This is a genomic window from Lysinibacillus mangiferihumi, from assembly GCF_003049665.1.
GTDB classification, from domain to species: Bacteria; Bacillota; Bacilli; order Bacillales_A; family Planococcaceae; genus Lysinibacillus; species Lysinibacillus mangiferihumi.
Window position 1 is genome coordinate 1 of the sequence record NZ_PYWM01000004.1, and the last position, 57,671, is coordinate 57,671.

General features: G+C 36.3%; 56 protein-coding genes, 1 pseudogene and 1 other annotated feature (1 of these 58 running past the window's edge). Of the genes and pseudogenes, 14 read left to right on the forward strand and 43 right to left on the reverse strand.

What is annotated here, in order from left to right:
* Nucleotides 1-563: 563 nt before the first annotated feature.
* A complete protein-coding gene (locus C9J37_RS05220) occupies nt 564-1,043 on the reverse strand; it encodes an antitoxin YezG family protein (RefSeq protein WP_107894718.1) in 480 nt (159 codons plus the stop codon).
* 163 nt (nt 1,044-1,206) lie between these two features.
* Here C9J37_RS05220 and C9J37_RS05225 point away from each other — a divergent pair.
* Nucleotides 1,207-1,813 (forward strand): annotated as a pseudogene (locus C9J37_RS05225) (IS3 family transposase); the annotation flags it as partial.
* Nucleotides 1,814-2,316: 503 nt separating this feature from the next.
* Here C9J37_RS05225 and C9J37_RS05235 read toward each other — a convergent pair.
* The 6 genes from C9J37_RS05235 to C9J37_RS05270 form a co-directional block, all read right to left on the reverse strand.
* Nucleotides 2,317-2,790, reverse strand: a complete 474-nt coding sequence (locus C9J37_RS05235) for a hypothetical protein (RefSeq protein ID WP_107894547.1) — start codon at nt 2,788-2,790, stop codon at nt 2,317-2,319.
* Nucleotides 2,791-3,144 (reverse strand): CdiA C-terminal domain-containing protein, encoded by a 354-nt coding sequence (locus C9J37_RS05240; protein WP_235617032.1) that lies wholly within the window; start codon nt 3,142-3,144, stop codon nt 2,791-2,793.
* A 487-nt stretch (nt 3,145-3,631) separates the two neighbouring features.
* Complete coding sequence (locus C9J37_RS05245; protein ID WP_107894548.1) at nt 3,632-4,102, reverse strand: S-ribosylhomocysteine lyase; 471 nt, start codon at nt 4,100-4,102, stop codon at nt 3,632-3,634.
* A gap of 582 nt (nt 4,103-4,684) precedes the next feature.
* Entirely contained in the window at nt 4,685-6,139 is a 1,455-nt protein-coding gene (locus tag C9J37_RS05255) for a carbon starvation CstA family protein (protein ID WP_107894550.1), read from the reverse strand.
* A gap of 466 nt (nt 6,140-6,605) precedes the next feature.
* Nucleotides 6,606-7,268, reverse strand: coding sequence for a hypothetical protein (locus tag C9J37_RS05265; RefSeq protein ID WP_153063482.1), 663 nt, complete (start codon nt 7,266-7,268; stop codon nt 6,606-6,608).
* Between the two features lie 255 nt (nt 7,269-7,523).
* The gene (locus C9J37_RS05270) at nt 7,524-7,982 is read right to left on the reverse strand and encodes a cytosine permease (protein ID WP_107894552.1); all 459 of its coding nucleotides are present in this window, start codon (nt 7,980-7,982) and stop codon (nt 7,524-7,526) included.
* A gap of 11 nt (nt 7,983-7,993) precedes the next feature.
* On the opposite strand from C9J37_RS05270, the gene C9J37_RS05275 reads away from it, so the two are divergent.
* Nucleotides 7,994-8,395 carry a CobW C-terminal domain-containing protein gene (locus C9J37_RS05275; RefSeq protein ID WP_167397260.1) on the forward strand — a complete coding sequence of 134 codons (402 nt, stop codon included), beginning with the start codon at nt 7,994-7,996 and terminating at the stop codon, nt 8,393-8,395.
* Nucleotides 8,396-8,542: 147 nt separating this feature from the next.
* Here the strand turns inward: C9J37_RS05275 and C9J37_RS05280 are convergent, their stop codons facing one another.
* Together C9J37_RS05280 and sirA are read right to left on the reverse strand one after the other, a co-directional pair.
* Nucleotides 8,543-8,761: a YneF family protein gene (locus tag C9J37_RS05280; RefSeq protein ID WP_024361518.1), complete on the reverse strand. Its 219-nt coding sequence runs from the start codon at nt 8,759-8,761 to the stop codon at nt 8,543-8,545.
* A gap of 100 nt (nt 8,762-8,861) precedes the next feature.
* Nucleotides 8,862-9,287 carry a sporulation inhibitor of replication protein SirA gene (gene sirA / locus C9J37_RS05285; RefSeq protein WP_107894554.1) on the reverse strand — a complete coding sequence of 142 codons (426 nt, stop codon included), beginning with the start codon at nt 9,285-9,287 and terminating at the stop codon, nt 8,862-8,864.
* Between the two features lie 230 nt (nt 9,288-9,517).
* Between sirA and C9J37_RS05290 the strand changes: the two genes are divergently transcribed.
* The 5 genes from C9J37_RS05290 (at nt 9,518) to C9J37_RS05310 (ending at nt 12,938) form a co-directional block, all read left to right on the forward strand.
* Nucleotides 9,518-9,871: a lmo0954 family membrane protein gene (locus C9J37_RS05290; protein WP_069510948.1), complete on the forward strand. Its 354-nt coding sequence runs from the start codon at nt 9,518-9,520 to the stop codon at nt 9,869-9,871.
* Nucleotides 9,872-9,887: 16 nt separating this feature from the next.
* Nucleotides 9,888-10,526 carry a PspA/IM30 family protein gene (locus C9J37_RS05295; protein ID WP_107894555.1) on the forward strand — a complete coding sequence of 213 codons (639 nt, stop codon included), beginning with the start codon at nt 9,888-9,890 and terminating at the stop codon, nt 10,524-10,526.
* 81 nt (nt 10,527-10,607) lie between these two features.
* Nucleotides 10,608-11,297, forward strand: coding sequence for a cell wall-active antibiotics response protein LiaF (gene liaF, locus C9J37_RS05300; protein WP_235617034.1), 690 nt, complete (start codon nt 10,608-10,610; stop codon nt 11,295-11,297).
* Complete coding sequence (locus C9J37_RS05305; RefSeq protein ID WP_107894557.1) at nt 11,294-12,331, forward strand: sensor histidine kinase; 1,038 nt, start codon at nt 11,294-11,296, stop codon at nt 12,329-12,331. Before liaF ends, C9J37_RS05305 begins: the two co-directional genes overlap by 4 nt.
* Entirely contained in the window at nt 12,306-12,938 is a 633-nt protein-coding gene (locus C9J37_RS05310) for a response regulator transcription factor (RefSeq protein WP_107894558.1), read from the forward strand. The genes C9J37_RS05305 and C9J37_RS05310 overlap by 26 nt, the downstream gene beginning before the upstream one ends.
* 185 nt (nt 12,939-13,123) lie before the next feature.
* Here the strand turns inward: C9J37_RS05310 and C9J37_RS05315 are convergent, their stop codons facing one another.
* The 3 genes from C9J37_RS05315 to C9J37_RS05330 form a co-directional block, all read right to left on the reverse strand.
* On the reverse strand, nt 13,124-13,630 hold the full coding sequence (locus C9J37_RS05315; protein ID WP_107894559.1) for a hypothetical protein: 507 nt from the start codon (nt 13,628-13,630) through the stop codon (nt 13,124-13,126).
* A gap of 570 nt (nt 13,631-14,200) precedes the next feature.
* Nucleotides 14,201-16,195: a transketolase gene (gene tkt / locus C9J37_RS05325; RefSeq protein ID WP_107894561.1), complete on the reverse strand. Its 1,995-nt coding sequence runs from the start codon at nt 16,193-16,195 to the stop codon at nt 14,201-14,203.
* 297 nt (nt 16,196-16,492) lie between these two features.
* Entirely contained in the window at nt 16,493-16,726 is a 234-nt protein-coding gene (locus tag C9J37_RS05330; protein ID WP_024361527.1) for a DUF896 domain-containing protein, read from the reverse strand.
* Nucleotides 16,727-16,899: 173 nt separating this feature from the next.
* Here C9J37_RS05330 and C9J37_RS05335 point away from each other — a divergent pair, with 173 nt between their 5' ends.
* Entirely contained in the window at nt 16,900-17,412 is a 513-nt protein-coding gene (locus C9J37_RS05335) for a GNAT family N-acetyltransferase (protein ID WP_107894562.1), read from the forward strand.
* Between the two features lie 58 nt (nt 17,413-17,470).
* Here the strand turns inward: C9J37_RS05335 and C9J37_RS05340 are convergent, their stop codons facing one another.
* Entirely contained in the window at nt 17,471-18,136 is a 666-nt protein-coding gene (locus C9J37_RS05340) for a YneB family resolvase-like protein (RefSeq protein ID WP_107894563.1), read from the reverse strand.
* Nucleotides 18,133-18,447, reverse strand: a complete 315-nt coding sequence (yneA, locus tag C9J37_RS05345; RefSeq protein WP_024361530.1) for a cell division suppressor protein YneA — start codon at nt 18,445-18,447, stop codon at nt 18,133-18,135. The genes C9J37_RS05340 and yneA overlap by 4 nt, the downstream gene beginning before the upstream one ends.
* 166 nt (nt 18,448-18,613) lie before the next feature.
* On the opposite strand from yneA, the gene lexA reads away from it, so the two are divergent.
* A complete protein-coding gene (gene lexA, locus C9J37_RS05350) occupies nt 18,614-19,231 on the forward strand; it encodes a transcriptional repressor LexA (RefSeq protein ID WP_024361531.1) in 618 nt (205 codons plus the stop codon).
* Nucleotides 19,232-19,371: 140 nt separating this feature from the next.
* Here the strand turns inward: lexA and C9J37_RS05355 are convergent, their stop codons facing one another.
* The 13 genes from C9J37_RS05355 to proS all read right to left on the reverse strand — a co-directional run bounded on the left by C9J37_RS05355 (nt 19,372) and on the right by proS (nt 36,188).
* Nucleotides 19,372-19,827, reverse strand: coding sequence for a GNAT family N-acetyltransferase (locus tag C9J37_RS05355; RefSeq protein WP_107894564.1), 456 nt, complete (start codon nt 19,825-19,827; stop codon nt 19,372-19,374).
* Between the two features lie 245 nt (nt 19,828-20,072).
* Nucleotides 20,073-20,795, reverse strand: coding sequence for a gamma-glutamyl-gamma-aminobutyrate hydrolase family protein (locus C9J37_RS05360; protein ID WP_107894565.1), 723 nt, complete (start codon nt 20,793-20,795; stop codon nt 20,073-20,075).
* A gap of 12 nt (nt 20,796-20,807) precedes the next feature.
* A complete protein-coding gene (locus C9J37_RS05365; protein ID WP_107894566.1) occupies nt 20,808-21,560 on the reverse strand; it encodes a prepilin peptidase in 753 nt (250 codons plus the stop codon).
* 289 nt (nt 21,561-21,849) lie between these two features.
* Nucleotides 21,850-23,940, reverse strand: coding sequence for a DUF2339 domain-containing protein (locus tag C9J37_RS05370; RefSeq protein ID WP_107894567.1), 2,091 nt, complete (start codon nt 23,938-23,940; stop codon nt 21,850-21,852).
* Between the two features lie 93 nt (nt 23,941-24,033).
* The gene (locus C9J37_RS05375) at nt 24,034-24,285 is read right to left on the reverse strand and encodes a phage holin (RefSeq protein WP_024361536.1); all 252 of its coding nucleotides are present in this window, start codon (nt 24,283-24,285) and stop codon (nt 24,034-24,036) included.
* Between the two features lie 439 nt (nt 24,286-24,724).
* A complete protein-coding gene (locus C9J37_RS05380; protein WP_107894568.1) occupies nt 24,725-25,405 on the reverse strand; it encodes a 4'-phosphopantetheinyl transferase family protein in 681 nt (226 codons plus the stop codon).
* A gap of 88 nt (nt 25,406-25,493) precedes the next feature.
* Complete coding sequence (locus C9J37_RS05385) at nt 25,494-26,297, reverse strand: ABC transporter ATP-binding protein (protein WP_107894569.1); 804 nt, start codon at nt 26,295-26,297, stop codon at nt 25,494-25,496.
* Nucleotides 26,298-26,330: 33 nt separating this feature from the next.
* A complete protein-coding gene (locus C9J37_RS05390; RefSeq protein ID WP_107894570.1) occupies nt 26,331-28,685 on the reverse strand; it encodes an ABC transporter permease in 2,355 nt (784 codons plus the stop codon).
* 55 nt (nt 28,686-28,740) lie between these two features.
* On the reverse strand, nt 28,741-30,063 hold the full coding sequence (locus C9J37_RS05395; protein ID WP_107894571.1) for an MFS transporter: 1,323 nt from the start codon (nt 30,061-30,063) through the stop codon (nt 28,741-28,743).
* A 467-nt stretch (nt 30,064-30,530) separates the two neighbouring features.
* Entirely contained in the window at nt 30,531-31,160 is a 630-nt protein-coding gene (locus C9J37_RS05400) for a response regulator (protein WP_137067728.1), read from the reverse strand.
* Entirely contained in the window at nt 31,147-33,387 is a 2,241-nt protein-coding gene (locus tag C9J37_RS05405; RefSeq protein ID WP_167397261.1) for a sensor histidine kinase, read from the reverse strand. Before C9J37_RS05405 ends, C9J37_RS05400 begins: the two co-directional genes overlap by 14 nt.
* A 4-nt stretch (nt 33,388-33,391) precedes the next feature.
* The gene (locus C9J37_RS05410) at nt 33,392-33,568 is read right to left on the reverse strand and encodes a competence pheromone ComX (protein ID WP_107894574.1); all 177 of its coding nucleotides are present in this window, start codon (nt 33,566-33,568) and stop codon (nt 33,392-33,394) included.
* Between the two features lie 1,183 nt (nt 33,569-34,751).
* Nucleotides 34,752-36,188, reverse strand: a complete 1,437-nt coding sequence (proS, locus tag C9J37_RS05415; protein ID WP_107894575.1) for a proline--tRNA ligase — start codon at nt 36,186-36,188, stop codon at nt 34,752-34,754.
* 203 nt (nt 36,189-36,391) lie between these two features.
* Nucleotides 36,392-36,607 (reverse strand) — a binding site (T-box leader).
* Nucleotides 36,608-36,758: 151 nt separating this feature from the next.
* Here proS and C9J37_RS05420 point away from each other — a divergent pair.
* On the forward strand, nt 36,759-37,115 hold the full coding sequence (locus tag C9J37_RS05420; protein ID WP_107894719.1) for a YbgA family protein: 357 nt from the start codon (nt 36,759-36,761) through the stop codon (nt 37,113-37,115).
* A 74-nt stretch (nt 37,116-37,189) separates the two neighbouring features.
* Nucleotides 37,190-37,537: a BRCT domain-containing protein gene (locus C9J37_RS05425; protein ID WP_107894576.1), complete on the forward strand. Its 348-nt coding sequence runs from the start codon at nt 37,190-37,192 to the stop codon at nt 37,535-37,537.
* A gap of 139 nt (nt 37,538-37,676) precedes the next feature.
* Here the strand turns inward: C9J37_RS05425 and C9J37_RS05430 are convergent, their stop codons facing one another.
* Both C9J37_RS05430 and C9J37_RS05435 read right to left on the reverse strand, forming a co-directional pair.
* On the reverse strand, nt 37,677-38,285 hold the full coding sequence (locus C9J37_RS05430; RefSeq protein WP_107894720.1) for a peptidylprolyl isomerase: 609 nt from the start codon (nt 38,283-38,285) through the stop codon (nt 37,677-37,679).
* A gap of 109 nt (nt 38,286-38,394) precedes the next feature.
* Nucleotides 38,395-39,228, reverse strand: a complete 834-nt coding sequence (locus C9J37_RS05435; RefSeq protein WP_107894577.1) for a metallophosphoesterase — start codon at nt 39,226-39,228, stop codon at nt 38,395-38,397.
* A gap of 293 nt (nt 39,229-39,521) precedes the next feature.
* Here C9J37_RS05435 and C9J37_RS05440 point away from each other — a divergent pair, with 293 nt between their 5' ends.
* Nucleotides 39,522-40,331: a hypothetical protein gene (locus tag C9J37_RS05440; RefSeq protein ID WP_235617035.1), complete on the forward strand. Its 810-nt coding sequence runs from the start codon at nt 39,522-39,524 to the stop codon at nt 40,329-40,331.
* Complete coding sequence (locus C9J37_RS05445; RefSeq protein ID WP_227665417.1) at nt 40,321-40,710, forward strand: hypothetical protein; 390 nt, start codon at nt 40,321-40,323, stop codon at nt 40,708-40,710. Before C9J37_RS05440 ends, C9J37_RS05445 begins: the two co-directional genes overlap by 11 nt.
* A gap of 60 nt (nt 40,711-40,770) precedes the next feature.
* On the opposite strand, the gene C9J37_RS05450 is transcribed toward C9J37_RS05445, so the two are convergent.
* The 12 genes from C9J37_RS05450 to C9J37_RS05505 all read right to left on the reverse strand — a co-directional run bounded on the left by C9J37_RS05450 (nt 40,771) and on the right by C9J37_RS05505 (nt 54,219).
* The gene (locus tag C9J37_RS05450; RefSeq protein WP_107894578.1) at nt 40,771-41,556 is read right to left on the reverse strand and encodes a 5-deoxy-glucuronate isomerase; all 786 of its coding nucleotides are present in this window, start codon (nt 41,554-41,556) and stop codon (nt 40,771-40,773) included.
* A 57-nt stretch (nt 41,557-41,613) separates the two neighbouring features.
* On the reverse strand, nt 41,614-42,516 hold the full coding sequence (gene iolE, locus C9J37_RS05455; protein WP_201262132.1) for a myo-inosose-2 dehydratase: 903 nt from the start codon (nt 42,514-42,516) through the stop codon (nt 41,614-41,616).
* 161 nt (nt 42,517-42,677) lie between these two features.
* A complete protein-coding gene (locus tag C9J37_RS05460) occupies nt 42,678-43,832 on the reverse strand; it encodes an RNA-guided endonuclease InsQ/TnpB family protein (RefSeq protein ID WP_107894580.1) in 1,155 nt (384 codons plus the stop codon).
* Nucleotides 43,829-44,413: an IS607 family transposase gene (locus tag C9J37_RS05465; RefSeq protein WP_201262137.1), complete on the reverse strand. Its 585-nt coding sequence runs from the start codon at nt 44,411-44,413 to the stop codon at nt 43,829-43,831. Before C9J37_RS05465 ends, C9J37_RS05460 begins: the two co-directional genes overlap by 4 nt.
* A gap of 70 nt (nt 44,414-44,483) precedes the next feature.
* Complete coding sequence (iolD, locus tag C9J37_RS05470; protein ID WP_107894582.1) at nt 44,484-46,400, reverse strand: 3D-(3,5/4)-trihydroxycyclohexane-1,2-dione acylhydrolase (decyclizing); 1,917 nt, start codon at nt 46,398-46,400, stop codon at nt 44,484-44,486.
* Between the two features lie 129 nt (nt 46,401-46,529).
* Nucleotides 46,530-47,525, reverse strand: coding sequence for a 5-dehydro-2-deoxygluconokinase (iolC, locus tag C9J37_RS05475; protein WP_107894583.1), 996 nt, complete (start codon nt 47,523-47,525; stop codon nt 46,530-46,532).
* A gap of 21 nt (nt 47,526-47,546) precedes the next feature.
* The gene (gene iolG / locus C9J37_RS05480; protein ID WP_107894584.1) at nt 47,547-48,542 is read right to left on the reverse strand and encodes an inositol 2-dehydrogenase; all 996 of its coding nucleotides are present in this window, start codon (nt 48,540-48,542) and stop codon (nt 47,547-47,549) included.
* 75 nt (nt 48,543-48,617) lie between these two features.
* A complete protein-coding gene (locus C9J37_RS05485; RefSeq protein ID WP_107894585.1) occupies nt 48,618-49,628 on the reverse strand; it encodes a LacI family DNA-binding transcriptional regulator in 1,011 nt (336 codons plus the stop codon).
* A 64-nt stretch (nt 49,629-49,692) separates the two neighbouring features.
* Nucleotides 49,693-50,658 (reverse strand): sugar ABC transporter substrate-binding protein, encoded by a 966-nt coding sequence (locus tag C9J37_RS05490; RefSeq protein WP_107894586.1) that lies wholly within the window; start codon nt 50,656-50,658, stop codon nt 49,693-49,695.
* A 21-nt stretch (nt 50,659-50,679) separates the two neighbouring features.
* Entirely contained in the window at nt 50,680-51,678 is a 999-nt protein-coding gene (locus C9J37_RS05495) for an ABC transporter permease (RefSeq protein WP_107894587.1), read from the reverse strand.
* Nucleotides 51,679-51,701: 23 nt separating this feature from the next.
* A complete protein-coding gene (locus tag C9J37_RS05500; RefSeq protein WP_107894588.1) occupies nt 51,702-53,204 on the reverse strand; it encodes a sugar ABC transporter ATP-binding protein in 1,503 nt (500 codons plus the stop codon).
* 16 nt (nt 53,205-53,220) lie between these two features.
* On the reverse strand, nt 53,221-54,219 hold the full coding sequence (locus C9J37_RS05505) for a Gfo/Idh/MocA family protein (RefSeq protein WP_107894589.1): 999 nt from the start codon (nt 54,217-54,219) through the stop codon (nt 53,221-53,223).
* Between the two features lie 395 nt (nt 54,220-54,614).
* Between C9J37_RS05505 and C9J37_RS05510 the strand changes: the two genes are divergently transcribed.
* Nucleotides 54,615-56,636 (forward strand): HelD family protein, encoded by a 2,022-nt coding sequence (locus C9J37_RS05510; RefSeq protein WP_107894590.1) that lies wholly within the window; start codon nt 54,615-54,617, stop codon nt 56,634-56,636.
* On the opposite strand, the gene C9J37_RS05515 is transcribed toward C9J37_RS05510, so the two are convergent.
* Nucleotides 56,628-57,350 (reverse strand): MerR family transcriptional regulator, encoded by a 723-nt coding sequence (locus C9J37_RS05515; protein ID WP_107894591.1) that lies wholly within the window; start codon nt 57,348-57,350, stop codon nt 56,628-56,630. The genes C9J37_RS05510 and C9J37_RS05515 overlap by 9 nt on opposite strands.
* Before the next feature lie 301 nt (nt 57,351-57,651).
* Nucleotides 57,652-57,671, reverse strand: the 3' end of a protein-coding gene (locus tag C9J37_RS05520; protein WP_153063483.1) for a hypothetical protein. 454 nt of this gene lie beyond the right edge of the window; only the last 20 of its 474 coding nucleotides appear in the window; its start codon lies off the right edge, out of view — the gene reads right to left on this strand; it ends in the stop codon at nt 57,652-57,654.

The following is a 57,671-nucleotide window of genomic DNA, read 5'->3' on the forward strand; positions in this document are numbered from 1 at the left end:
CAATTGTAACTTGAATTCAGGGGTATAAGTTCGACGTTCTCTTCTCATAAGGTACACGCTCCTAAGGGTTCTAATATTTTTAGTATACCCCTTATGAAAGTTGTTTAGTTAAGTGTAGACCATCCAAAAATACTGAATGCGCTACATCCTTATAATCTACTTATCTATCGAAACATTCAATTCCCCATTAATAAACACGAACTTTGAGTTTCGTGGTTCCTGATTAAAATCAAATAAAACGAAGGATATATTATTATTAGTTATTTTTATACCGATTGTTCGTATTTTTTAATCGAAGAGGCATTTATAAAATAAACTCAACTAAATCAAATTTCAAATTTTTTGAGAAATATTGAATTTCAATAGATTCCTCAAGAATCTTTCTTATATCTGATAACCTGATTTATTTCCACCATGTAAGTGTAATCTGTATTAATTGAAATATACGATTGTTTTTTCTTATCCATAGCTCAAAACTTTCAGAACACACCGCATAGCAAAGAGAGGCGAAGTCACAAATACGGGCAGATATTCCAAATTGTAGACATTATTAAGGTTCAGTTTTACCCTTTTAAATTATTTATATAATTTTGTATAAGCTGTCTGTTTTTCTCGCTTTGAGGTAGCAAACCTAAATGTTGATATTCAAAAATCATTTGTCGTTGAGTCGGGAATATTGCAGAATTAATTATGTCTTCATAATCGTAATTAATTTTTATTTTTCCAGGATACTTTAATGTTAGTGTTAAATTCGTCCATGGGGCTTGATCATTATCAATAAATATTTGTCTTAAATCATAAAATATATTTTGTAATTCTATTAACAAATTGTCATAATTTTTTTCACTCAGTTTATATTTTTCAGGAATATCATGAGAGTAAATAAAATCTTCATTCTCCGAAGTATTAAAATAAAAGTACACTACTCTAGAACCGTCTAATATTTCAGCATATAAGTAAATTTCGTACCAATTACCATCTGGTATCATAGCTATAACATGCTCTGCTATCATAGGATACATCTGATTCATCTGTTGTTCCATACTTGTACTAACCTCCAATTTGTTTTTGTATTGTAACATTTTGTGTCCTACCACCATCATCTCTTTCGGAATACTTACCTCGAATTCGGTCTGTTGCTCCCACATTACTTTGAGTATATGGATTTCTCTTTCCTTTGCCCAGTTGTAAATCCGCTTCTTCACTATTAATATGACCAAATTCATACGTATCATGGAAAAATATGGTTGGCAATGTCGTGTGAAAGTAAAAAACGGAAACTAACAGGACAACCTCACGCTATCGCAGCCAATTTATTAAATCGTGATTTTGAAGCAAGTGCACCCTTACAGAAGCTCGTAACCGATATTACTTACTTGCCAATTGGTCAGAAACAGTTGTATCTTTCAAGTATTCAAGATTTATATAATGGCGAAATTATTGCCTATTCGATCGGAGACTGCCAAGATACAGATTTTGTGTTGCATACGTTAACCCAACTCCATGATGTACCTGAAGGTTGTACGTTGCATAGTGACCAAGGCTCGGTGTATACATCTTATCACTATCAACAAGCTGTAAAGGCAAAAGGCATTACCATGAGCATGTCCCGTAAAGGTGCGCCCGCTGATAATGCCCCAATCGAATTGTTTCATTCTATGTTAAAGTCTGAAACATGCTACTGACAATTTGCGAAATACTACGACGGTCATCGTAGAACAAACTGTCAAAGACTATATAAATAATAATAACCCGAATTCAAACGAAACTAAACAACCCGTCACCGGTTCAATACCGACAATTGGTTGGGTAATGCTTTTTTGATTACTGTCTTATATAACTGGGTCAGTTCCTATAGCCAATCAAGGTTTTTTTGGAGATTAGGATTAATCTCTCTTGATACAAAATATCATAAGTATTCTTCCGCATAAACTTCTGGATTCAAAACTTTGATATCTCAAATTTAATCCAAGTACTCCTCAGCAATTTGTATACTTCTCTTTAAGTTTAAGTCTGGGTATCTTTGATCTAGGCAATATATTAATTCAATAAACTTTTTACTTTGTAAATTATAAGCCACTTCTTCAAAAACCTCACTTAAAAATGAAAGTTCTGTTTTTATACAAACCTTTAAGAAACTCAAAGTCAAGTTTTCATCTTCACTTAGTAAAACAATTAACTCTTCCCATTTCTGCTCAATTCTTGGGTCATTATCATCTAGTAATGCTCGTGCACCTAAGACCGCTCTAACTATTAGGTAGATGTTAACTTCTTCTAAAATTATAATGGTTTTATTCGTTAATAATAACCAAATGCCTAGTTTGGCAATTTTTCTTTAATGTAAGAATGTTCAAGAAAACTAAGCAAACTCTTGGTTAAATATTTTACCTGGTATTGATCTAAATCACTATTGACAATTAACTGACCATTCTCTTTTCTAAGTAATTGATCCGAACCGTTTTCTAAAAACAATAGATTTCCGCCAACTTGTCTCATAAGATTCCCAATAACTTTAAACAAAACTTCTATTCCTTGATAGAAAGTGTTACCAAATAATTGAACTCTAATGCATACATTTACATCTAAATCGTAATGCCTTCTAATAAAAGCTATGTCAGATATATCCTCTATTTCTAGAGCTAATGAAAAATACTTAATCCCAATAACTATTTCTTCTTCACTAATGTGAACAGTTATCTCTTCGTTCACAGACCCAACTATTATACTTCGAATAATTTCCGCCAGGGATTTACAACTTAAATTAGAGCTTAAAAATAATTCGTAATCCATTTATTTCTCCTCTCCAAATACTCGTGTAATTTTTCCATCGTTCACAATAAGTAATTCTTTTAAGTTTTTCAAATCTCCATTTGGATTAGCTTTTCTTTGAATACCTTCAGTAATTTCAAGAATTTTCTCAGATGGAAAATTATCCACATTAAGAACAATTCTTTCTGCCTGTGTTTTTGTTTTATTTGTTATGGTCCTAAGGACATTATCTGTCTTCGTATTTGGTGTTGGAGCATAACAATCAAATACTTTGCCTTCAATGAGAAAATCTGGATTAGATGTTGCTTTTATACCGTGACCATTACCGCCATTTACTTCATTTAACATTTTTATTTCATAGCCCTTATTTGCCAAGAAATCTGCTGTTTCATTCTCTTTCTTAACACCATGTGAATCACCCTTTGTGTATTCTCCTTTTGGCTTACTCCCATTAGGTAATGACGGTTCAGTCAGATTAGTATTACCCGTACCCTTATTTCCCTCAGCAGGTTTACTATCATCTACTGGCAGTTAGAACTATTCGATGGATTATTTCGCCAGCTGTTCCCGTATCCGTTATTCGGCTCATATTCACACCGGCCAACTCCAACAGCGGTGTTCCCAACTGACGGAATTGGTCCTTTACTTCGGCTACTTTGGTTTGGAACTTATCTTTTACGGTGTCTAGCTTTTTAGTGGCTTTTTCTTTTAGTTGGCCTATTGAACCTTTATTCGTGACGGTTTACGGATTAAGGCAAAATTAAAAACGAGTCCAGTGCAGTACCGAACTCGTTATACCCAAGCGCCTAATGAAATAACCGTGTCTAACTTTTAAGGGGTCACTTCATTGCAAGGGTTTTTATTATTCTGAAAAAACGATATGCCATTCGTCTCGCTTGGCTAAAAATTCTTTTGCCAGCGCCTGTGCGCCTTCAAGGCTATGGCTTGCTGCCCAGCCACATTGCACTTCGTTGCATGCTGGAACAGCCGTGGCCTTCGTTACATCTGTAAAAGTTTTTTCTAAAATCGATAGCAATTCATCATAATCATTATGATTAATCAACGATACATAAAACCCTGTTTGACAGCCCATTGGACTAAAATCAACAATGTGATCTGAATAATTGCGGATAATATCTGCCGATAAATGCTCCAAAGAATGGAGTGCTGGCATTTCCATATGCTCTTTGTTAGGCTGTTTTAAGCGAATGTCGTACTTATAAACTTCATCGCCATTTTTCCCCACTTTTACACCCGCTAAACGAACATAAGGGGCTTTCACTTTCGTATGATCTAAATCAAAACTCTCTACATTTGTTTTTTCGCGTTCCATTGCTAACAGCTCCTTTTCTGACAATACTAACTATTATACCTAGTTTTCTATGAAATGTGTAAATTTTTGAAATAGAATGATAATTAAGGTTTGAAATCACTAAAAAAGAAGACAAAACGTCAATTTCGTTTTGTCTTCCCTATGAAAAATATTTTTGCTGGCGTGTTGCGGTTTCTACAATGGAAATTCAGATTCTTGAATATGACTCGGAATGTTTAGAAGCAATGTAATCACAACACTTATTGAGATTAGGATCAACACAGACTTCCATTGTAACTCAAATTCATTCTTTTTCAGCAATATCCTTTGATTAATAAAGTGAAAGAACGAAACAAACAGCAACACAACAACAAACTGTAAGAAAAAATTCATTGTCGCTACCACCCTTTACATGTACAGAGTTCTCACTAATGTTTAACTATTATTTTTATCGTCAGCTATCTTTGTTTGTACAGCACTTAAGGATATTTGAAATATGTTCTGAACACCACTGCTTCGCATATAAGGGTGCGTCTTAAAATAATTTTTAAGACACACCCTTTTCTCTAACTTTACTTTACTAAAATTATATAGTAATTAATACTACTTAACATGTTGATAGCTTGTCACATCTTCATCTAACAAGAAGTTTGTGCCACGTTTTTTCAAAGCTGTACCAAAGAATATTGCTGTAATGATAAATGCGGCTATAATCCCAGTAGCATTCGAAAATGCAACATCCTGTCCGAATCCCATAGTTGGTTCATAAATAATATAGCTGAATACCATACTTGTCATAAATGAAGCTGGGATTGTTGCAATCCAATGGTTTTTACGGTCCAAAAATAAATACATTGCCGCTACCCATAAGGCAATTACTGCTGTTACACCGTTTGCCCATGAGAAATAACGCCATAAAATATTAAAGTCTATTTTCGTTAACACATATGACATGACGAATAATGGGATTGCAATCCATAAACGACTAACTAATTTTGCTTGAGCAAATTTGAAATAATCAGCGATAATCATACGAGCTGCACGAAACGCTGTATCACCTGATGTAATAGGTAGCACGATTACTCCTAAAACTGCTAAAGTTCCACCAATTGAACCAAGCATCAGAATAGATGCCTCGCTTACTACAGCAGCAGGTCCACCTGCAGCCATCATCTCATTTAAACCACCATATCCTCCAAATAGGCTCATTGCTGCAGCCGCCCAAATCATTGCAATAATTCCTTCAGTAATCATCATACCATAGAAAATTTTACGTCCTTCTTTTTCTCTTTTGGTCGTACGAGAAATGATTGGCGTTTGTGTTGCATGGAAACCAGATAATGCCCCACATGTAATTGTAAAGAATATTAATGGAAATATCGGTAATTTAGCAGGATGCATATTCTCAAATGTTAGCTCTGGAATTGGTGAACCTTTTACAATCATACTAATACCAATTCCAATTGCTGAAATCACAAGTAGCGCTCCTAGATAAGGATAGAATCGACCGATAATTTTATCAACTGGAAGTAAAGTTGCTAAAATATAATAGATAAAAATTAACGCTACAATAATACTTATCGCAACTTTGCCATCCATTAAATTATTTATTAGCATTGCAGGTGATGTAACAAACACAGTACCAACTAGCAAGAGCAATAAAAGTGCAAAAATATTTACTACATGTTTCATTGCTTTTCCTAAAAACTTCGCTGCAAGCTCAGGTAAATGGGCTCCTTTATTACGAATAGAGATCATTCCTGTCAAATAATCATGAACAGCCCCGGCAAATATACAGCCAACTACAATCCATACAAATGCAACAGGGCCATATAAAGCACCTACAATAGGACCAAACACAGGACCAGTACCCGCAATATTTAGGAGCTGAATTAATGAATTTTTAGGTGTAGACATTGGTACATAGTCTACACCGTCTGCATTTACATAAGCTGGTGTAGGACGCTCATCTTTAGGAATGAATACTTTTTCAACAAATTTCCCATAAGTAAAATAACCTACAATTAAAATCGCTATACAAGTTACAAAAGTTATCATAAAATAAATTCCTCCTTTTCTTTATGTTCACTTAATTGCAACATCCTCATTGTTATACAACAATTAAAATATACCGATAGGCTACAACAATCGCTTAATTATTATAGTTATATGTAATGTGACTAAAACAAAATCCCTCCTTTTTTATTACTATTTAATATGACTTGAAATACAAAAATATTTCTAAATCAAATGCTAATAGAACATCCCCATAGTTCTTTTGTTTCTAAATGGGGAAATCGATTTCCTGAATATCACCATTATCACCTATATTTAAAAGGATGGTGATAACAACGCTAAGTGAGACTAGTATCAACATAGACTTCCACTGTATTTTAAACTCGTACTTTTTCATCAAAAGCAATTGATTGATATAATGAAAGAACAAAACAAATAACAACACAACAATAAATTGAAATAAATAATTCATCGTTGGCACCATCCTTTACAACATAAGTGTTATTGTTTAGGCTGATATTTCAGCTCTTGTTATTCTATAATTCCCGCTACCTAATAGTTGAACAGAAAGATAAGTATTATATTCTACTAAATATTTAAACGCTTTAAAATTGCCATGACTATGAACATACCAGACACTTGGATCTAGTACATCAATCCAAGTATTATGAGATTCTGAATACACCAGCCCTGTTAGCCTTGCATCTTTTGTAGCACCCATTATTTTTCCATTACTATATGTAAACTCCCCTGCTAAAACATGCTGAAAATTCCAACCTATAGTATTCTTTACATAAGCGCTATAAACTTTCTTTTTGACAGCACTAGCAGCAGTAGTTGTAGATGCTAAAAATTTAGTATTTGCAGCATTATAAGGAGTGGTCAAAAAAGGATTAACTTCATAACTAGTAAAATTCAGTTCTATAAAACCATTCCCAACACTTTTTCTAAGATAAAAACTTTCTATACCATTTGCCAAGTTTTCATTAGCTTGAACTACTAATTCATCAAGAGCTTCATTCGCTTTATCAATTTCTTGAACAGTGGGAAACTCTTCTATTTCCAAATCTTCTACTTCCTTTGAAATTTCCGCTTTGGCTAAAGTAAAGCTTGCATTTGATAATAAAGTTAACAACATAACGATAAATAAAATTGAAATCTTTTTCATCAATTACCTCACCTCTTCTTAGCTTTTGCATTTTTTATTTATAATAAAAAAAAGTTGCGTTTTTTGTAAATATAATTAATTTAATTTGCTGAATTTTTATTATCAGTTAGTGTTTTTTGATACTAAACATTTAAGTTTAGAATTTTAGTTTTTTATAGGGCTACAAATAACTCATTTCAAAATAATTTTAAAAAATTGAGGGCATTTTTACTGTCTCTCATTCTTTTAAATCTATTACTTGCTCCCTTTTAGACAGTTCTATACAGAAATTTTCCACTCACGATTCGCAGATGTGCCTAGGTACTCATCTGCGTAATTAGACTCTATTTCTTTTTGCGGGAATTTCTTTAAATACCACTGTTTCATTAGGACATAGTAAATGATTGCCGATAGAGGGAATCCGACGAAATACATATAATCAATGAACACAATCGCGAGTACACTACTAATGAGCCAGGCAAACATACCTGCCAAGTTTACACCCCCATTGAATGTAAATTGCCCGTCCTGTCTATACAAATCTTTGACATGTAAACGGCGCTTGCGAAGGATGTAGTAATCACAAATAATTACACCTGCTACAGCCGACATAATAGCGCCGGAGTACCCTAAAAAACGGAATAACTGCTCTAAAATAATCCACGGTTGAAACAATGTGCCGACAATCCCCGCCAATATGACACCCCACGTATAAGACAAATGGCAACGTGGAGCCATCCATTTTATATGTGGACAGTAAATTTTGTAAAAGCCGGCTACCTAGCAACTATCAGCTACCACCTTGCAATAATACATCGCAAATTCAATCATTTTCTTTTGCTTTTTTGCAACCATTAAATTGGAATAGTTTCGGGGTATGGCTTAGCTTATTGCTTTATGCAAGAGGAGAAAACATTCTTCGTGTGAAAGGAATGCTAGATGTCGGTGAAACAGGACCCATCATCTTAAATGGTGTCCAACATATTATTCATCCACCGATTCATTTAAGTGAATGGCCAGAAAATATGCAGATTTCACATATTGTCTTTATTATGAAAGATATCCCCACTACGTTATTGAAACAATCATTACTATCCTTCCAAACATTTCTCGGCACGGAAATCGATTTAATGGATGTACATTCCATATAACAGATATTATCAAGATCACCGAAAAATCGTGCTTAGATGAATCCATTCTCTTCCTTCATCTGAGCACCTTTTTTATGCATTTCTTCGAGAAACGTCAACGAAAAAAGCAACCGGTTACCTAAACCAGTTGCTCCTTAAAAACTCCAATTATTTTTGGAATTTGTTCATTTGCGTCATCATTTGGCGTACTTGCTTTTCAGACGGCGTACGACCCATTTGTGCCATCATCATTCGAATCATTTGTTCGTTAATTGGTGGGTTCTCTTTTAAATATTTCATCATAGCTTGACGTGCAAAGTAGAAACCAAGTGCTGCACCAGCTGCTAATGCGATAATTACAATAATAATCCAGCCCCATGTAGGCATACAACCAACCTCCTCCACTACAATATACCGAGAAAAAAACTCTCCACGCTCCATTATACACCAAATACTAGCGTGTTACTATATATTATAGTGAAAAATCCTAGTGCATTGTATACTTCATCGGCTTTAGCCAACCACACTCATTATCTTGTTTATTAAAGGCAATAAAACGCTCACTCATCTTGGCTAGCATTTGAAATAAGTCCAAATCAAGCATGCGTGAGCCTTCGCAATAGACACAAATTTTACGATCTACTAGATAAATCGCCATTCTCCCTTTTATCGGATGTTCTAAAAATAAAGCATTACGCGCTCTTTCTAAATGTGCATATTTGGAATCTAGCTGTGCTTCTAACATGATGGCAATGTCATCGAAGCGAACAGTTTCACATATATATGCGAGTTCTTTTAAGGATTTCTCATTGGCATCTTCACAGCCTTGCATCATCTCTAACAACTTACGCTCTCTGCCGAAAATAAACGTTAAATGCTCTTCTTTTATTTTATATATGGAATAGGTTCTCACCAGAAATCCCCCTTCGCTCAGTTTCTTTAACGTAAGTATAGCGGATTGTCTCTAGTTAATTTGTCAAACGAAGGAGGCAACCATCTTCTATTTTTGTCGAAAACCTTCTACTTTCAGCTTAAAAAATAACTGCTCCGCCTCAAGACCTAGAGGAAAATCCATTTCCAGTCCGTTTTAGATGTTCTCGTAAGCAGGTAACATAAAGGTACAAACGAAAGGAGCTAAAACATATGAAAAAATTTCTTTTATTAACTGGAGGTATTATTGCAGCATGTGTCGCACTTGCCCTAATCGGACCAATTACTGGCCTAGTATTTTCAGTTGCATTTGTTGCACTAGGCATGCACTTCTACATTGGTAGTAAATCGACATTTGCAAAAATTATTTGGTTTACAGTTGGTTTAATCGGTGTACTATCGGCTATCTCTAATATCCCAGCAATGATTGGTCTTGCAGCAATCGCCATTATTTATGTGATTTATAAAAAATGGAATGGCGAAGAAGTGAACATTCCAACAATTGAAGCGAAAGAAGAAGATCCGTTTACAAACTTTGAAAAAGAATGGTCAAACTTAACAAAATAAAAGGAGCGAACTAAAAATGAACTTATTACAACGTTTTAGATACACAATTGAAGCAGACCTACATCAATTATTTGATAAAAAGGAAGAAAAAAATCCTATTGCGATGTTAAATCAATACATTCGTGAGGCTGAAAAACAAACAGAGCAAACAGGTACATTATTAGAGCGTCAGGGCAAACTAAAAGAAAAAATGGAACTGGAGCTTAAACAAAATGCCGATTTACTAGCAAAACGTGAAGCACAACTTCAATTAGCACTTGCGAGTGGCGAGCAAGATTTAATTGATTTTGCTTCGGACGAAGTAGCAGCCTATACAGCTCGTAACCATACATTACAGACAAGTATCGAAGTGAACACGCGTGAATATTTTGAACTTGAACGCAAATTTGAAACAATGAAGCACAAAATTAAAGATATGAAAGTTCGTCAATTACAGCTAATGGGCAAAGAAAATGTGACGCGCGCTCACCATCAAATGGACGGCATGATTTCAAACAACAATAAAACGAATTTCGAAGATTTAGAATCCTATATCGAAAAACTTGCCCACCGTATCGACAAAGATCATGAGGTAACAACTTTTGAAGCACGCCTAGCAGCGCTTGAAAAAAATTCAACTGAAGCTGTTTCACCACTACTCATTGAAAAGAAATAACATGTTATAATAGAAAGAAATGCGCCACATCAAAGCGGCGCATTATTTCTTGTTGTAAAATATTACATAGTAGAAAGAAGGGTGACCCTTTTGCAAAACTTCACAACAAATAAACTCACATTTTGGGTACTATGCTTCTTTTTACTCGTATTTGTAGAGCTTACCATTTTCAATAACGGCGGTGCTTTTTGTTTATTAATCGGTGCTGTCCTGCTCTATTTAAGCTTTTCAAAAAACAAGCGATTTTTAAAATGGACAGGAATTTTCTTTATTGCAATTGCTCTCTTTACGATGTGGAGTTTGCGACTATTTATCGTCATACTGCTCTTATACATGCTCTATCAATACTTACAACGAGAAAACGAACCGAAAATCGTCACATTGGAATTTGATAAGTTGCCGACAACTGAAAATAAACTATTCGGTACAATACCTGCGCCTGAAGATGCTTACAAATGGCAAGATGTACAAATCCAACGACTCGCTGGTGACATTACAATTGATACAACGCAAACAGTTTTACCTGCTGGTTCAAGTCTCGTTACGATTCGACAAGGCATTGGTAAAGTACAGATTTATGTTCCTTATGAAATTCCTTTTCGTTTACACTATACAACGCTATTCGGAAACTTTACATGTTTGCAAGGACATCCACAGCGGCTTCTGAATGAAAGTATCGTGTTCTCAGATGGCAACCCTGAGGATGCAAAACGTACCCTCGTCATTCACGTCGCTACATGGCTAGGAGATTTGGAGGTGCTACGTAAATGATTGCCTTTCTTTCTAGAGCTTTCTCTATATTTTTCATATTGATTGGCGCGGCATTCGGTCTCCTTTTTGCGATTTGGGGTGAACCAAATGAAAAAGTTTGGGAACCTTTGTGGCAACAAGACTATGATAATATTCCATTAGGTGGCGTCATTTTAATCAGTCTCTTTGCGCTTAGTTTCTTTATTGCAAGCTGGATTAGCATGACTGCACGCGCGCGTGAGGCACAAGCAACTCGCTTTGTAAAAGAATTAATCGAGCCTGATTTCGTGTTACCTAAAAAACATGCACTACCGAAGCCATTGAAAAAAGCACTTGTTCAAACGAGCGAATTGATTGATACACAGCGGAAAAGCTTACAGCGCCTTTCCAATGAACGAGCAGAAGCCAATGATAAAGTAATTCAAGAGCGCATTATTGCCGAACGTCAACGACTTGCACGCGAGCTCCATGACTCGGTTTCACAACAATTATTTGCCGCTTCGATGTTACTTTCCGCCTTAACGGAAAGCGATGAAAATGCCAAAAGTTTAAAGCAAGTAGAAAAAATTGTACAGCAGGCTCAGCTAGAAATGCGCGCATTATTATTGCATTTACGCCCTGTTGCACTGCACAATAAAACCCTCGCCCAAGGCTTAGAGGAATTGATTATTGAACTACAACAAAAAGTATATTTTCATATAGAATATGAACTAGAAGAAATAGCTTTAACAAAGGCAGAGGAAGATCACCTGTTCCGCATTGCTCAAGAAGCATTATCCAATACATTGCGCCATTCTAAAGCAACAGAAGTTGAACTACTTCTTATTGCCCGAGACAATCTTGCTATTTTACGCATTCAAGATAATGGTCTTGGCTTTGACGTAGAGGCGGATAAATCGACTTCCTACGGTTTACAAAATATCGCTGAGCGAGCCGTGGAAATTGGTTGTAGGTATAAAATTGTTTCGGTACCTGGAGAAGGTACAATAGTGGAGGTAAAAGTTCCGCTACAGAAGGAGGTTGTTGAAGTTGATTCAAGTATTAATAGTGGATGACCACGAGATGGTACGAATTGGGGTATCTGCCTATCTGTCAGCACAGCCTGATATTACTGTTGTGGGGGAAGCTGAAAATGGCGTCGAAGCTGTTGAACGTGCGCTCGCCCTTCGTCCGGATATTATTTTAATGGACAATGTCATGCCTGTGATGACCGGAGCTGAAGCGACTGTTAAAATACTTGAAGCTTGGCCAGAAGCGAAAATTATGATGGTCACAAGCTTTTTAGATGACGATAAAGTGTATCCTGCTTTAGAGGCTGGTGCGATTAGCTATATATTAAAAACATCCAATGCCAAGCAAATTGCCGATGCCATTCGTAAAACAATGGGCGGAGAAACTGTTTTGGAGCCAGAAGTCACATCTAAAATGATGCACCGTATGCGCTATGGAACAAGTACACCTCTTTATGAGCAATTAACTGAACGTGAAATGGAAGTTCTTTTGTTAATGGCAAAAGGCAAGGCAAACCAAGAAATTGCGGATGACTTATACATCGCCTTAAAAACAGTGAAAACCCACGTCAGCAATATTTTAGCCAAACTAGACGTTCAAGATCGAACACAAGCTGTCGTCTACGCATTCCAAAATGGTTTGGCAAAGTAATTTTTATTAAAGTCGCCAGGTTTGTGGCGATTTGCTATGTTTTTGTGGCGATTTGCTATGTTTTTGTGGCGATTAATGCTGTTTTGATGGCGGTTCCCCGGGGTTTAGTGGCGATTCGCCAACTAGTAACATCGAAAAGATCAAAAAAAATACCGCAGCGCTCAATAAGAGCTTGCGGTTTCTTTTTAATTATTTGTTTGTTTTAATCTATCTAATAAATCAAATAAACTCCAATAACCTTTTATTAAATCCTCATTTGTATTTCCATTCAAAGCAACGCCAAAAGTAGTACCTTTATAATAACCGATAAAATAATCTTGAGCGTGATTTTCAAATGTATTTTGGTACGTGTGGTTAGGAATAATAAAAGCTGAAATAGCTTTGTCTGACTGAACAAATACAATCGGTATAGAGGAATCTAAATAAAATTGAGTATATTGTTCATCGGAAGCTTCTTGTAAATAATCTTTCGTAATCATAATAGCATCAAAAGAATTTTCATTTATTTTATGTAAATCTTGTAACATTATTTTTTTAAATTTTATATTTTTTTCTTTAATTAACAAAGGTATTTCCCCTACAATCCCAATTTCTATAATTTCATGTTTTTTGACGATATTTACTTCTTCATTTGAACATCCCACTAATAAAAATAAAAAAGCAAAGAAAGAAAAAAAGTACTTTTTAATCATTTAAGCTCACCTTTTACATTTTTTTATGCTTTATGATAAAATTTCTTTTAATAATATTATCATATTGAAAGGATTGAGGATAAGCGGGTAGTAAAAAATTTGATGGAACCATCAAAGTAGATTTGGATAACACAGGATATACTTATGTAGTAAATGGTTCTTCTATGAACATGGAACAGTAAGTCATACGGGTCTTCAGTATAAAAGAGTAATTAAATAAAATTAGAGTAGCGCTTGCTACTTTCAGATTGTCGACAAAAGGTATCAAGCAATTCAACGCGGATGCCTTTTGTCTTTTTTACCTTTTTAAGGACAAGAAATATATTTTTACCACATTGAATATAGTCTTCGACAATACCCTTTCCGTTAAGTAGCTTACCATGTACAAGTAGCCAGCTTTTTTCATTGTTGTAAAAGTAAACATCGCCCGCAACGGAAATCAACGGTAGTTGTCATCTATTTTAAAAATAAAAAAAGGACTGTAGACAATCTCGAAAATTTCCGAGTTTGTCTACAGTCTGACCGCAACGCTTAATAAGAGCTTGCGGTATTTTTTATGGAAGCCAAATCTTACAGTGCTTTAACTTTTGCTACAACGTTTTCTACAGTGAAACCGTATTTTTCCATAACTAACTCTCCTGGAGCAGAAGCGCCGAACTTGTCGATTGCAAGAACGTCACCTTCAAAGCCAGTATATTTGTGCCAACCGAATGATGCACCCATTTCGATTGCTAGACGTTTTGTAACAGCTTTTGGAAGAACCGATTCTTTATATGCTGCATCTTGTTTTTCAAAGCGATCCATTGAAGGCATTGATACGACTGCAACGTCCATACCTTCAGCTTTTAATGCTTTTTGCGCTTCAATTGCAAGTGAAACTTCAGAACCTGTTGCAATTAAAATAGCATCTGCTACTTCTTTCGATGCAGGTGAAACAGTGTAAGCACCTTTTGCTACACCTTCACGAACTGTTTCGATTGGCGCGTCAAGCACTGGTAAGTTTTGACGAGATAATACTAAAACAGTCGGTGTTTTTTCAGATGCTACTGCAAGCTCCCATGCTACTGCTGATTCGTTCGCATCTGCTGGACGAACAACAGAAAGATTTGGCATTGCACGTAATGAAGCTAAGTGTTCGATTGGTTCATGTGTTGGACCATCTTCCCCTACAGCGATTGAGTCATGTGTGAATACATATGTCACAGGAAGACCCATTAATGCAGAAAGACGTACAGCTGGACGTACATAATCAGAGAATACGAAGAATGTACCACCAAAGACGTTTAGACCGCCGTGAAGCGCCATACCGTTCATTGCCGCGCCCATAGCGAATTCACGGACACCAAACCAAATATTGCGACCTGCATAGTCATCTGCAGAGAAGTCGCCTGCGCCCTTCATCGTCGTTTTGTTAGAGCCAGCAAGGTCGGCTGAACCACCGAAGAATGATGGTGTTTTTTTGGCAATTGCATTGATTGCATCGCCTGATGAAGAACGTGTTGCCACAGATTTACCTGCTTCATACACTGGTAATTCTGAAGCGAAATCCTCAGGTAGTTTCCCATTCATTGCATTTTCAAATTGCGCTGCTAATTCAGGGAACTCAGCTTTGTATGCTGCGAACTTTTCATTCCAAGCTGCTTCTGGCTGTGCACCTTGCACTTCAGCTGCTGCATTAAATGTATCATATACTTCAGATGGAATTTGGAATGGCTCATGTGTCCATTCGTAAGCCGCTTTTGTTAAGACAACTTCATCCGTACCTAGTGGCGCACCGTGAGAATCTGATTTTCCTGATTTGTTTGGTGAACCGAAACCGATGACTGTTTTCACTTCAATCAGTGTTGGCTTACCAGAAGATTTTTTCGCTTCTTCAATAGCTTGGTTAACAGCTTCTACATCTGTACCGTCAGCCACTTTTAAATAGTTCCAGCCATATGACTCAAAACGTTTTTGTACGTTTTCTGAGAATGATTTTTCTAAATCACCATCTAATGAAATATCATTTGAATCGTATAACACGATTAATTTTTCAAGTTTTAAATGTCCAGCTAATGAAATCGCTTCAGCCGCAACACCTTCCATTAAGTCGCCGTCGCCACAAAGCGCAAATGTATAGTGATCGACAATTTCATGTCCTGGTTTATTATAAGTCGCTGCTAAATGACGCTCTGCCATTGCCATACCAACTGTCATCGCAATCCCTTGTCCAAGTGGACCTGTTGTTGCCTCTACCCCAACCGTATGGCCGTATTCTGGATGTCCTGGAGTTAATGAATCCCATTGACGGAAGTTTTGAATCTCTTCCATTGGTAGGCCGTAACCGCCAAGGTGAAGTAGGCTATATAAAAGCATAGAGCCATGACCTGCTGAAAGTACGAAACGATCGCGGTTATACCATTTTGGATTTGCCGGATTATGGCGAAGTTGTTTTGTCCAAAGCGTATAAGCCATTGGCGCTGCCCCCATTGGTAAGCCTGGGTGACCTGAATTTGCTTTTTCAATTGCATCAATTGACAATGTTCGGATAGCATTAATCGCTAGTTGGTCCGCATGTTGAGTCATTATGTTGTGACATCCTTTCTCGTCCTATATATTGTTCTACTACAGTTTAGTCAACATTGTCCTAGAAAACAATGCTTTTGTTATACTATTTGAGATTTATGACATACTTTATCATCATTCTGTAACTTAGACATAGCAATGATAGAAATAATGACAAAATTACTGCCTATTTTGGAGGAAGGTTTAACAAATAAAAAAAGAAACCTTCTTCAGTGATGGCAAGGATTTTGCTAGAAATCTATAGTGAAATGTCCACGCGAAATGTGTTTGCTTACATCCTGCATGAAATGTGTCATATTAATTTAGAAATTTATTTTTTTTCGCTTGTTTTACCTTCTCAGGCGTTACGTCATTACCTTCTTGATCGACAACTTTAACATTTTCAATTGTATTGCGCATCGTTGCTCTAAAAGTATCTAAATATTCTTTGCGAAGGGATGTACGCTCTTTCGCTTCTTCCTCCGTTAAACTGCCCGCTTTGGCTTTTGCTGCTAATTCATTGATTCGATTAATTTTTTCTTTGGATAACATCGTTACACACCTTTCAATACCTTGATGACTTCAGTATGCAAAGTATAGCATGCTTTCCCTTAAAATGCAGTTATACCAACCCTTAATCACACAGCTTAGCCACAATTTACATGACTTCCAAATGTTAGTAGTGTATAACTATTAATAAAGAACACATATTGGGGGGAAATAAGGTGAACATTACAACACAGCGATTACATATCCGAAAATTTGAAATACAAGATTGGCAGGCTGTTGTTAACTATATGTCCGATCAAACGGTGATGCACTATATGCCAGAAGGCGTTTTAACTGCACAACAAGTGCGAAAATTTATATCAGATAATCGCGACGAAGCAAAGCATTTCGCCATTGTTTTACAGGAGAAATCACAGGTTATCGGTCATCTCGTATTCCATCCTTACTTTGGCGAACATACATATGAAATTGGCTGGGTGTTAAATCCTGCGTATTATCGTAAAGGCTATGCGTCGGAGGCAGCACAAGCACTATTAGATTACGGCTTCACGGAAATGAAGCTTCATCGAATCATCGCCACATGTCAGCCCGAAAATATCGCTTCTTATCGCGTTATGGAAAAAATCGGCATGCGTCGTGAAGGATTTTTCAAAAAATGTATACCGCATGGTGACGATTGGTGGGATGAGTACTATTACGCTATTTTGCAGGAAGAATGGCAAAGTTGAGCTCTCTACTCCCCTTCAAGACTGTTAGCTAGAATAAAAAAAAGACTAGCAGTGCAAATTATTTGCCTGCTAATCTTTCTTGATGTTCTTGATAGCGCCTATGTACGGTTGCCTTACTAACTTCGAAGCCAAGACCTCTCAGTGTCATGGCTATTTCTTCAAAAGTAAAGCCCCGATTTCGCAACTTCACTATTTCTTCTACAGGTACTTCCTTGCGCTCCTGACCATTTGGATTGCCACGATTGGACAAGTTATTTTCTGGACGATAGCCATTTTCTACTGCTCGACGCATACCGCGGCGAATTTTCGCATTATGAATTTTACGCTGATACTCCTCTACAATCGCTAATATTTCAAGCAACATCGTGTCCATCTCATTTAATTGGACAGGCCCCGCATCACGCATTGAAAAAACATCTGTTTCTGTTTTTTGCAATAAATGGAGTACAGCCATTCGGGCATTCCCACGCCCTAAACGTGTTTCATCTTGCACAAATAATGCTTGAATTTCTTTTTCTTTAATAAAATCGAGCATCTCAAGTAAACCTTCGCGTTCCACATCATAACCACTATGTTTGTCCTGAAAAACCTGTATCACTTCATAGTTTTGTTCCTTGGCATAACGCAGCAATTCTTCTTGTTGTCGTTCTAATGAAGAACTTTGGGTCTCTTTTTCCGTACTAACCCGGCAGTACAGTACAGCCGTTCGTTTTTTATTCATCATTTTCCACTTCTCGCAATTTCAATAGAATTGGTGGGCATCTTATTGTCACCCACTACGGGTATAACGAGTGATTTCCCTGCAACAATATTAACGCTATGTAATTCGTTCTCGGCTTTCACAAGGTTAATCCAGTCATCCGTACCCATTTTACCACGGTATTGTTCGGCTAACGACCATAAACTATCTCCATGCTCTATATGAATTTCAGTGTAGGTAATGTCTCCAGGATCAGTTATAAAAAGATAGCCTGCAAATAAGAAAATTACGCCCAATAAAATTGAAATATGTGTATTTTTTTTAAACCAATTCATGCATCATATCCCCTTTTTAGAATGTTTGTTCGGAATGTATGTTCTTATAATAAAGCGAACAAACGTTTTTGTCAAACACTTTTCGAACCTATGTTTGCATAGGTGTTCGCATTCTGCTATACTATCTAGTAAGAAGAATGATATGAAAAAAAAGAGGTGAGCAATCATGAAAAAAGTTTCGAAAAGACAAGAGGACATACTAGCGTTTATCAAAGAAGAAGTACGCGCAAAGGGCTATCCACCATCTGTACGTGAGATTGGTGAAGCAGTTGGACTTGCTTCAAGCTCAACAGTTCATGGACATTTAGCTCGGTTAGAGCAAAAAGGCTTTATTCGACGAGATCCTACTAAACCGCGTGCAATTGAAATTTTAGAGCCTGAGGATTCGATTCAAAAGCAAAGTGTTATCCATGTACCGCTTGTAGGGAAGGTTACTGCTGGATCACCGATTACAGCAATTGAAAATATCGACGAATATTTCCCTTTACCGGATATTTACGGGACAAGCGAAGATCAGTTATTTATGTTAGAAATCATGGGTGAATCGATGATTGAGGCAGGAATTTTTGACGGGGACTTAGTCATCGTCAAGCAAAAAGCAACAGCCGATAACGGTGATATCGTCGTAGCCATGACCGAAGAAGATGAAGCAACTGTCAAACGTTTCTTTAAAGAAAAAAATCATTTCCGCTTACAGCCAGAAAACGCTACAATGGAACCGATTATTGTAGACCAAGTTTCAATTTTAGGACAAGTTGTCGGCTTATATCGCCGTGTCCATTAATGCATTCTTATACTAATTTTGCGAAAAAATAATGTTCAATAGGAAAGCCACGAAATGTTGATGGGATAACATTCGTGGCTTTTTCATGTGTCCCCAAACTTACATTTAGGAGCGTTTGATGGCATATATCATTAGGTTCATCAACGTGATAACGATTGTTTAATGTTCTTATGTAGAAAGATGATTCTTTCTATTTCTTCAAAACCATTTTTCTTATAAAATTCTTCGGCAGGTATCCCTCTATCTGTAAGTAGTACAATGTTATTTATTTTGTTATTATCGAGTTCTTTAATTAAATGATTTAACAGCGCTCTTCCAATTCCCTTATTCTGCTGTTGTTGTTTTACGTACATTTCATTAATAAAGAATTCATCTCCGCTCCACCAAACTCTATTGACTCCTAAAATACAGCCTAGAATCTCGTCATTTTCTATTGCTAAAACGCCTAAGAATCCAGGTGTCTGATAAAAATCTAATAAATATTTTTTAGCTTGCGAAAATGTCCATTTATCATTCCAAGGCGCATCATTAAATACTTCAATAAATGTTTCGGTACATTTACTTAAATCCTCTTCCACTAATAATTTATATTCCATCACAACTACCCCTTTATTTAACATATAAATAAAATTATAACATTTATTATCTATCCTTTGTTTCACTGTAATTACCTAAAGAAACTCTGCGTAGCTGCCTTTTGACTTGAAATAATTATAAATTTGCATATTTAGAATTTCTCTTAAACTATACCTCCAATTATGACAATAAAAATACAGCCTTTTCTATGTGAAAGACTGTATTTAGAGGCTAAACTATTAAATTTTCGTTTGATTTCTTAGAACTATGCTTCTCTTTTATATAGCATGCTCGCTTTAACGAAAGCTGAAAAAAGTTTTTGTGCAGCAATATCTCCTACAATTGCCTGTTCTTCTGGGTGCCACTGAACTGCTAGACAAAACGGAAACTCTTCATGGACCACCGCTTCGACTAGACCGTCACTAGATTTTGCTGCAACGACTAGCTTCTCCGCTAAAACATTTACTGCTTGATGATGAAAGGAATTAACAGCAATTTTTTCTTCTTCAATAATTGTTTTTAACAATGTATGAGGTGTTATGTGAACATAATGCGTGGCAACACCACGAGCCGCTTGTTGTGCATGTTTTAACAGCTTACTACTATGATATTCACTATCAACATCTTGGTATAATGTTCCACCTAATGCAACATTGAGCATTTGAATACCACGACAAATTCCGAATATCGGCATTTTCCTTGTAAAGGCTGCATTAAGTAAGGCCAGCTCCACCTTGTCTCTCTCCGGGTGTATCTTTCCTAGCCTTGGTAAAGGTTCAGCACCAAATTCAAATGGATGAACATCGTGCCCACCCGATAAAAGTAAACCATCCGTTAACGATAGAATTTGTGCCGCATCTTCCTCTACCCCCAGCGGAATAATAAGTGGGATCCCTCCAGCCTCAATAATGCTATTGCTATAGGCTACATTTAATCTCGATGATAAATCGTCTTCCGCAAACGCCGTTATACCTATAATTGGTTTCATCTATCTCCCCCCTTACCATAATCCTACATACCACTGTATTATGACATTTCCATAGAAATACACTATGACCGCTGCTAGTGCGATGGCAGGGCCAAATGGAATCGCTGTTTTTCTACCTTGCTGGCGCACTTGCAGCACAATCATACCGACAACCATTCCAATGACAGCTGCTATCAATAATGTCAATAGTGTGTGGATTGTACCTAATACAAGGCCAACTAGAAAGAATAATTTTATATCGCCGCCACCCATACCGCCACGTGACACAACTGCGATACTATATAATATGCCAAAGCCAACGACAGCACCTACAATACTATCCCACCAAGGCGTCAAAGGCGCTAGTATACGTCCAATCACTAATAATGGCAAAAAGCACAATAGCACTTTATCCGGTATAAGCATATAGGCAATATCCGATACAACAACAATCACCAATAAAGAAATCAATAATAATGCCACGATTAATTGTTCACTAAATCCATATTGCCAATATGAAAAGGCAAATAATATCCCGGTCAGCAGCTCCATTAACGGATAAATCCATGCAATTTTTTGCCCACAGCTACGACATTTACCTCCTAAAAATATATAGGACAATACAGGAATTAAATCTATTGCCGGCAATTGCCTCTGACAGGTTGTACAGTGTGAAGGTGGCTTGACTATCGACTCCTTCCTCGGCACACGTAAACCTACCACATTAAAAAACGAACCAAATACAAGTCCAAATACGAATACAAGTATTGTATAAGCCATTTCCATTTTTCTTACCCCCTAAACTAACATAGTGCTTATACTTGTTGTCCTTTATAATAAGGTTGTGACCTCGACGGTCGTGGTAATAGTAGACTCTACATTCTGCTAGTGTTTCTAACTTGTGTTTGATTTCATTATTGGTGAATCATAATTATAAAATTCTACAGCCGCTATCCGTGTTCCTGTCACCTTCATATAGCAATGGCACGTCTTTGGGGCACTTTTTTATGGACAAAAAATTGCACGGTAAAATAAAAGACCATTTACTAGTCACACTAGTAAACAGTCTTTATTTTTATTTCCTCAACAATCGGCCCGACAGTAGCATGCCGATGCCACCAATTGAGATGAAAAGTATTGCGCGTATTAATAAATCGAGTGCGGATAAGTCGAAGAATATCAGCTTTATAAAGGCGATGGCTAATATGATAAAGCCGGAAAGTCGCAGTATTCGTAAGTGCCGCACTGCGCCAAGCCACAGTGATAGGCTTGCCGTTAGAAAGAGCGTAATTGTTGTTAGTGCAATGCTAAGCTTCCAATCTAGTAAGTCGTTATAAGCGAGTTGTGACACAAGACCACATACTGCTAGCATCGTACTTACTACACCTATACTAACAATGGCATCTAAAAATTTCGGCATATAGTCTTGATAGATTCGATAAATACGTCCCTTCATAAGCAAATCAAGGATGATGGCCATAATCGTAGCAATGAAGGTTAACCGTGTCATAATATTGAGCCATTCAATCCCTTGTATATTAGAAGGAATAACGTTTAACATAAATGTAAATAACAAGAATAATACAGTCAGCACTGGCGTTAATGCCCGCCCTTTAAATGTTACTGGTAGCAACAGTGACCCTACAAACAACAATACAATGCTGATACTCATTAGATGTGGGGTATTACTAGCACTTACAATATAAACACTATCCAGCTTGCCTATATAAGCGATAAAGTAACTAGCTGTAATAACTGCTAATAAATCGAGCACATATAAATCTTTCATTAATTTCTCAAAGGCATTTAATGTTTCTTTACGACGTATGGCATACATATAAATAATGAAGAGATATACCCCTGGCATCAATAAAGCGAGATGTTCTATACTAAAAAATGGAGTTGGCTCGTGTATGACAAAGCTAATCATAAGTGCAATGAAAAATCCTACTGAACTGACAACTTTCATCACACTTGCTCGAAGTCGTAAGCTCATCATAACGCCTGCAAATAGTATGAATGGAAGAAGTAAATCATCCACTTTTTCAGGGATATTCATAATCAATAACGTATTACAAAGAGTAATAAATGCGAGTGTTACGGCACTATCAAATGCCTCCTGCCATTTTTGCTTATAGCCATAACCCGCTATAACTATAAATAACATACATAAACCAAACAGTAGGAGCTCTTTATAGTCAAGTGGACTACTTATCAAGTTCATCATTAGTAAGCTAAAGACCCCTAAACTAAATTGCAGTCCAACATAAATGTGCTTCCATTTCGATTCAGCATTATACAAGCGACACCAACTCGTGTAGAAAATAGCAAGTGTCATGAACAAACCTAATGCAAACATTCCTTGATTATCATTATTCATAAAGGCGACAATACCAATTGCCAAAATTGAGAAAAAAGTAGCGACATAAAGCGCAATGTTTTGTTTATGTTGCAGAATAACAAATTGCAACATTGTAAACAGGACAATGACAAAGAATAATATAATGTATGCGCTAAAATCCATATATTCTAGTAAATACGGTAATAACAATGAAGTAAAGGCGACAAATAAAGTAAGCACCTCATTTTTCTTTAGATAGCTGATTGCTATGCCATAGCCAATAAATAGGATGGCAATAAACAATGCTAATGTTAAGCCCAATACATCGTATAGCATAGCACCAGCAGCAGTAGTTAAAATACCTACGATAAATGCCCCTCCGTATAAGGAAATGGTTACGGCTGGTGACCCTAGCTTTTTATGTTCTACTACATAGGCTATGGTTGCTAATACGATGGATAATAAATAAGCGAGGATGATTTTCACCTCGTTTGATAGGTAGCCATAATCACTAACTAGTTTTAACCCCCATAACACGCCCAATACTAAAATAACCATAAATACTTTCGGAAGCGCCCACATAATTTGCTCTTCGATTGAACGCCCTTGTTGTACATTTGTTTTTGCTGTTGGGATTGGCGAAATTGGTGGCGTTGGCTTAGCTTTTGCGATTGGTAAGGCAGATTGGCCAGTGATGGATTTGTTGATGTTTTGTATCGTTGTCTTTTCTTGTGACTGTTGGTGCTTTAACTCATCCATTTCCCGCCGTAACGCTACCATCTCTTTTTCTAGCTTAGCAATTCGCTGCTCCATTTCTAGCGACAATTCATCATCCCCCTTAGCGATTAGAATTTTCTTACATTATACCACATTCACTTTTATTGTAAAATTACACTTTTTTATAACTGTAATTAAATTTTATCGAGGTTTTCGATACATTAAGGCACGTTCACTATCACTGGTACCACTCGTAGTCGGATCGACAACAACCCCCATTAAAACAAGAATCGATAACACTGTATTCAAAATGGACGTTAGTTGCTCACTCATTGCACTTGTTAAATCATAACCAAACAAGGCGCCCACTTGTTGAGCGAGTAGTAACAGCATGGAAAATAAAGCTAATAAAAACGGCTTATGCATGAATCGAATCTTCCAGTTAATTCTCATAAATGCTCACCTCCCCCCTCCTCACCACAGTATATGCACCACGTCACTTGACACATATGCAAAAATATAGCTTTAGCAAGGAATGCTTCCTCCTAATGTCGTTACACTTTCTATCACACTAGGCGCTAATGAATCAATGATTTACATGGGTTAATCGGGGATTTACATCGACTTATCAGCGCTTACAACCTTTTCTATGAACTAAAAGTGACAACTTCACATACTATAGAAAGGAACGATTTGATAAAGGGGATGTCAAATGTCTTGTAGGGAAAGACCCGATGTGTGGGACGAAGATGGAAGAGATATTGAGCGTTGGGAAAATGACGGTGGTCGAAGTAATTTTACTAGATACTTCTAAGCGGCTATATAACGGTTTCCAAAAACCCTGTAAAAAAAGCAGGCTGTCCTCAAAATGACTAGGACAGCCCGCTAAACATTACCATATATCAATATTGTCAAAAGAAACAATGGAAATCGGTTCTTTCGATAACTGCTTGGAACACAAGGCAACGATATGACAATCATCTAAATCAAACAATTGAAAGCTATACTTTTGTGACAGTTGGTTGCTTTCATACAATTGTATTGTTTCAGGTTGAATGCAAAACGAAAAAGAATCAAGTGGAATAGTCAATCCTTTTCCCTCAGCTTTTATATAACTTTCTTTCAATGTCCAAAGTTTATAAAAATACTGTATTTGTTTGTCTTTTGGTCGACTTAAAATATCTTGATACTCACTGCTTGTAAAATAGGCTTTTGCAATGTCCATCTCTATCGTTGTTACTTGTTCTATATCTATTCCAATAGGCGTATCACTTACTGCACATACAACCCAGTTACCTGAATGCGCCAAATTAAAATGAATATGGTCGAAATTTTGAAGATTAGGCTTACCATATTCATTGATAGTGAAATGAATCTGGTCATTTGTCATGCCAAAGTCCCTCTTTAAAGAATGACGCAGAAGAACTTCTGCCAATATAGAGCGCTTTTTATCTTCATCAAAGTGAAATTTGCTTACTTTTTCTTTTCTTTCAGCAGATATCCTTAGCTCAAATTGTTGGAAAATATCTTGATACGCTTTTTCTGTTATTTTTATTGCATATTTATAGATCATGATTGTGCTCCATATAAATTTTAATAGTGCTAGTCTTTGGATTTCACTTTATAGTATAATTTTGCAACAAGAAATACAAAAGCGTAAATTACTTGGCCATCTTCTCTTCACCCTTGTTGCTATAAGTATCGGTACTTTCCACTATCCATTTCATAATGCTTTCTTCTCTTTCCTTAATATTGTCAACCTTCGCATCAAATTTATTCATTTTCTTAGAAGCGACAATTTTTCCATCTACCATAAATAGAACTCTTTCAGTTTTTGCAGCAACTTTTGCATCATGTGTTACCAGCATAACTGTTGTACCTTTTTTATTGATTTCTGTTAAAAGTGACATAATTTCTGTCGCTGATTTAGAATCTAATGCGCCTGTCGGTTCATCTCCAAATAGAATATCTGGATCATTAATTAATGCCCTACATATCGCGACCCTTTGTAACTGGCCCCCTGAAGCTTGATTAATATTATTATTTTCAAGCGCTGCAATTCCAGTCATTTCTAGTAATTTTTTTGCTCTTTTATATACTTTATTTTTATCTGCATCTTTGGATACAAGCGCAGGGAACATAACATTATCAATTAACGAGAGGTTTTTTAAAAGATTTATATTTTGGAATATAAAACCCATATTATTTAATCGGATCTTCGCTAGATTTTCTTCTTTTAGTTTGCCGATCTCATTCCCTTTAAAAAGTACATCGCCAGAGGAAATTCGATCCATACCACTTACATTATATAAGAGTGTTGATTTTCCACTGCCTGATGGACCCATTACGGCTACAAATTCTCCCTCTTTAATTTCTAGATTTACATCTTTTAAAATATGCAGTTCATTGTTTTTTCCTAATTCTACTATTTTATTAATTCTTGTCGCCTCTAAAATGTTATTCATATCTATTCCTCCATTGCATCGTCTTTCTGCTTCTTAACCCTTTAAAATAACAGATAAATCATCTTTTACAGTTACTTTACAGCACACAGTGATCGTGATACCAACTACTACTATTAATGCTAAAGGACATAGTAGCCAAGTTTGCCATGCAACGTTTACTAACTCTATTTTCGCAGCGCCCATAGAAGACATCCCCATACTTACAAGATACTCTCCTAAGTAATTCGAAACTAGTACACCTAAGAAAATTCCTATTATTAGTACTAGTAGTGTTCCAGCCATATATTGTTGTTTAATATTATTGGCTGTTAATCCCATACTGCGCATAATAGCGATTTGAGACATATCTTTTGATAATAACATTCTCAAGAATAGGGCTGTAATTAAAACAATAATGATTAATGAAATGGCAATTCCACCGATAACAACCGTACTCATTTGACCAATAATATTGCCAAGCGTTTGCTGAGTATATTCTTTAATATCATTGACCTGTGCAGAGGCATATTGGCTTTGATAATATTCCATTTTTTCTGGAATATTGACATCTTTAGCCACATCCATGTTCACTATATACCAAAGAATCGCATTTTCATTTAGTTCAAGACTTGTTGTGGCCTTTGCCGTTTTCCCGCCATTTGTAATATCTTGATAGATACCACTTACTGTCATCTTCTTCTCTGCTCCAGCAACCTTTACGATTACCGTATCTCCGACTTTTTTATCTAATCCATCTTTAGAGGCATTCGCATAAGATAGAGCAATTTCTCCATCCTCTTTCGGCGCATTTCCCTCCAAATAACTTAGTGGAAATACTGAAAAATCACCGGTTTCAATATTTATATAATCCCATGCACCTTCTGCATTTTTAACCTGAAACGAGCCTGTAATATAAGCAGCGTATTTTTCAATATCTGGATCATTTGCTAACTCTTCTTGCAATTTTTTATAATCTTCTGTAATCGTATCTGTTTTTCGAAGGTCAATCCTCATATCAGATTTCCCTACACCCATATAAGTAGAGAATTCCGGTGAATTCATCGTATTATATACATTTATTGGAAGTATGATAATAAATGTACAGATAACAAATATAACGATAAGTAATCTATATAATTTGAAACGCTTAAATACATCTCGAATACCCATATAAATATTGGTACTGAAAAATTTATTTTTTAGCAGGGAGAAGCTATATTTCTTATTCTTACCGCGTTGCATAATATCTGAACGTAGTGCTTCTACAGCAGAAATCTTATCAATTCGTTTTAGCACTTTCTTGAAGTACAACGTAATGATGAAATAAACAAATAATGGCGCTATAAGAGAAAGTGCATATTTCAAGTTACCTGATAAATCAGAAGATATGTAAAGTCTCATATTCCCCGTAAACAGATTAACAACTACAAAGGACAGTAAATATCCCACAATACCTGCAACTACAGAAATAGCTCTATACTTATTAAGATATACCTTTTTAATATCTTTCTTAGAGATTCCGATCGCTTTCATTACACCGATTTCTCTTAAATCCTCATCAATCGTTGCTAAGAATGTCAGTCGAATACAAAGCGATGCAATAATAATAAGCAAAATACTAATCAGTATAATAACCATCGCTACAATCGTATCTGACATTGCATTAAATATTAAGAATATTTTTCCGCCAACTGTAGGTCCATTTGCCGGAAGACCTGCATCAATATATGCTGTCTGAACAGCTTGAGCATCGCCAGTCTCATGTAGTTTGAATTGAATTAAATATTCGCGTTCGCCTACTTGATTTACCAACATTTCATTATAATCAGATTGATTGATAACAAAACGTTTTGACGAAGTAAGCGAAGAATTCATCTCATAATCTCGGGCATAATCTGAAATGGTAAATTCCTTTTCATAATCGCCTCTTTTCACCGTAATCGTTTCGCCAACTTTTAAGTTATATTGCTGCATAAAATAAATAGGAACAGCTACAGTCCCTTCTTTTACGTCCAACTTATTGTTGTTTAGATCCAATATATAATCAAAACTTTTATTTTGAACAACAAATGATATGTCCTGTACAGTACCTGCCATTGTATTGTTGTTTCCAAAATGTATATTATTTCCATCTAAAGTGAGAAGAACCATCGTTTCCTGCATAGCAATATGTTCACGTTGTTCTTCTGTAAATTTATCAATATCTCGCTGATTATAATCTCCTGCATGCATCTGCGTGATATCGGCTGGGTGTGCTCTTTCTTGCAGTTCTGACATTGACTGCGTTAAATTTGCAATGATATTTGTTGCACTAGCTCCTAAAATTACTGCCATCGTTATAAAAATAAATATTGTTGCCGTAACAATTTTCTTTCTGTAGCAATCATTCTTTACCATTTTCAGAAACAAAGCTATTCCTCCTTCATCTAACTACACGACTTACCTATTTATTAAATTTTTATTATTAAATTGACTGCTCAGTTGGTATTAGCTCAGTATCTTTTTGTTTTTCCATTTCTCGAATACCTTTAGATTTTGAAACAAATAATGCCGTAATTATTAGTCCTACTCCAGAAAGAATGATTAAAAAACCAATTCCCCTTGTTTCACCAGTACCTATAATTTTTCCAACAGAATTTGCTAGAATGCCTCCTTCAACTAACGCTGGGTTAAATACGTAATCGGCCAGAACACCTGCAATAACGTAAGCAACGACGAAACCTATTTGTGATATTAAAGAAATCAGTCCCCATGCTCTACCTTGCTTCTCATTGTCTATCGATTTTCGTATTAAAACATCAATACATGTCGTTGCAAATGGCAATGAAGCAAAGAATAAAAATCCGGAAATAATAATAACTGGGATACTTGTTGTGGCGCCGAATCCTGCCATCGTTATACCAGATACAACGAAACTAACGACCATTACTTTCACAAAATTTCTCTTGATAATTCCCGTACCAATCAAAATACTGGATACCATCATACCGCATGCTACAACTGTCTGAAGTATTCCGGTTGTTTTCTCACTGGCAAATGATAAAATCATCGGTTTTGATAGTACTTGAATAATTCCCATATAGAACATTAAAACGGAAACCAGTACTATAAGAAGCATAACCCCTTTTGATTCCACAATAATTTGCCAACCTTCTTTTAAATCTTTGAAAAAGTCTAAATCCTTTTTCTCCAAAGGCTTTACCGAAAGCGATTTTCTTACAAAAAGAATTGTTGAAACTGTTACAGCAAGTGTCAAAATATCAATGATGATAATTAATTCCATACTGTAAAATGCTAAAATTAGACCACCAATAATTGGTGAAATCAAAAATTTAGAAGAGGAAGCAATCCCCACCATACCACTTGCCTTTGCATATTCATCCTCTGATAGTAAATCCGTTAGTGTTGCTTTATACGCTGGATCTAATAATGATGCGAAGGCTGAACTAAATCCTACACAAAGACAGATTTGCCATACTTGAATATTTCCTGTATTCATTAGCACTAATAACAAAATGAGTCCCAACCCTGAGACACAATCACCAATAATCATAAGGAGTCTTCTGTCAAATCGATCTGCAAGAACTCCTGCAGCCGGACTGAATAAGATCATGGGTAGTAGCGCTGCCATTTCAACCATAGCAACATCCAATGCGGATTTCGTAAGTTGCCAAACGTATACGCCAAGACCGAAGGCAGTCATACCAGTACCGATATTAGATATCAGCTCCCCCATCCAGATGACCAAGAACTTTTTAAATCCTGCATCTGTCTTTACGTCATTCATAATTCGAGTCCTCCTTCTTTTTAAAATTTACTCCAATAATATTTTACAGTTTTAGCCGTTAAATAAAAAATAGTATTTACCACATAATAACTTTTTAACTATAGTTTTACTATAATTTATTAATTTTGAATAACATTCTTAAAAAACAAAGTAAGAACTTCTCCTATTTGAGAATTTTCCAATATAAATATTCCTTTGAAGTTACATCTAAACCACCAAAACTCGTTATTTAAATTCTACCAATATATTTACCGTACTTTATAGGGCGGGTTTCCGATTAAAATAATACGGAAAACCACACTTGACATTAAAAAATAAATATTTACACTAGTTGATAACAAAGTAAAAAAAACGACAAAAACACTTAAACAGTGTTTTGTCGTTATAGATGTGTATGAATATTACAAAAATTATTATATTATTAGTAAAAAACGTATAATATATAAACATTAATTGATTCTTACTACTTAATTAAAATGATATTTATCCGTTTCTAAAGTAGTTAATTCATTCCATTTAACAGCTGCCTCTGCTCGTGATTCGACACCAAGCTTAGAAAAAATTGTGCTTAATACTTTCTCTATTGTCCGTTGGCTTAAATGAATTTCTAGTGCAATAGCCTTATTAGTATATCCATCTCTGACAAAATCTAAAATTTGTCGTTCTCTCTCTGTCAGATTTATAGAATCTTTAGCTCCAACATTATGTACATACAGCTTTTTAAGAAGCGAAAGTGAAATAATAACTTTCCCTTCATGTGCATATTGAATTGTATCAATCAATTGTTTTCTACTTTCCGTTTTACTAATAAATCCTGATATCCCCTTGTTTAATAATTCGGGTAAATATTTCTCGATATTATAACCTGTATAAATAATCGCAATTGCTTCAGGATGAATTTTAAGTAATTTTTCAATAAATTGCAGTCCATCCATTCCTGCTAAGTTAAAATCAATTAAGTAGATATCATAAAATGATTCGGATAAGTGCTGTAAAGCAATACAGGGATCTGTAAACACCACTGCTTGACAGTCTAGTTCAGCTTGCAATATGGCCCGTGTGCCTTCACCAATAGCAATATGATCATCCAATACCATTATTTTCAAAATCCTCACCTATTTTCATAGATAGTTTAATGTTTGTCCCTTGCGGCTGATTTGATCTTATTAAAAATGTCCCCTGATAATACTTTATACGTTCCTTCATTCCCATTAGTCCTATACTTTTCATACAGTCTTGTTGAATATTTTCATCAATACCAATTCCATCATCCCAATATTCAATAAAAACTTTTTGTGCTCGGGATGTCAATGAAATATAGACGGACTGTGCCTGTGAATGTTTATTTGCATTGGAGAGCAACTCTTGAATAATACGATAGATTGTAGTGGATTGCTGCAATGATAAACCTTCAATCCTTTGAAAATCCTCTTTAATCAAAAAGTTAAACCGAATTTTACATTTCTGTATTAACTCCTCTAACGAGCGGTGTAGACCAAGTCTATCGATTAAAGGCGGATATAAATTTTCACAAATTTCTCTTGTATTATCCACAATATCCAGTACTTCTTCACGCAAATGCATAAAAGCCTCTTTGTCATCTTGTTCTTTTGTTGCAGCTTCTTCCATATTACGACTCATACGAATCAAATCTTGTAAAATCGTATCATGTATCTCTGTAGATAACCGTAAACGTTCTTTCTCTGAAGACAAAATCCATAACCTATTATACCATCGAGGTGCATGCAATTTGTCTAACTTCGTCAGTTGTGCCATAAGTTCATCCAACTTAAGTGAATTATCGATAATGCTTTGAACATAGTACAAAAATAGTTCAAGCATTTTTAAAGATTCGGACGGTATTTTACGAAATTTTGTGTCTGTGATTGCTAACAACTTAGAGTCTACTGTTTCATAGAGTACCAATATGTATTTCGTGTCATGTTTATAAATTAAATTGGGACAAATAACACGACATTTATGTTCTTCTATATAACCAAGAGATTGCGTTAAATTATCTTCTATAATCTCAATATTATTCAGCATTAACATTAGATTTAGCTCTTGTTTAATATATTCCATAAGCTTGTCGAAGTTAGTAGCATAATGTGCTGATGATTTAATGAATCGGTAAAAATTGGAAAAATTATAGTTCTTTAAAGTACTTAAATAACGAGCATTCCGTACTTCCATACTTTCCTTGTATGACAACAGTAAAATGGAGGAAATAAATGTAATCAAAAAATAAAGACTATATATGTAAAACGAGCGTACTTCCTCAAGAGATAGTAAAATAAATGATAACACGAGACTAAATGGAATCGCCAATTGTAAATGTGAAAACATGCGATTAAGCGCATATTGTAAGTTAACAAAATTTCCTGCCATTTCTAAGTAAATCAGACAAATAGGGACCACTAATAAAAACAACGCCGTCACATCTGCTGGTAGAAATGGATGCACATTAAAAATTGTTGGAATTCCATAACATAATACAAACGGTCCAATGCCTAAAAAAAAGATGCAGAATAATGGTTTGGCATAGTATTTAGTATTGCTTTTAGCTGCGATCATAATATTAATAGCCAGTAAGCAGCATAAAATTAAATATACTGATAGTTCAAATATAGTCTGCACTTTAAGTAGATCTTTCATGAAAATCCTCACTATATTCATCACTACAATCGTTATACCGATAACAAAAAAAACATTACGCAACTTTTTTTGAAAAGCATCATCCATTGTTCTTAAAAAATAATTACAGTAGAAAATACAATTCACAATGCTAAGGAAGATTGCTAATGAATTAATAACAGTACTAATGAAATCTCCTCGTCCTGCTGCACCTGCACTTATATAAGCTAATGCTGTAAATTGTAAATGAAAAATCAAATACTGTTTGTTCTTAGTAAGTATTTGTTTAAATAAAAAAAGACAAAAAGCAGTTGTGATTAAGGTATATAATAATGGCATAATTAACTGCTTTATTAATTGTGCGTTTATATTCTTATTCGACACGATTAACTTTTCCACTTTTCCTTCATGCCATATTGTTATGCTGTGCGCTTGTGTAATTAGAAAAGGGGATGAAGTATTGGCTGACAGCTTCATCCCATCTAATTCTAAAACTTTCGTATAGGGCACTAAATTTTGAGATGCTGCCCAACTTTCCTCTTCAATCTGTTGAATATACCAACTTTGATCTTGTGATTGAACTAGTGTAATCCCAATAATAGGCCCGTTAACGACAACGGATAAACAATACAATTGTATGAAAAAAGTGAGAAAAAGCGAAATTAAGATATTAGCCTTTTCTTGTTTCATATGTTTACGGACGCCAAAACGTTGCATGCGGATCCTTAAATGTTTTCTTTTCACCGTGTTTAAAGGATTCTACAGTTAAACTTTGCTCTAACTCATTTACATTTAAAAGTGAAATTCTATTTTCTTTTAAAAGGTCTAAAATGTTGGGCTTTTTATGAAGATATTGAATGATTTCTAACATGTCCTTCACACCTCTTAAATATATTTTTCGAATAGTGATACATCTTAGGTTGGATAAATTTCTTTTAGTAATTCAAGTGCAAGATTACGATATTTAGACTGTAATAGATGTATATATAGATAACCCTGAAGCTCCGATTTGCTGTGGCATAATGCAAATATTCATTGTTGAATCGCCTGCTGACTATAATACAAGCGTAATTCATCCAATGCTGAATCTTCATATTGTAATAGATACAATATTGGCAATGCTCCTTTTTATGTGAATATTTGTAAGTTTAATGTGTCGCCATAATCATTATTTAACTGAGCAACCATTGCAATATAGTGTGCACTCATTTCAAGCTTTTCAATATACTTTCCAGTTGCTAATACTTCTCCGAGTAATAAAGAAATGCAATTTAAATTTTGACTGTTATGTATCCCCGGCATTAGAGGGATAAATAATAATGGTGATTTCTCTCTTTTACATTAATGGGAAACCCATCTATTTACAATCTGTTTAAGAGCTAATCATTAAATTTGTCATCTATGACTCATGACAGTTATCTTTTTTCCAATCATTACTATTATACCTAAAATACTAAAATTGTAAATATATTCATAAATATTAATACCTATTAACAATATAATGCATTATATTACATAATTCCGCAACTATAGTTTCATATCTTTTATTAGTAAAAATATAGCAAGAAATTATTTAAGAACATCACTATAAATACTGTACAAAGATAGGAAATCATAACGAAAATCCATTTTAATACTATAAATCGAAGCACAATTCAGTTAGAAAGGCATCAAGAGTGGATTCCACTTCTTGATGCCTTTTGTCAATACTCTGAGAGGCTGGGATAAAAGAGAAAAGGTGTTAGATTGATGGCAGTCAATCTAACACTTTTTTTGCTGCGCCGTTGTTGTCCGCTTCGGCGGTGCTTTCCGCTCAGCACAGTAAGCCGCAACCCTCGCTAACGCGCAGAATGCCCGCGTCTTACGCTGTGTGCGTTGTGAGCAGGAGTCACCGCCTCCGCTACCCACAACTAGCGAACATTTCTAGTTTTTTATTTATTGCAAAAGCAAGAATAGCTAAGTTCTCCATATAGCAAAATTTTTGAACACCTTTCCTCTGTTCCTTAAATTTTTTTAGTTATGTCCCAGCCTCTTTCTACCATACAAAGTTAGATTTAGTAAGCGCGCGCAAACCAAACTGTATGTTGTGCTTTTTTCCCACAATGAATGCAAGTATGCTTTGTAACTGGTGGGTTAAATGGTATATTACGAGTTGTAAATTTTGTTTCTTCTTTTACCTTTTCTTCACACACATCATCTCCACACCAACCCGCTAAAATCCAACCTGGGATTGTTTCATTTTGTTCAGATTGAGCTAAATGCTGTTTTAACTGTTCCATTGAATCGATATGGGTATGGGAGTTGTTTGCACGGAAAGCTTTTGCTTTTTCAAATAGTCGCGTTTGCATCGTTTCAAGTTCTGTTTCTATGCTTTTAACAATTGTGTCTAAAGAAACAGTTACTTTTTCTTCTTCATCACGGGCTTTCATTAAGCCTTGCTGATTTTCTAAATCACGTGGCCCCAATTCAATACGCACAGGTACACCTTTTAGCTCCCATTCATTAAACTTATAACCAGGTGATTGGTCTGAATCATCAAGACGCACACGAATACCCTTTGCTTTTAACGCTACAAAAATTTCATCTAATTTCTCGATAATCTTAGGGTTCTTTTTCCACGGACCGACTGGGATTAACACAACTTGCGTTGGAGCGATTCTTGGCGGTAAAACAAGACCTTGTTCATCACCATGCACCATAATAACAGAACCGATTAAACGGGTAGACGTTCCCCACGATGTTGTATGCACATGGACATGTTTATTTTCTTTATTTAAATATTTGATATCAAAAGCTTCGGCAAATTTCGTACCTAAATAATGAGATGTCCCTGCTTGTACGGCCTTGCCATCCTTCATCATCGCTTCAATGGAAAATGTATCAACTGCTCCAGCAAAACGTTCTGATGGTGTTTTTTGCCCATCATAGACAGGAATGGCTAATAGTCCTTCGACAACTTCTTTATAAATAGCTAACATTTGCATTGTTTCTTTCCGTGCATCTTCTTCATCGACATGCGCCGTATGACCTTCTTGCCATAAAAATTCTGAAGTACGGATAAACGGTAGCGTTTTCTTTTCCCAACGGAATACATTGGCCCATTGATTGATTAAAACAGGAAGGTCTCGATAACTTTTAATCCAATTAGAATACAAATGCCCAATCATTGTTTCCGAAGTTGGGCGTAGCGCTAAACGCTCTTCTAATTGTTCACCTGCCGCTTCGGTCACCCAAGGAAGCTCTGGTGAAAATCCTTCAATATGATCCTTTTCCTTTTGGAAAAAAGATTCTGGAATGAGCATTGGGAAGTAGGCATTGCGGTGCCCTGTTTCCTTAAAACGCTTATCCATCTCCGCTTGAATATGCTCCCACAGTTCATAGCCATCTGGTTTAAAGGCAATACAACCACGAACCGGCGTATAATCCATTAAATCCGCCTTTTGTATCGTTTCCACATACCATTTTGAAAAATCGTTTGTTTTTTGAGACATCTTTTTCTCCTCCTATTTTGAAAAATCTATTTTGCTTTGGCAAAATTGCATCTGATTTTTTTAGAGCCTGCTCAAATAGCTCCTTTTAAAATCTGCGATACCCACCGGGGCATTTAACTTAATTTGGCATGCGTCCATATATTTCGTCTTCATCCCCTAGCTAATGCTAAATCAAGTTCATAAAAAAAGCATAAAGCATCCTAATAAAGGACGTCTTTACGCTAGTTGACGTGGTACCACCTTAGTTCGGCATAATATGCATATTACGCCCTCTAAACGTTTGTAACGAAACGACTCGGTTAGTTGTTAACTGACATCTCCGTGGTAGGGTTCAATAAGAAGGGGTGCTATAGCTCTCAGCCTAGGCTATATTTTCTGTTTCACAATTCTTATTTACTTAATCACATCATCGATTGTATATGTATACATTAATATACCAATTTGCTAAATGTAATTCAATCATTACGATAGGTCATTGAACGTTAAAATAAATACCAACATTAAAACATTTTGATGTTTTCATTAAATCAAGTAGAATGAGTTTGAAACACTTATATGAAAGGTGATTATATGCAACGTCAACTAACAGAAAAATTATGGCGTGAAGAAAAATATCGCGTCATGTTCCATAGCCAAAAGCATTACAATCAACTCCGTCTGGCAATGCGCGACATGATGAGCCATGAGCAAATTAAACAATTAATCGAAGTTGCATTACAACAAACGCCAACTGAAGGCAGCATGCGCAATGCCTGTCAGCATATGTGGGGGTATTTCCGTAAAGTAGCCTCAATAGAAGAAAAACGAACATACGAGCAATTGCTTCTTACTTATCAAATACCAGCGCTACTTTGTTTTTTACAACAATTAGCCATTCAATATAACGTTACTTATTTACGTGAAAGTACTATTTTACAAATACAGTAGAAGTAGTTATTGCCTCAATGCAAGTCTACAAACAAGCACCCCCCTTACTATCAAGCTCTTAGGAGAGAATCTATATGAACACAAATAAGGACAACAATGACGTTATCTTTCTTACAAATCCAACCGAACGTATAACGCATCCATTTTATAATAAACAAATCGTCTTTACAGGGGCTCTTTCCACGATGACACGCGCAGAAGCTGCAAAAAAAGCACGAGCTTGTGGCGGTTTAATGCAAGGGGCTGTGACTAAGGACACAACTTTTGTTATTCTTGGCCAAAACCGACGAGGCAAAAGCACGAAACATTTAAAAGCAGAGCAACTCATCCAACTTGGATATGACATTCAAATTATTGCTGAAGATGATTTTATTTGGCTTATTTCCATGCAAAAAGACTATATCCCATCTTCTTTACAATAACTGCTACCGCGAAATAGCGAACTGCAATAGGTTTGACAATTAACACCGTATAGACGGAACAAATGTAATCTCCTACATAAAAACACGTTGACCAGCTGCGCTTCACCGCATCCAATCAACGTGTATTTTAATGTGCGTACTATTTTTGCACTACTGGTGCAGGGTAGTCAAAGCCCTTTGTATCCACTTCAACTTTTTTCATGATTTGATCTTCTAATGGCTTATCTGTGGCATCACGTTCAACGGCAACGATTTCATCTACCGTTTCCATTCCTTCAATCACTTTGCCAAATGCAGCATATTTTTTATCAAGATGTGACGCTTCTTCTGTCATAATAAAAAATTGGGAGCCCGCAGAATTTGGGTCGTCCGTCCGTGCCATTGAAATGACACCGCGTTCATGTTTTAAATTATTTTCAAAGCCATTCTTAGCAAACTCACCTTTGATTGAATAATCAGGACCACCTGATCCATTTCCTGAAGGATCGCCTCCTTGAATCATAAAGCCAGGAATTACACGATGAAAAATAAGCCCATCATAAAATCCTTTGTTTACTAAGGTAATAAAATTCGCCACTGTATTCGGTGCTACTTTAGGCTCTAGTTCAATCACAATTTTTTTATCATCGTTCATTGTAATCGTCACAATTGGATTTTCTTTCACAGCCGATGCATAATCTACTTTTTCTTCCGCTGTCTTATCCTCTTTTGACGTCCCACAACCCGTCACAATAAAAACTACTGCCATTAGGCTAAAAACAACATACAGTACTCTAGATTGTGCCAATAGTCTTACCACTCCCTATATCAGTTTATTAAAGTATATAACTACGAGATTATTCATCACAACTTTAAACTTACAAATGAATAGTAAAAACAGCGATTTCAGGCGGAACCATAAAACGAGCAGCGATTCTAGACGTGCCAATACCCGTATTGACATAAAGCTGCATGCCATTGTCTTTATTAATCGTATAAAATCCATCGTCATATTTTTCAGCCAACGACGTCTTTATAGTTTTCATAAAGGGAATCCGTATTTGCCCTCCATGACTATGTCCAGCTAACAGCAAATTAACAGAAGTATCTTTTAAAAGCTCTGCCATATCTGGCTCATGCATAAGTACAATTTCATAATCATACGTATCATCCATTTGCGATAGCAACAGGTCTATATCCGGCTTTCCAAGTAAACCATCATCAATTCCTCCGATAAATAGTTTTTTATCATTTGAAACTGGAACCGTAACGCCATTATTATTCAATAATGTAAAATCAGCATTCGTTAATAAATCTTCATAGATTTTAAAAGCTCCGCCACCATAATCGCGATTTCCCCATACTGCAAATTTCCCCACCGTCGCGTTAAGTTGCGATAAACTATCGGTGACTTCTTGTTTTTGTGGAAACGCAGAAAAATTTTCGAATAAATCCCCTGTAAACACAATCATATCAGGCGAAATCTGATTAATCTTTTCGACTAAACGATTTAATTGATTGACGGTATATGTTTCACTAACTTGAATATCTGATATTTGAACTATTTTAACTGATTCACCTTTGTCTTCATTCAAATGATACGAATGAACGACGAGCATCTTTGGTTCAATTTTAAAAGCGTATCCTACAAGTAAACCTATTAATACCACGACTAATAAAACGATTTTTACAACTATTTTAAAGTTCTTCATTCGACTGCGAATGCCCCTTTCAAACTGATAGGTGCGTATTAAGCTCTTTTCACAACTGAAAAGGTACTAAAAAAGAACGTGCACCCAACCGATGCTCGTTCTTTGTTTATGTTGATTTAACTAAATCAAACCTTATGGTAAAACGAATATACGAGTCTACTACCACCACTCCATACTGTAAATCATTTTTACTGAAGAAGCCATACATTATTAGCAAAAAACTGCTAATGCTATAGGGATTTGCAGTATCTCTTATGTATAATAGAGGAAAGTCATATTAAGGACGTGGTACAATGCAAATCGAAAGGGTCAGTATTCCTAAATCGGCACAGCCTATAATTAGTACATCTAGTAAAGGCGACCAATCAAAATGGCGTATTGGCGATAAGTGGGTAAAACAAAATGCTCGTGGCTATGAAAGTCATGCAGAAGTATTGGCGACTCTTGTACTTAGCTGCTCCAGTTTGCCTATCAACCGCTACGTTCAATACTTTCCTTGTGAAATTGAATTACCTGATGGTGAAATGACTAGAGGATGTTATTCATATGATTTTCGTGGAGAATTACAAGAAGTTACACTCGAACGGTTATTTGAGGCAAATTTCACCACAACTGATGCTATTACTACGGACAAGACACTATCAACAGCAGAGAAATTCCAGCAACTATCTGCACAAATTGAAAGCTTTACAGGGCTTAACATACGAAAGGAATTGGCACAATTATTTGCTTTTGATGCACTCATTTTAAATGAAGACCGTCATACCAATAACATCTTATTTTTGTATGACCCTAAGCATAGATCATGGTCACTCGCACCTATTTTTGACAATGGGTTAAGCCTATTATCTGATGAAAAAGATTATGCACAAGGTAAACCGATTTCCATTTTAAAACGAAAAGTAAAAGCAAAGCCACTTAATTCATCGTTTGCAAAGCAACTTTCACTTTATGATGGCCCACCGTTTATTAATAAAAAGCTTTTAATAGCACGCCTGGAAGATAGTCCTTTAGATTTTGGACGTGCAAAAACCGTTTTACTATCACAACTGAATGACCCTATATTTCAAAAGTTATGGATAGAAGGTGATAATGATGATTGATTTTATGAAATTTGATGTCATGTGGATGGACGAGGTGATTGCTTCTGTAGATTTAAAGCCAGCTAATGGTGGTACACCTTATGTCGTTAATTATATTGAAGATTTCAATAAGCAATTTTCACCAAACATGGAAGGGCATATTACCCTAGAAGAATTAGAACGTTGGCTGAAATGGCGGACTTTCCCCCCTACTCGCATGAATGCACAGGAGCTTCTTGAAAGTCTAGGTTTACAAGCCTACAATCGCTGGGGCATTGTCCGTAAAACACATGGCGTTATGGCAGATGACGAGATTTGGTTACGCTTTAAAGGTGAAACATTGACACATCGAGATGTCTGTTTACGTAAAGATTTATACTACCCTGATTTGGAAACATAATGGAGAATAGCTAGTTATCGACAAAATAACGACAACTAGCTATTGCGATATCGCTATAAATTAAGTATTTGGCCAAACTTTGCAATCGTTTTCGAGCAGCCATTTATGCTCTGCTTCAAATATCCGTTCTGTCCATGGGGCATTTTCTAAATGACGAATCATCCAGCAAAAATACATTGCATAGCCTGGGGCTGTCGCTTGCGGATGGTCTAATCCTCCAGGTATGGTAAGAAAGCTATTATGCTTGACGCGAAACGCTTCATCACCAACCATTGCACAACCGAAGCCTTGCTCTTTATTGAATCGATAGTAATACACTTCTGGCTGTTTATGATGATGTGGAGGATAGCTTGACCAACGACCTGGGTGAGAAATCACTTCACCAATGACTAAATTTGAATAAGGGGCAGTTGAATAATCAAAAATCGTTCGGATTGTACGGTATGACGTTTTATCTAACGTATTTGCACCAGCCTCCTCACTCGTACATTCTTCTGGTAAATATAAACGGCTTGCAAAGATGTTGTGATTATTGGTTTTTTGAATAAGCACTTCACTTTCTGCTAATGCTTCTATGATGATTTCAATCCCTTTGCATACGTGCAGGCAATGCGGCGATTGTTGAAAAATATCTTCTCGGCAAACCTCTTTCGATTGATCTTCCCACGATAATTTGACAAAGCCTTCAAGTGGTAGTATGACTGTCTCACACTCTATATCGTAAAGTATAATTGTCTCGCCTTTGCGCAATAAATAAACCCCGATATCCATTAGCATCTTTGTATCGTCTGTGCGATGTGTTATTGCGTTGTATCCATGCTGAAACTTGCCTATTGTTTTATACATTATTTCACACCTTCCCATCACATCTATACAAATTCATACAGTATTCTAGAACAAGCCCTATATGCCTGTTAAATTAGCAATATAAGAACGAGCAATTTTTGCATATTTAAATGGATTTGCTTTTGCAGGGTCTTGCTCAGCCTCTACAATGCACCAGCCTTTGTAATTCATTGTTGCTAACTCCTTAAAAATCGGTTCGAAATCAATTTGACCATCCCCCGGTACTGTGTAGATGCCCGCCTTTACCGCATCTAAAAAGCTTAATTGTTCATGTTTAACAAGCGTGAGCACTTCATCTCGAACATCTTTTAAATGCACATGATGAATGCGGTTCGCGTGTTTTTTGAGAACGGCTAAATAATCTTCCCCAGCAAAATATAAGTGCCCACAATCAAATAATAAAGACACAAGCCCCTTGTCTGTTTCAGCCATTAAACGGTCAATTTCTGATACGGTTTGAATACCTGTTCCCATATGATGATGATAGACAATGCGCATATCTTTTTGTTGTGCAAGGGCACCAAGCTTTTCTAAACCAGTCGTCAGTAATTCCCATTCCTGTTGATTAAAAGTCGGTTTATTTTGCATTATGCTTACATCCGGTTGTCCTTGAATGCTTTTACCTTGTTCAGAAACAACAATGACTTTTGCACCCATTGCATATAGAAAATCACGATGTACTAAAAATGCTTGTTCTGTTTCTTTGTAAGGTGCTGTCGTTAAATAGGAACTAAACCAGGCAGAAGCGACTTGTAATCCTCGAATATCTAAATAGGAATGCAATATAGCAGGATCTTTCGGAAACTTGTTGCCAATTTCACATCCAGTAAAGCCTGCTAATGCCATTTCGCTAATACATTGTTCGAATGTAATCTCACGACCTAGCTCTGGCAAATCATCATTAGTCCAACCAATTGGCGCAATTCCTAATTTAATATTCTCTTTATCTAACACGAACATCACCTGCTACTAAAAACATTATCAAAAATAGTCATTTGACAATGCTAGATGATTTCTTGCTTCTCCGTGTCCCGCCTCGCCACTTGCTCGCTACTGCGGTTTGTGTAACACTCCACAAGCGTAAATTCCGATGTAGCCCACCGTACATATATGAAGTTTAGTTAAGTTAATACTTCATATTCTGTTGCATATTTCAGATTTAAACTGGCATTAAAGTCTCGGTTAATTTCAATTTGACAGTTATTGCAGTGGTATGTTCTATCTAATAAGCTTAGCTTTACCTTTTTCGCACCACAGCACGAACATAGCTTAGACGATGGATAAAAGCGGCTTACTTGTCGCAATTCAATACCACACTCTTTGCATTTTCCAAGCAACCATTCCTTGAAATAATGGAAATTTTGTTGTGCCACTGCTTTTGATAAATGACGATTTTTCATCATACCTTTGACGTTTAAATCTTCAATTGTGATATACGCTGGCTTGGCTTTCACCAGTTGATTCACGACAAAACGAGTGTATTCTCTACGAATATTCGTCAATCTAACATGCAATTTTTGCAATCTGATTAATTGCTTTTGCCTGTTTTTGTAGCAGATTTCACCTACCTTTCTATTTTTATTTTGTTCATAGCTACGACTAAGCTTTCGCTGTTGTCGTTTCAACTGTTTTTCAAGCTTTTTTATTTTAGGTGTTTTGTTAATATTTGAAAATATTTCATGATGACTGCACACCGCAAATTCTTTCAGTCCTACATCTACACCGATTCCGTCATGTTCTGAAATAAGAATAGTTTGTGGTGTATCCATTTCACATAACACTGAAATACAATATCGATTCCCTTGCTGTGAAATCGTGCAGCTTTTCACAACCCTATCTGTTGGAATGTAGCCGTACTCCTTTAAGCGCACCCATCCGATTGTGGGTACTTTAATGCGATGACGTTCTACTAACAAATCCGTTTGGTTGTTTTTCGGGAAGTATGCTTTCACCTGCTGGTCTTTCTTTTTCTTAAAACGTGGGAACTTCGTAATGCCTTTAAAGAAATTTTTAAAGGCACGATCACCATTCATAATGGCTTGTTTAACGGCTTTGCTCGACACATCTTTAATCCAACAATCTTGTTCTTTCACATACACATTGTTTAGCCATTTTGAAAAATCATAGCCTGACAAATGCTTACCTGTTTGTTTGTAGTGATTTTGTGCTTTAGAAAGATATAGATTATATACATAACGACATGTACCGATGGTTTGATTCATTTTTTGTTGCTGTGCTTTAAAAAGAATGATTTCTGTCTTAAAAGCTTTTTTCATAGCTCATCATCCTTAATCTTCTTATATTTTCTTAAACCATAAATTCGACAAGAAAATACATGAATGATTGAAATTAAATCTTGCACAAGTTCTTCTTGTGGAGATAACTTTTCATTATTCACAACAACAATTCCAACACCAAATTTTTTCAAAAATGCTTCAAACCAATCATAACCAAAGCGCACAAATCGGTCTTTATGTGAAATAATAATCTGACTTAGTTCTTTTTGTTGTGCCAGCTCAATTAACTCATTCCACTTTTTTCGATTGTCATTCAAACCGCTTGCAATGTCTGTTATAACCTCATCAACAATAATCCCTCTTGAATTCGCGAATGTTTTCAAAAATTCAATTTGATTATCTAAATCATCTTTTTGCCCTCGATTTGAAACTCTGGCATAAATCATCGTCTTACCTACTTTATTTTCACTAATACCCATATATTGCTCGTACTGAGCATGTGTGTAATATCTCCTTCCTTTAGGGTTTCGATAAGCGATTAATTTGCCTTCTCTATCCCAACGTTGAAGCGTAATAACAGCTACCCCTAACATAGAGGCAAATTCTTTTGGTTTATACATCTTTTCCATGAATATAATTTATAACGAATGATTACTTATCATAATGTTTTGATAACAGTTTTATTTCTCCTTAATACTTGCGGGCTGCTTGTAAGTTTTGCTCTTTTTCCTTATATGCTAATTGTACTTTCGGATTATTGGATGTTTCCGCAATTCCTACATGCCACCAAGCACCATAGCCATCTGTCATTGTTTTAGGTAAAACTTTAATATCAAATAGTGTACTAATCGCTGAGGATTTTGCGTCTTTCATTGCAGCTTCTAATTCAGAAATCGATGTAATACGGTATGTTTTCAAGCCATAACCTTCGCCAATTTTTGCATAATCAATTGCCATAACAGAACCATTTGTTTTATTTGTTTGCTGGTCGCGGTAACGAAATTCTGTTTGAAAGCTTCCCATACCGTTTGCCATTTGAAGGTTGTTAATACAGCCAAATCCTGCATTATCAAATAGCAATATATTAATTTTTTTATTTTCTTGTAGACTTGTCACTAATTCGGAATGGAGCATTAGGAAACTGCCATCACCAACCATCGTATACACTTCTTGCTTCGGACTCGCTAATTTCACACCGAGAGCAGCTGCAATTTCATACCCCATACACGAATAACCATATTCCATATGGTACGTATTCGTTGTCTGGCTTTCCCAAAGTCTCTGTAAATCCCCGGGTAAGCTTCCCGCAGCACCTGTAATAATCGCGTCATGTTCGATTAATTTATTTATGTGTAATAACACCTTTGTTTGTGTTAATTGCGTTTGAAGTGCTTCCACATAGTCATGTAGCTCATCATCTAAATGACCCGAGATTTCTGGTCCATAATTTTCGTTATAAACACAATTTGCAAGTCGATTACGTTCCATCTGCCATTTGCTTTTTAGTGTCTCTAGCTCCGTAAAATTTGCACAGTATCCATTTAATTCCTCTTCTAAAGCTTTAATGCCTTCTTTGACATCAGCAATAACATACTGTGCATCAAGTTTTTGTGCATGAAATGGTGAAGCATTGATAGTGATGATATCTTTATCTGCAAATAAGCTTTTGGATGCTGTCGTAAAATCGGTAAAGCGTGTACCAAGCCCAATAATGACATCTGCTTGTTTGGCAAGTTCATTGGCACATAGATTTCCAGTAACCCCAATCCCACCTACATTTAATTGTTCAGATGAAGAAATGGTACTTTTTCCGGCTTGTGTTTCTGCGAATGGCATTTCGAATTTTTTCGCAAAAGCTAATACTTCTTTGCCGGCTTCCGAATAACGCACCCCTCCTCCGACAATAAGAAGTGGCTTTTTCTTTTGGCGAATCGTTGTGGCAATCGCTTCAATTGATGAGGGATTTGGTGTACGACGTTCAATCATATGTACACGCTTGTTAAAGAAAGAAAGTGGGAAATCCCAAGCTTCCCCTTGCACATCTTGAGGTAAAGCAATGACTACTGCGCCCGTATCTTCAACGTTCGTCAGCACTCGCATTGCGTTAATCATTGCGGAAATAAGCTGTTCAGGTCGTGCGATACGATCCCAATATTTAGATACTGCTTGGAATGCATCATTTGTAGAAATTGATAAATTATGTGTTTGCTCAATTTGTTGCAGTACGGGATCGGGTTGTCTTGTCATAAAGACATCCCCTGGTAACAATAACAATGGAATTTGGTTAGCCGTAGCAGTGGCTGCAGCTGTCACCATATTAGCTGATCCAGGACCAACGGATGAAGTACAAGCTAATATCTGTTTGCGGTTACGCTGTTTGGCAAATGCCATTGCAACATGTGCCATCCCCTGCTCATTTCGGCCTTGATAAACTTTTAAATGACCTGGATTTTCCTCTAAAGCTTGCCCAAGTCCTAAAACATTGCCGTGACCAAAGATCGTGAAAATACCTTCGACGAAGCGTTGCTCTTGTCCATTAAAATGTACAAATTGCGCATTTAAAAATTTAACAAGTGCTTGTGCTGTCGTTAAACGAATTGTTTCCATCTGTCGCCCCTCCTGTAATGGATGCAATAGGAAGACTTCGAAAGGTAGCCCCTTTCAAAGCTACATATACATAACGCTCATATATTATCAGTCAAAAATGCTATAAATTGTTCTAGCATCCTTTATTTATTATGTTTCATATGTCCCGTTTTTTACTTTCTGCTCTAGCTCATCTAATGTAGGCATTGCATCCGAGCAGCTATGCTTAGCTATCACAATGGATGCAGAGGCACTGCCATATTTCATTGCTACGTCTACGGTTTCACCTTGCATCAGCTTGTAGATGAATGCCGATGCATAGGAGTCACCTGCACCAAAAGATTTTAAGACACTTGTGCGAAATACCCCACTTTTCGTCCGACTACCATCCTTTGCGTAAGCAATTGAGCCATCACCGCCGTGTTTAATGACAACAAGCTGTGCTTTATAGGTGAACCATTTTGAAGCTGTCTGCTCATCATCCAACTGTACATGTAGAACCTTTTCCATCATATTAAACTCTTCACGTGTCCCGATGATGATGTCACATTTCTCTGCAGCTAGATTATAATACACCGCTGTTTCCGCTTCGTCCCGCCATGTATATGGACGATAATCCAAGTCGAAAATGATGCGAATACCATGCTTTACGGCATAGTCTAGAGCTAAAAATACCGCTTCACGAGAGGGGCTGGAAGCAAGTGCAGTACCCGAAATAAGTAATGCTTTTGAGTTCGCAATAAGCCCCTCTTGAACCTCTACAGGATGGAGAAGTAAATCCGCTACATTGTTGCGATACATTAATATGCTACAATCACTAGGACTTTTAATTTCTGTAAATGTAAGGCCTGTTACTGCGTTTGTTTTATCGATAACGATATTCGATGTATCAATATTTTTTTGGGCTAAATAATTTCGAATAAAATTCCCCATTTGATCATTGGCTATTTTGCCAATAAAACTGATGTTCAACCCTAAATTAGCTAAGCCAATCGCAATATTTGCAGGGGATCCTCCAACATACTTTGTAAATGTCATCGTCTCTTCCATTGGCCGATTAATTTCATTTGCATTTAAATCAATACATAAACGACCAATTGCGACCAAATCAAATTGTTTTCCTTGTGGAAATGTTATCGTAGTCACGATTTTCGCCTCCTTCTTCAACTAAGAAATACTTACTGGTCGACCTATTTGCATAGATTTCTTTGCGGCCTCCGCAATACGCTCTGCTTGAAGACCGTCGTTGCCTGTGCACACTATATCTGTATTATTAATAATAGCTGCGGCGAATTCTTTCATTTCATCAATATACGCTTGCCTGTATCTTTCTAAGAAAAAGTGGTAGGGCTTATCTGTTATAACGCCCTCTGTGCTGAAATGTGTAATATTGGAGGGGCGATTATTTTCAACTACTAAAGCACCTAGTTCACCGAAAACTTCCAAACGTTGATCATAGCCATAGACCGCTTGGCGACTATTTTCAATTGTTCCGATACTACCGTTTGCAAATGTTAGTAACACGATTGCCGTATCGACATCGCCAACTTCTCCAATTTTTTCATCAATCAATACTGCCCCTTTTGCATGTACTTCAACAACATCAGATTGCATTACATAACGTGCCATATCGAAATCATGAATCATCATGTCCATGAATAAGCCTCCGGATGTTTTCACGTATTCAATCGGCGGGGGGTGTGGATCACGTGATGTAATACGTAGTGTATGTGCTGTACCAATAACCCCATTTGCAATTTGATTGCGGATTGTACGAAAGTTCGTATCAAAACGTCTATTAAAGCCTACTTGTAACTTGACACCTTGTTCCTTTACGACTGTTAGTGCTTCTTGTGTTGATGTTGTCGAAAATGTTATAGGCTTCTCGCAAAAAATATGTTTTTTTGCACGCGCAGCCGCTTTAATAAGCTCCATATGCGTTGTTGTTGGGCTACAAATAAGAATTGCATCAATTTCTGGGTCTTGGATAATAGCCATTGGATTGTTTGTTATATTTACAATATCTCTTTGTTGTGCCCAATCGTAAATATTGTCTATATATACGTCAGCAACTGATTTAATTTTTACGGATGGTAGTAATGCTAAATTGTCAATATGAAGCTGTCCAATACGACCAGCTCCAATCACCCCGACAGTAATCATGCTTTCAACTCCCTCTTTTAGGAAATCGCTTACCTAAATGAATAAATCACATGTACGTTTTAAATAGCCCTTGTATTACAAATTGATAGAACTTACCGTTTGTCGTTCAATAAGCTTTGGCGTTAATACAATCTGTTCATACGGTATACTTTTTTCACCATTAATAATTTTTAACAATTGATGAATAGCCAATTTCCCCATTTCCTCAATCGGCTGTTCAATCGTCGTTAACGGTGGTTGGCAAAGCTGTGCATAAATTGTATTATCAAAGCCAACTACCGACAGCTCCTCAGGTACTTTAATTCCTTTTTGTGTAGCGCTATTAATCGCTACAATGGCTAAAAAGTCTGTTGTTGCAAACAAAGCGGTTGGTCTTGGTGTGTTGTTAAGTAGCCTGTCAACCGCTTTTTTCGCTTCCGTTAACTCTGAATCGCTGGAAATAATATAAGATGCTTGGATAGCATGCTGTTGCATTTCAAAATAATCACAAAATCCTTGCAAACGTTTTTTCTCACTATCCCTTGATAAGTCACCAATTAGTCCTACTTGATGATGACCTTTATCGAATAAGTAGCGAGCCGCAATATACCCACCCTCGAAATTATTTGTAGTCACACCAGTTGCTTCATTTGGATTGGCCTGAACGGAAAATTTCAGAATTGGCGTGTCTCGTTTATTAATTTTACGAAGTGTCTCTTCATCCAGTTGCTCAGTGGCAATAATAATTCCGTCAACATGCTTTCGAAGCAGTAACGTAATATACTCCTTTTCACGTTCCGGCTGATTATAGGTACTGCAAATAATAATCGCATAATCGAGTTCGCGCGCAATGTTTTCTAGCACACGCGTAATTTCCCCGAAAAACGGATTGGCAATATTCGGTACAAGTACACCGAGTGTTTTTGTCTTTTTTCCTGAAAGGGCAGTAGCAATCGTACTAGGCTCGTAATCTAATTTTTTCATTACTTGTTTTACATGATTGCGTGTTTTTTCACTAATTTGACCTGTGTCATTGACTACTTTAGAAACAGTAGCAATAGATACAGCTGCTTCTTTTGCTACATCGTAAATCGTTGCTCTCATCATTCAAAACTCCTTTATTTAATGTGTTTTCAAAAGTGAAAAGTACACGAAATCACCTTACAATTTGTTATTTTCCAATCGTTTGTAAGAACTCTAATTGCTTTTGTGCATTATCCTTTTGAATAATATCAATACCGCTATCAATACGACTTTCAACATCTTCACCTTTCGCTGCTTTGACAGCGTATTCTACCCCTTGGTATCCCATATTGTACGGGCTCTGTGCTACGGTCCCTGTTAGACCGCCATCAAGAATTGATTGCACCGCTTCTTCTGTGCCATCAGTACCAAAGATTTTGATGTCTAAGTTTTTCGCTTGAACAGCACGTAATACCCCAAGTGCCATATCATCATTTGCTGCAAATACACCTTTTATCTCACTATCTTTTTCAAGGATATTTTCCATAACTGATAGCGCCTTTGTTTTATCGCTATCTGCAGGCTGTTCAGAAACAATCAACATCCCCGCTTGCTCTAATGCATCCTTTGCTCCCTTAATGCGTTCGTCAGTCGCTGGATTGCCCAATGCCCCAGAGATAAGCACAACTTTATCTCCAGATTGGAGTAAGCTCGCTAATTTTTTACCGCCTTCTTGACCAGCTGTATAGTTTTCAGTACCGATGAAAGTTACTTTACCTTTAAAATCTGCATCTGAGTCGATAAGAAGTACCGGAACATCTTTTGCTGCTTTTTCGAGTGTCGGAATAACGGTATCTGGTTGACTAGGGGATACAACAATTGCATCTGGTGATTGACTTAGCTGATCTTCTAACATATTCACTTGCTGGATCACTTCCGATTCAGCAGAAGGACCAACGATTGTGACATTTACGCCTAAATCTTCACCTGCTTTTTTCGCACCCGCCTCTACATATTTCCAATATGGGCTCGATAACGTTTTTAAAACAACCGAGATGTTGGGATCAGCATCTGAGCTTGAGGATGACGAAGATGTTGAATTATCAGTACATGCCGCTAATAAAAGTGAAGTCATTAAACCGATTGATAAAAATAATTTAGCTGTTTTATTCATGGTTTTTTTATCCCCTTTTGTTTAATTTGATTTTGATTTACGCTGACGTAAGACATCTACATAAACAGCAGCAATAATCACAAGACCAATAACCGTCATTTGGAAGTCTGCCGATACATTGAGTAAGTTCAAACCATTGCGTAAAACTGCTATAATAAGTGCTCCAATTAATGTACCCCATACGGTTCCAACTCCGCCAAAGAAACTGGCTCCTCCGATAATAACTGCGGCAATTGCATCTAATTCATAGGTTAAACCCGCTAATGGAAATGCAGAGTTGACACGACCAACCAACACAAGACCTGCTAAGCCAGCCATAAAACCACTTATGGTATAAACAATGATAAGCACGCGATCGACATTAATTCCTGATAAACGTGCCGCCTCTTTATTTCCACCAATTGCATAGATGTAGCGTCCTGTTTGTGAACGCGTCAAGAAAATATGAAATAGCGTATAGACGACAATCACTAATAAGAAACTGATTGGAATAGGGCCAGCAAATTCACTACCTAAAAACTGAATCATATAAGGAAAACCAGCAATTGGCGCTGCACCCGTAATAATAAGGGCAATTCCTCGTGCAATATTCATTGTTCCTAATGTTGAAATAAACGGGTGTGGTAAACGTAATTTTGTTAACAGTAACCCGTTTAACAAACCAAAACCCGCTCCTATTGCTAAACAAGCAATAATCCCCACTACTGGACCCATCTGCAAGTTGATGGATACAACCCCCATAATCATAATCGAGAGCGCTAAAATCGAACCAACAGATAAGTCTATACCTGCTGTTAAGATTGGCAATAGCATGCCGATTGCCAGCAAGGCATTAATAGAAGATTGCCTAGCAATATTGGTCAGGTTGTTGACGGTTAAAAAGCGATCAGACATAATTGTTAGTACAATCATTAAAATAATTAGTGCTAACAGTGAACCGAACTTACTTATTAACTTTTTCCAAAATTGTTCTTTTCCTTGTGATTTCACGGATTCAACTGATTCGGTTAATTCACTCATAATTTTCTCCTCCCCTTTTAGTGCTATGCTCCAAGAGTTGCAGCCTTCATAACAGCTTCCTGCGTCGCCTCTACAATTGGTAAATTTGCCGTAATATTGCCTTGATTCATCACCAATACACGGTCACACATGCCTAAAATTTCCGGTAAATCAGATGAAATCAAGACGACAAGCGCCCCTTCCTCAACTAAGCGATTGATTAAGCGATAAACTTCAACTTTTGCCCCAATATCAATTCCCCGCGTTGGCTCATCAAAAATAAAAACTTTCGCTTTTGTACAAAGCCATTTGGCAATCACAACCTTTTGTTGGTTACCCCCACTAAAATTGCGTGCGTGAAGCTCAATATTGCTAGGGCGAATTTTAAGTTCTTGCACATATGTCTCTGCTTGGTTTCGCATTGCGGCTGGGCTTAATAAATTTCCTCTACCTTTAAAGCTCTTCATATTCGCTAAGCACACATTGAAATCAAGGGGTAAATCGAGCAGTAGTCCTTCAGATTTTCTATCCTCCGTAATAAAAGCAATTCCTGCATCAATTGCTTGGCGAGGGCTTTGAATATTTTGCTCAACGCCATCAATGTAAATTTTTCCTGCATGCCGTTTGTCAGCGCCGAAAATTGCCCGTGCAAACTCTGTACGTCCCGCACCTACTAAACCGGAAATCCCTACAATTTCTCCATAATGGATGTCCATATTGAGTGCTGGGGAGTCAGCCGTTACTTTAAAGTTTTCTATGCGAAAGCCAACTTCTCCGCGCGTGAAATCTTTTTTCGGAAATTTTTCATCAAGTGAGCGCCCTACCATTAGCTCAATCCAGTAGTCTGTATCCGTTGTCGCAACATCTACCGTTTCAATGCTGAGACCATCACGTAATATCGTAATTCTGTTACCTAAACGTCGAATTTCCTCTAGACGGTGCGAGATGAAAATAATCGCAATCCCTTCTTCGCGTAATTGATCGACAATTTTATATAATTGCTCTACTTCCCCTCCACTTAAACTGGATGTAGGCTCATCCATTATTAACACTTTGGCATCTAAAATTAATGCTTTGGCGATTTCTACAAGTTGTTGTTGGCCCATGCCAAGCTTGTTCAATGGGGTAGTTGCTAGTTTTGGATTTTGCCCAAGTCGTATCAGTAACTCCTCTGCACGCTCAATCATTGCCTTACGATCGAGTAAACTGTACTTTCCTCCTTTTTTAAGTTCACGACCTAAAAAAATATTTTCATAGACTGTTAACTCTGGTATAACATTCAGTTCTTGATAAATCGTCGCAATACCAAGTTCCATTGATTCAATCGGACTGTTAATTTGAACGTGCTTCCCTTGCCAAATGATTTCACCTTGATCCATTGAGTAAGCACCAGTTAATATTTTTATTAATGTCGATTTTCCCGCCCCATTTTCTCCAAGCAATACATGTACCTCACCCGGACGGACATGAAAATCAACACCTTTAAGCACGTGGTTATTTTGGAAGCTCTTGTAAATATTTTTCATTTCAAATAACGCTTCGTACATAAATAGGCCTCCCTTCTTACAGTTTTACGGTGTGGGTTTTACCTTGTGCTTTAAATGAGGCAGTTGCTGCATAAGCAATTTTCAGTGCTTGTAAACTATCATCCACAGTTACAGGTGAAGGTTTACCATCCATTACAGCGCAAGCGAAAGCGCTTAACTCATTAACATAAGCAACCTCAAAACGCTGTGGAAATGCAGGAATAATTTCATGTAAATTGCCTTGTTTCGTTAAAATATTGACATTGTTTTTTCGACTACTACCAATAAGTAGAGTTCCTTCTGAACCGATGATTTCTGTACGAATATCATAGCCATAGTAGGCACAACGACTGCCTTCAATATCACCCGTAGCTCCATTGACAAATTGGAGATAGGTTAAACCTTGATCGACATCTCCATATTGTGCTAGCTCCGGATATTTAATATTGCTGCCAAATGAAGAAACCGCTTTCACTTCATCGTCCATTAAAAAGCGAGCAAGGTCATAATCATGGATACACATATCGATGAATAAACCTCCACTGCGAGAGATAAAACTCCCTTCAGGTGCTACTGGGTCTCGGCTAATACCTTTAAAGTAAAGCGGCTTCCCAATTCCACCTGCAGCAATAATTTTTTTCGCTTCCACGTAGTCCGAATCAAAACGCCTCATAAAACCTACTTGGCAAAAAGTGTTGGTTTGCTTTATTTGTTGTTGAATAGCTAACGATTCTTCCATATCGATGGTGAGTGGTTTTTCTACAAAAATTGCTTTATTAGCAGAGACTGCTTTGGAAATGATGTCATAATGTGTACTAGTTGAAGTCACAATGACTACAGCTTCAATCGATTCATTTGCCATAATGTCATCCACATTATTCGTAAAATGCGGAATATTCAATTCATTTGCAACAGACTGGGCGACTTCAAGTGAATGATCACAAACTGACATTAATTCAATTTCACGAATATTCCGTAAATTAATAGCGTGCCAACGCCCTAAACGACCTAAGCCAATAACAGCTACTTTAAGCATATTGTAAATCCTCCAGTTGGATTATAAGTTAAGCGCTTACTTAAATTGAATTCTACAAAATACAAAAATATAAATCAACACATTTTTTCTCTAAAAAACTTAAAATAGCTAGTTAAACAACACTTTTCTTTATTCTAATTTATTGAATAGTTTTCTTTTTATAGAGTCTTAAAAACCTATGTAAATTGATATATAAAGTTTTGTTTAATTTTTCAGAAAATAAAATCACTATTGCAATAAATATTTTTATTTAGCAAAAAAAAATTCCAACTATACAATTTTCAATCCTTGAAACAGCGAATTAAGTGTTGGATTAAAATGATAACCCTCCACTATAACACCAGCGAGATTCTTTTTGATAAACTGGGTGAAAAATATGAGATGGAGGGATTTTTATGATAGATCCAAACGAAATAACATATCTTGAAAAAACTTTAAATAAATTAACAATTGCAAATAAAAAGCTTTCAACAGATATACATCATCAAGATTATCGTTTTAAAGATTTACAAAAATATATGGTTGAATATAAAAGTGAACTGGATAAATTTGAAGTGTATAATTACCAGCAAACGTTAAGGATGATTGATAAGCGAGGTTTCGCTCATGTGACGGAACGTGAGCAGATAACAAAGCTAATTACATCTCCATATTTCGGACGATTCGATTTTTTATATCTTGGAGAAGACCTTTGTGAGGCAGAAACGATTTATATTGGACGTTTTGGTTTTGCTGATGAAGAAGGAACGCAATTAATTTATGACTGGCGTGCACCTGTTTGCAATATGTACTACGAGTTTGAAATAGGTAAAGCACATTATGCGGCGATGGATAAACAATTTGACGGTGAGCTTATTAAAAAACGTCAAATAAAAATAGAGAATTCTAAACTGCAATATGTGCTTGATAGCTCATTAACGATACAAGATGAAGTTCTTCAGCAAACATTGAATCAGTATGCAAGTGAAAAGATGAAAACAATCGTCACATCAATTCAACGGGAACAAAATAAAATTGTGCGAAATGAATCCGCACATAATGTCATCATTCAAGGCGTTGCTGGCTCAGGAAAAACAGCTGTTGCCTTACATCGCATCGCCTATTATTTATATAAATTCCGTGATACGTTACAAGCTGAACGTATTTTTATTTTGTCCCCTAATAAAGTATTCGGCGACTATATTTCTACTGTCCTCCCTGAGCTTGGTGAAGAGCCGATTCGTTCCTTTACTTTGGACGAGTTTACTTCAAATTTATTGCCAGCTACTGTAACATTTACACCATTTGAAGAAGAAACGAAAATCATTATATCGAATCCAAACGGTGCGTTGGCTACTCGTGCAAAAATCAAAGGAAATTATCAATTTGTACAAAAACTACAAGCCTTTTTGGATCAATTAGACTTGAAGCTTCTTAAAAACGAAAGTATAACGATTGCTGGTGTAGAACTAAAAGCAGATTATTTACAAGGGCGTTTCCTTCAATATAGAAAAGAGCCGGTTGTTATACGATTAGAACTTTTAGCAGATGATATTATTCTAGCACTCAAGTCTAAGCGAACTAGAGAAGGTAAATTACCAACAAAAACTGAAATTATAAAGCTTTTAAAAAAGCGTCTCTTGTTTACTTCACCATTCGCAATTTACCGTGCCTTTATTGATACGCTTGGCGAAAATATAGTTAAGTTTTCAACAAAGCGCTTTGAATTTAATGATGTCTACCCTTATCTATATGTCCAAATTTATTTTAAAGGAATTAAAAAATATGAGCTTGTCCAGCACTTTGTATTAGATGAAATGCAAGATTATACTCCTATTCAGTATGCAGTATTGTCTAGTGTGTTTACTTGTAAACGAACAATTATTGGTGATTTTAGCCAAGCGCTTTTGCCGTATGAAACGATATCAAAAGAGGCATTTGCAGCAATGTTTAATAATCTAGAATACGTAGAATTAACAACAACATATCGTTCATCGTATGAAATTGCCATGTATGGGAAAAAGTTTATGCTCAATGGTGAAATTCATCCGATTGAAAGGCATGGGAAGGAACCAATTGAATTAATGTATGACACATTAGAACAAATGGTAAAACAAATCCATGAAAATGCGAGGAATGACTATCAATCTACCGCTATTATCTGTAAAACAGAGAGGGACTTACAAGTGTTGAAAGAGCATTTAAACTTATCATTTACAGTACTGGACGGTCAATCAGAAAAGTTTGAAACAGGGCTACTTTTAACTACAATACAGTATGCAAAAGGTCTTGAGTTTGATATGGTCATCATCCCCTTTGTAAACAAAGCTAATTATCATACTGAATTTGATAATGGATTACTTTATATCGCTTCCACACGGGCAATGCATGAATTAATGCTTTTAGTAGACATTAACGCCCCTTCCCCATTACTGTAATGTTTTTAGTATAGCGATGATGGATTCTAAATCTTTCATCGCTATTTTTAATTGAGTAATTAAATCATCCGTTACATGAAAAAATTCATCTTTAAAGGTGGTTGATTGTAATATTTGCAGTAGATTAATATCATTTTTCGATTGTTCCATTTCTCGAAATAAATTGGCAATGCTTGTAATCGAGAAGTGTGCGCTGCGTAACGTACGAATAATAAGTAGTTTTTGTATATCACGCTCAGAATAGATTCTTCGATTTTGTGTGTTTCTCTTTACAGTAAATAAATTGTTCCGTTCCCAATTCCGTAATGTTTCTTCTGTTAACTGAAGCATTGACGCGACAGTTTTGTGGGAAAATGTTTCAGTGGAAGTTGGTTGATTTTGCAATAAGTGTTCAACCGTTTTAACTGCTTTTAAAGCGTAATCATATTCTGTTTGCAAAAAACTTAAATAGGATTTTGCAGCATATAAACATTCCATGAACTGTTCGCTACCGCTTAGTAGTACTATTTTTGTGGCTTTTTTTCGCAGATTATTTTGAATAAATTCTTGTCTAAAAGCAAGCCGAGCAATTTTCATTTGTATTAGATGAAGATAAGAATATTCTCTGTAACCATTCTCTTTTCTCGGCACAGGCGAAATAAACTTCCATTCTTCGTAAATTCGAACCGTATTCGGATGAACCTGAACTAGTTGGGCAATTTCACTAGTTCTCATAAAAGACCGCCTCACTAACTAAAGATAGGATGTAATGCTATTTAATAAGTATATCAAATGGTAAATGCCAGTGATAACAATAGCTAGGGCAATGGGGTACCGCAATCCAAAGAATAAAAGAAAATGATTGATTATCGGCATAAAAAAAGCACCCAATGAAGCAAGATATGCTCCCAGGTGTAGGCACATTAAACAAATAAAATTTTGAGAGCATATCATTTGTGATAGTGAGGTGCTGTCAAATTAGCGCCTCTTTACTTCCAACAGGTTATTTACTTTTTATTACATAGCCGTTGTATTTTTAATAGAGGACATCTGTAT

Excerpts from the sequence above, each read along its gene's own strand:
- C9J37_RS05400 (WP_137067728.1), bottom strand. The coding sequence starts at position 31,160 with ATGGTATTGGATGATCATATTGCTATTGGTGAAGGCACACGGGCCATA.
- C9J37_RS05490 (WP_107894586.1), bottom strand. The coding sequence starts at position 50,658 with ATGAATAAAACAGCTAAATTATTTTTATCAATCGGTTTAATGACTTCA.
- iolE (WP_201262132.1), bottom strand. The coding sequence starts at position 42,516 with ATGTTCGTGTTAGATAAAGAGAATATTAAATTAGGAATTGCGCCAATT.
- C9J37_RS05355 (WP_107894564.1), bottom strand. The coding sequence starts at position 19,827 with ATGGAATATAAATTATTAGTGGAAGAGGATTTAAGTAAATGTACCGAA.
- C9J37_RS05410 (WP_107894574.1), bottom strand. The coding sequence starts at position 33,568 with ATGTTAGAAATCATTCAATATCTTCATAAAAAGCCCAACATTTTAGAC.
- C9J37_RS05220 (WP_107894718.1), bottom strand. The coding sequence starts at position 1,043 with ATGGAACAACAGATGAATCAGATGTATCCTATGATAGCAGAGCATGTT.
- iolD (WP_107894582.1), bottom strand. The coding sequence starts at position 46,400 with ATGGAAACAATTCGTTTAACGACAGCACAAGCACTTGTTAAATTTTTA.
- C9J37_RS05360 (WP_107894565.1), bottom strand. The coding sequence starts at position 20,795 with ATGAAACCAATTATAGGTATAACGGCGTTTGCGGAAGACGATTTATCA.
- C9J37_RS05290 (WP_069510948.1), top strand. The coding sequence starts at position 9,518 with ATGAAAAAATTTCTTTTATTAACTGGAGGTATTATTGCAGCATGTGTC.
- C9J37_RS05515 (WP_107894591.1), bottom strand. The coding sequence starts at position 57,350 with ATGAGAACTAGTGAAATTGCCCAACTAGTTCAGGTTCATCCGAATACG.
- C9J37_RS05280 (WP_024361518.1), bottom strand. The coding sequence starts at position 8,761 with ATGCCTACATGGGGCTGGATTATTATTGTAATTATCGCATTAGCAGCT.
- C9J37_RS05315 (WP_107894559.1), bottom strand. The coding sequence starts at position 13,630 with ATGATTAAAAAGTACTTTTTTTCTTTCTTTGCTTTTTTATTTTTATTA.
- C9J37_RS05465 (WP_201262137.1), bottom strand. The coding sequence starts at position 44,413 with ATGTATAAACCAAAAGAATTTGCCTCTATGTTAGGGGTAGCTGTTATT.
- C9J37_RS05420 (WP_107894719.1), top strand. The coding sequence starts at position 36,759 with ATGCAACGTCAACTAACAGAAAAATTATGGCGTGAAGAAAAATATCGC.
- yneA (WP_024361530.1), bottom strand. The coding sequence starts at position 18,447 with ATGAATTGGTTTAAAAAAAATACACATATTTCAATTTTATTGGGCGTA.
- lexA (WP_024361531.1), top strand. The coding sequence starts at position 18,614 with ATGAAAAAAGTTTCGAAAAGACAAGAGGACATACTAGCGTTTATCAAA.
- C9J37_RS05385 (WP_107894569.1), bottom strand. The coding sequence starts at position 26,297 with ATGAATAACATTTTAGAGGCGACAAGAATTAATAAAATAGTAGAATTA.
- iolG (WP_107894584.1), bottom strand. The coding sequence starts at position 48,542 with ATGATTACTGTCGGGGTGATTGGAGCTGGTCGTATTGGACAGCTTCAT.
- C9J37_RS05270 (WP_107894552.1), bottom strand. The coding sequence starts at position 7,982 with ATGGCTCCACGTTGCCATTTGTCTTATACGTGGGGTGTCATATTGGCG.
- C9J37_RS05395 (WP_107894571.1), bottom strand. The coding sequence starts at position 30,063 with ATGAATGACGTAAAGACAGATGCAGGATTTAAAAAGTTCTTGGTCATC.
- C9J37_RS05445 (WP_227665417.1), top strand. The coding sequence starts at position 40,321 with ATGATGATTGATTTTATGAAATTTGATGTCATGTGGATGGACGAGGTG.
- C9J37_RS05510 (WP_107894590.1), top strand. The coding sequence starts at position 54,615 with ATGATAGATCCAAACGAAATAACATATCTTGAAAAAACTTTAAATAAA.
- C9J37_RS05430 (WP_107894720.1), bottom strand. The coding sequence starts at position 38,285 with ATGGCAGTAGTTTTTATTGTGACGGGTTGTGGGACGTCAAAAGAGGAT.
- C9J37_RS05365 (WP_107894566.1), bottom strand. The coding sequence starts at position 21,560 with ATGGAAATGGCTTATACAATACTTGTATTCGTATTTGGACTTGTATTT.
- C9J37_RS05330 (WP_024361527.1), bottom strand. The coding sequence starts at position 16,726 with ATGTTATCCAAAGAAAAAATTAATCGAATCAATGAATTAGCAGCAAAA.
- C9J37_RS05255 (WP_107894550.1), bottom strand. The coding sequence starts at position 6,139 with ATGATAACTTTTGTAACTTGTATAGCGATTTTAATTGTAGGTTATTTT.
- C9J37_RS05375 (WP_024361536.1), bottom strand. The coding sequence starts at position 24,285 with ATGAGAATTAACTGGAAGATTCGATTCATGCATAAGCCGTTTTTATTA.
- C9J37_RS05485 (WP_107894585.1), bottom strand. The coding sequence starts at position 49,628 with ATGATGAGAGCAACGATTTACGATGTAGCAAAAGAAGCAGCTGTATCT.
- C9J37_RS05245 (WP_107894548.1), bottom strand. The coding sequence starts at position 4,102 with ATGGAACGCGAAAAAACAAATGTAGAGAGTTTTGATTTAGATCATACG.
- C9J37_RS05500 (WP_107894588.1), bottom strand. The coding sequence starts at position 53,204 with ATGTACGAAGCGTTATTTGAAATGAAAAATATTTACAAGAGCTTCCAA.
- C9J37_RS05380 (WP_107894568.1), bottom strand. The coding sequence starts at position 25,405 with ATGATCTATAAATATGCAATAAAAATAACAGAAAAAGCGTATCAAGAT.
- tkt (WP_107894561.1), bottom strand. The coding sequence starts at position 16,195 with ATGACTCAACATGCGGACCAACTAGCGATTAATGCTATCCGAACATTG.
- C9J37_RS05235 (WP_107894547.1), bottom strand. The coding sequence starts at position 2,790 with ATGGATTACGAATTATTTTTAAGCTCTAATTTAAGTTGTAAATCCCTG.
- C9J37_RS05495 (WP_107894587.1), bottom strand. The coding sequence starts at position 51,678 with ATGAGTGAATTAACCGAATCAGTTGAATCCGTGAAATCACAAGGAAAA.
- C9J37_RS05435 (WP_107894577.1), bottom strand. The coding sequence starts at position 39,228 with ATGAAGAACTTTAAAATAGTTGTAAAAATCGTTTTATTAGTCGTGGTA.
- C9J37_RS05505 (WP_107894589.1), bottom strand. The coding sequence starts at position 54,219 with ATGCTTAAAGTAGCTGTTATTGGCTTAGGTCGTTTAGGGCGTTGGCAC.
- C9J37_RS05450 (WP_107894578.1), bottom strand. The coding sequence starts at position 41,556 with ATGTATAAAACAATAGGCAAGTTTCAGCATGGATACAACGCAATAACA.
- C9J37_RS05305 (WP_107894557.1), top strand. The coding sequence starts at position 11,294 with ATGATTGCCTTTCTTTCTAGAGCTTTCTCTATATTTTTCATATTGATT.
- C9J37_RS05405 (WP_167397261.1), bottom strand. The coding sequence starts at position 33,387 with ATGAAACAAGAAAAGGCTAATATCTTAATTTCGCTTTTTCTCACTTTT.
- C9J37_RS05340 (WP_107894563.1), bottom strand. The coding sequence starts at position 18,136 with ATGATGAATAAAAAACGAACGGCTGTACTGTACTGCCGGGTTAGTACG.
- C9J37_RS05440 (WP_235617035.1), top strand. The coding sequence starts at position 39,522 with ATGCAAATCGAAAGGGTCAGTATTCCTAAATCGGCACAGCCTATAATT.
- C9J37_RS05425 (WP_107894576.1), top strand. The coding sequence starts at position 37,190 with ATGAACACAAATAAGGACAACAATGACGTTATCTTTCTTACAAATCCA.
- proS (WP_107894575.1), bottom strand. The coding sequence starts at position 36,188 with ATGTCTCAAAAAACAAACGATTTTTCAAAATGGTATGTGGAAACGATA.
- C9J37_RS05295 (WP_107894555.1), top strand. The coding sequence starts at position 9,888 with ATGAACTTATTACAACGTTTTAGATACACAATTGAAGCAGACCTACAT.
- C9J37_RS05460 (WP_107894580.1), bottom strand. The coding sequence starts at position 43,832 with ATGAAAAAAGCTTTTAAGACAGAAATCATTCTTTTTAAAGCACAGCAA.